We start from the raw sequence: 56,261 nt of genomic DNA, 5'->3' as shown, positions 1-56,261 counted from the left end.
GTCCTAATTACCGATCCCACCTTCGACGGCTCCCTCCACAAGGGTTGGGCCACCGGCTTCAGGTGTTACCGACTTTCATGACTTGACGGGCGGTGTGTACAAGACCCGGGAACGTATTCACCGCAGCGTTGCTGATCTGCGATTACTAGCGACTCCGACTTCATGAGGTCGAGTTGCAGACCTCAATCCGAACTGGGACCGGCTTTTTGGGATTCGCTCCACCTCACGGTATTGCAGCCCTTTGTACCGGCCATTGTAGCATGCGTGAAGCCCAAGACATAAGGGGCATGATGATTTGACGTCATCCCCACCTTCCTCCGAGTTGACCCCGGCAGTATCCCATGAGTTCCCACCATTACGTGCTGGCAACATAGAACGAGGGTTGCGCTCGTTGCGGGACTTAACCCAACATCTCACGACACGAGCTGACGACAACCATGCACCACCTGTTCACCAGTGTCCAAAGAGTCCCGTATTTCTACGGTGTTCTGGTGTATGTCAAGCCTTGGTAAGGTTCTTCGCGTTGCATCGAATTAATCCGCATGCTCCGCCGCTTGTGCGGGTCCCCGTCAATTCCTTTGAGTTTTAGCCTTGCGGCCGTACTCCCCAGGCGGGGAACTTAATGCGTTAGCTGCGTCACGGAAACCGTGGAATGGTCCCCACAACTAGTTCCCAACGTTTACGGGGTGGACTACCAGGGTATCTAAGCCTGTTTGCTCCCCACCCTTTCGCTCCTCAGCGTCAGTTACGGCCCAGAGATCTGCCTTCGCCATCGGTGTTCCTCCTGATATCTGCGCATTCCACCGCTACACCAGGAATTCCAATCTCCCCTACCGCACTCTAGTCTGCCCGTACCCACTGCAGGCCCGAGGTTGAGCCTCGGGATTTCACAGCAGACGCGACAAACCGCCTACGAGCTCTTTACGCCCAATAATTCCGGATAACGCTTGCGCCCTACGTATTACCGCGGCTGCTGGCACGTAGTTAGCCGGCGCTTTTTCTGCAGGTACCGTCACTCTCGCTTCTTCCCTGCTAAAAGAGGTTTACAACCCGAAGGCCGTCATCCCTCACGCGGCGTTGCTGCATCAGGCTTCCGCCCATTGTGCAATATTCCCCACTGCTGCCTCCCGTAGGAGTCTGGGCCGTGTCTCAGTCCCAGTGTGGCCGGTCACCCTCTCAGGCCGGCTACCCGTCGACGCCTTGGTGAGCCATTACCTCACCAACAAGCTGATAGGCCGCGAGCCCATCCCAGACCGAAAAATCTTTCCAACCCCCACCATGCGATGAGAGCTCATATCCAGTATTAGACGCCGTTTCCAGCGCTTATCCCAGAGTCCAGGGCAGGTTGCTCACGTGTTACTCACCCGTTCGCCACTGATCCACCAAGCAAGCTTGGCTTCACCGTTCGACTTGCATGTGTTAAGCACGCCGCCAGCGTTCATCCTGAGCCAGGATCAAACTCTCCGTAAAAGAAAAATGCCCACCCAACCGGAATAAGGTTGGGACAAGCGAGTTCAATCTGACCAAACAGGAAGTCAAAACTGACTATCCAGATGCCAACCCCAAAGGGTTGGACTTTGATCCAAAGGAATTTCTCGCAATCCGCAAAAAACGGACCGACGAGGAATAAATTGGCATTTGACAAGTGCACGCTGTTGAGTTCTCAAGGAACGGACGCACCCACAGAAACGATCTCTCGACCTACCCGCGAGGCAACTTCACTACCTTATACGCCACACACAAGTCATAGTTCACAAGTCGAATCAGAAGATTCAGTCCTGGAAGACAAGTGCCGAGTGGCAGAATCCGATCTTAGACCCTCAAGCCGAAGCTCACAAGTTCTGATCGGGGTGGTTCACCGCTTGAGAGGACGCGGGGCCTTTCGGCCGCTCCGCTCTCCCCTGTGGGGCGAACAAGTAATAAGTTACGCGGATACGGCCGACTCGTCCAATCAGCGCCTCATCCCGGGCGTGTCGCGGCCCGAGATCCGCGGAAACACGCGGATCTAGCGCCGACGCCGGACCTGAACCGTGACGGCCAGCAGAAGGGACGCGATCGCCCATGCCGCGGCGATGCGCGTCAGAACTCCGTAAATCAGTGCGGTCGGGGACATCACCGCGCCCTGGGCGGCGCTCATGAACACCGCGATCGCTCCGCCGACGACGAGAGCAACCGGCAGAGATACCCACCACAGGACACGCACCGCAGTCGGCAGAACCCGTCGCACCGGAACGGTCCCCCGTCGTGCCATCCACACGAGTCCGTAGGCGCTGAGGACGATCAGCCCGAACGCGCCCGATCCGTACTGCAGCCACTTCACTCCCGGGAGGGGGCCCCACTGGTCGTCCAGCGACGGCATCAACGCGACGCCCAGACGCCCCTCGTGAGTGAAGAGATCCCACAGGATGTGGGTCGCGACTCCGAACGCAAGCGAGACGAGCAGCCACATCAGCGCCACCGGTCCCCCGCCGAGCGTTTCGCGGAGACCGTCGCGGAGGCCGGCATCCCATCGGTCCGGAAGACGCTCGGCGACCACTCGCGGGGAGAGTTCGCGAACGGCGGGGCGGAGAACGCACCGCCAGACGAGAAGCAGCACCACTGCCAGCACCGTGGTGACCGGCACCCACGCGAAATCGTGGGTCAGGGAGTAGTCGGGCCACATGCCGCGGAAGAACAACGGCAGGTCGGGGGTCATCGCCCCGATGGCGATCGCCGCCGGCACCAGCCGCGTGCGCACGAAAGGGAGCGCGACGACGGCATGGCTCGGCGTGAAAGGCATCAGCCGACGAACACTCCGGCCAACGTCTTCTTGCCGCGTCGCAGGACCGAGACGCCGCCCGGCAGCGAGCCCGTCACCGGGGTGTCGTCCGCGGTCACCTTCTGCCCGTCCAGCGACACACCGCCTTGTGCGATCGCCCGCCTCGCCTCACTCAGACTGCTCACGAGACCCGTCGACGTGAGCCCATCGAGCACCGTCGCCCCCGCGGGTAGCGACGCGTGCGGGAGTTCCTCCAGGGCGCTCCGCAGGGTCGCGGCATCCAAAGCCATCAGGTCGCCCTGGCCGAACAATGCCTCGGTGGCCGCGACGACCGCGTCGGCGGCATCCGGGCCGTGGACGGTCGTGACGACCTCGCGCGCGAGGCGCTTCTGCCCGGCACGACGGAACGGCTCCTCGTCGACCAGTCGCGCGTACTCCTCGATCTCGGCTCGCGTGAGGAAGGTGAACACCTTCAGGCGGTCGACGACGTCGCGGTCGTCGGTGTTCAACCAGAACTGGTACATCGTCCACGGGCTGCACATGTCGGCATCCAGCCAGATCGCGTTGCCCTCGCTCTTGCCGAACTTGGTTCCGTCGCTGTTGGTGATCAGCGGAGTGCCGATCGCGTGGACCGACTCCCCCTCGACGCGGCGCACCAGATCGGTGCCGCTGGTGAGGTTGCCCCACTGGTCACTCCCGCCGGTCTGCAGGACGCAGCCGTACGCGCGGAAGAGCTCGAGGTAATCCATGCCCTGCAGGATCTGGTAGCTGAACTCCGTGTAGCTGATCCCGGCCTCGGAGTTGAGGCGGGCACTGACCGCATCCTTCTTCAGCATCGTCCCGACGCGGAAGTGCTTCCCGATCTCGCGGAGGAAATCGATCGCGCTGAGCGGTGCGGTCCAATCGAGGTTGTTGACCATCCGCGCCGCGCTGTCACCCTCGAAGCTCAAGAAGCGCTCCACCTGCGTCCGCAGCCGGTCGACCCACTCCGCGACCGTCTCCCGGGTGTTCAACGTCCGCTCCGCCGTCGGACGGGGGTCGCCGATCAGCCCCGTCGAGCCCCCCACGAGGCCCAGGGGGCGGTGCCCCGCGAGCTGGAGTCGCCGCATCGTGAGCAGCTGCACGAGGTTTCCGAGGTGCAGACTCGGCGCGGTCGGGTCGAAGCCGCAGTAGAAGACGATCGGCGGTCCGGACAGCAGTTCGCGCAGCTCGTCCTGATCGGTCGAGACGTGGATCAGACCTCGCCAGACCAGCTCGTCCCACACCGAATCGAACGCGGGGTCGTTGGCGGGCTCGAGGGCGCGAACGGAAAGCTCGTCGGAGGGAACGGACACCCTTTCAGGCTATCAGCGGCGACGACGCGGCCAGGATGGCGGGCGGGTCACGCGCCGTTGACGCCCCACCACACGACGAAGGCGGCCGCGAGCGCGGTCACCCAGCTGACGAGGCTGCCAATGAGGAAGTACTCCGCCCGATCTCCGCCCTCGCCGTCGCGGGAGATCTCGGGGAACCGCACGATCCCCTTCGCCGCGAGGACGGCGGCCAGCAGCGTGTACGCCCCCGCGAGGGTCAGGGCGAAGACGAGGATCCGTTCGAGCGGACCGATCAGGCGGCCGCCTTTGAGGGTGGTCGGCGCCTCCCCGGACGGGGGCAGCACGCGCTCCCCCATCTCGGCGCGCAGCGCGATGCGGACCACGGCATTCCCGGACTCGAGCAGGAACAGCAGGCACCCCGCCACGAGCAGCACCGCGTCCAACGAGACGTCCGCGCGCGGCCCGTACGCCTCCCAGCCTGCGCCGAGGAGTCCCGGGTGGGGACGAGCGGGTGCGACGACCACGCACGCGGCGACCGCGATCCCGAGGAGTCCCACCGGCCACAGGCCCGCGCGCGCCGAACCCGACTCGGGAACGACCCACGTCCAGATCGCCGCGACCGCCACGGCGAGGATGCCGGCGACGACCGCATCCGCTCCGGCCGACAGCGCCACCAGCAGGACGCCCGCGACGGCGAAGATCGCCCTCCGGCGATGCGCGATCAGCCGGCGCAGAAGGTCCACGCCACCGACGGCGAGGAGCAGCAAGGCCGCGGCGATCACGACGACACCCCCGCCCGGAGGGCGAGGAACCCCTCAACGATCGCCACCGACCCGGCGGAGGCGAGCGCCTGCGAGACAGCCGACTGGGTGATTCCCTCGTCGGCGGCGAGCTCGCGCTGCGATCGCCCCAGACACCGGCCGTACGTCAGACGTCGCGTCCGCTCGCTCATCGACGACACCAGTTGATCTCGCGACAACCCGTACGCGTTCGCGAGTGCGACGCTCTCGAGCACCGTCGCGTCGGTGTTCTTCTGCGCCTCGAACCAGGTGCGGGCGTGGGGAACCGCCCGCTGCTGCATGGCCTCGACCCGCTCGATCGCCGTCCGCGCCGCCCACCACGCGGGCCCCTCCGGAATCGTCCGGCCGTCGACCTCGACGGGACGCACCTCGCCGATCCCGACGCCGAACCGGCAGTCGACCCCGTCGGGAAGGTTGAGGCGGACCAGGAGGAGGGCGGCCGCCGCGGCGGCGATCGTGGGGTACTCCCCCTGCAGCTCGTCTCCGACGACGGCGGTGAGCGGCGCGAGTGCGAGCGGGAAGTCGGCCTCCGCTCGCGCGACGGCAGCGTGGATCGCGCTCTGCGCACGGCTGCGGTCGTCCAACTCGCGCGAACGGACGATGTCGGCGATGACGGCGGCGATCATGTGAACAGCTTATGGCTTATGGGGACGGATTTATAAGCTTTTTGCTTATTCAGAACCCGAGATCATGCGCGGCCGCCTGCGCGCGGGAGACCAGTTCGGTGCGCTGCTCGGACACACGGTCCGGTGCGGTGCCACCGGCGCCCGTGCGGCTGGCCACCGAGCCCTGGATCGTCAGCACGTCGCGAACCTCGGGCGTGAGCGTCGGCGAAACCGAGGCCAGCAACGCGTCGTCGGCATCCTCGAGACCCATTCCCCGCTCTTCGCACGCGCGCACCAGTGCTCCGGAGATCTCGTGGGCGTCGCGGAAGGCCACGCCCTGCCGGACGAGCCACTCGGCGACGTCGGTCGCGAGCGAGAAGCCCTGCGGGGCGAGCTCCGCCATCCGATCGGTGTGGAATCGCAGGGTCGAGATCATGCCCGAGAACGCGGGCAGCACGAGCTCGAGCGTGCGCACCGAATCGAAGACCGGCTCCTTGTCCTCCTGCAGGTCGCGGTTGTAGGCCAGGGGGAGCCCCTTGAGAGTCGCCAGGAGGCCGGAGAGGTTGCCGATGAGCCGCCCCGCCTTGCCGCGCGCGAGCTCGGCGATGTCGGGGTTCTTCTTCTGCGGCATGATGCTCGAACCGGTCGAGTACGCGTCGTCGAGGGTGACGAACCCGAACTCGCGCGTGTTCCACAGGATCACGTCTTCGGCCAGGCGGGACAGGTCGACGCCGATCATCGCGGTGATGAAGGCGAACTCCGCGACCACGTCGCGCGACGCCGTACCGTCGAGGGAGTTCTCGGCCGGGCGTGCGAGGCCCAGACGGTCGGCGACGAGCTGAGGGTCGAGTCCGAGAGTCGCTCCGGCGAGCGCGCCGCCGCCGTAGGGCGAGACGGACGCGCGCACCGACCAGTCGCGCAGGCGCTCGATCCCGCGGACGAACGCCCAGCCGTACGCCTGGAGATGATGCGCGAGGAGGACCGGCTGCGCGTGCTGCAGGTGGGTACGGCCCGGCATGATGGCCGACTCGTGCGCGGACGCCTGCGACACCAGGGCGTCGATCAGTCGCAGCAGTTCGCGCGTGATGGTGCGGGCGTGGTCGAGCAGGTACAGACGCACCAGCGTGGCGATCTGGTCGTTGCGGCTGCGACCCGCGCGGAGCTTCCCCCCGAGGGCCGGACCCACCGTCTCGATCAGCACCCGCTCGAGGGCACCGTGCACGTCTTCGTCGCCCGGGGCCGCCACGAGCGCACCCGAACGCACGCGCTCGGCGAGGTCGTCGAGTCCGGCGTGCATGTCGCGTGCCTCGTCCGCGGACAGATACCCGGCGGCCTCGAGGGCGGCAGCGTGCGCGTGCGAGCCGGCGATGTCGTACAGCGCGAGGTCCCAGTCGAAGTGGGTGGAGCGGCTGAGCGCCGCCAGCTCGGGAGAGGGCCCGCCGGAGAAACGGGCGCCCCACAGCGCGCCCTCGTTCGTACCCTGGCCGGTCTCGGTGCTCATGCCTCCCAGCCTAGCGAGAGCATCGGACACCACCCGGCCCGCTCAGTCCGCGGACGCCGGAGGCGCGGCATCCGATCGGGAAGCAGGACCGACGACGCGACGGACGACGCCGTCGATCACCGCTTCCAGCGGCCCCCGCCCCCACAACAGCGCCCAGGCGGTGCACCCGACGACGATTCCGAGAGTGAGCGGCAGGAACAGACCCGCATCGCGCACACCGGACAGATCGGACGTGTCGCCGAGCAGCACGGCCGCGAACACCGCCCACACGACGATCTGGAGGACGTACGCGGTGAGTGGCATGGAGCCGACCGCGCGAAGCGGAATCGCCACCCATCGGAGCGGAGTGCGACAGACCAGCAGGCACAGCCCGATCACCGCGACGGCGAATCCGCCCGAACCGACGACCTCCCACAGACCCGACGAGTGCGCCTCGGCGGTCCAGACCGCGGCGAGATACGGACCGGCTTCGGCGACCGTCGCCGCCGTCGCGATCGCGACGCCGTACCCGCACGCCGCCACCGCGCCGCCCACGACCGTGAGCGCCGCCTGCACACCGAGCCGCCGCAGGTCCAGGCGCCCGACGCCCATCCCCGCGAGCAGGAAGGCGATCCAGACCGGGAAGGGGTACGCCCACCCCACGAGGGCCTGCAGGTCCTCCCCCGCGCGCCCGCTCCAGATCGGAGCGGCGTCGAGGAACGGGTAGACCCACGGCATCACGGCGGCGACGAGCGCCGCCGCCAGGAAGAGGCTCCCCGCGCGAAGTCCGAGGAACGGCAGCGAGAGGGCGAACAGCAGCGCGTAGGCGGGAAGGATCACGTACACCGGGACGCCCGTCATCACCAGCAGGATGCCGATCCCCCAGAGCAGAGCCCCGCGCAGGGCCAGGCGCGCCGCCGCGCGCGAGCGAGCGGCCCCCTCGGGCGGTCGAGTCCCACCGGTGACGAGAGCGATCGAGACACCCGCGAGCGTCGCGAACAGGATCGAGGAGCGTCCGTTGACGACGTCGAGCCAGGTCGCCGGATCATCGAGGACGAGCGGGTCGATCGTCAGCAGGTGCGCGGCGAGCATGCCGAGCACCGCCAGCCCGCGAGCCAGATCGATGCCGACGAGTCGGGCGGGTCCGTCGAAACGACGCCACGCCCGACCCGTCCGCGGGATCAGTCCTGGCTCAGCAGCCACACCAGCAGCGCCTTCTGGGCGTGCAGTCGGTTCTCGGCCTCGTCCCACACGACGCTCTGCGGACCATCGATCACCTCGGCGTCCACTTCGTACCCGCGGTCGGCCGGGAGGCAGTGGATGAAGATCGCCGCGTCGTCGGCCCGCGCCATCAGCTCGGAGGTGACCTTGAAGGCGCCGAGATCGCGGATGCGCGCGATCTTCTCCTCCTCCTTGCCCATGGACACCCACGTGTCGGTGACCACGACATCCGCTCCGGATGCCGCGGCTTCGGGATCGGTGGTCAGCGAGATCGATCCGCCGGTCGCAGCGGCGATGCGCTCGGCATCCGCGATCACGTCGGCACGAGGGGCGTAATCCGCCGGCGACGCGACCCGGACGTGCATGCCGGCGGTCACACCCGCCAGGACATACGAGTGGGCCATGTTGCTCCGACCGTCGCCGAAGAACGACAGCGTCAGCCCGCGCAGCTCGCCCTTGTGCTCGCGGATCGTGAGCAGATCGGCCAGCAGCTGGCACGGGTGGAAATCGTCGCTGAGGGCGTTGATCACCGGGACACGCGTGCCGCGAGCCATCTCCTCGAGCCCCGCCTGGGCGTACGTGCGCCACACGATCGCCGCGACCTGGCGTTCCAGGACGCGTGCGGTGTCCGAGGGCGTCTCCTTTCCGCCGAGCTGGCTGTTCGCGGTGGAGATGATCAGAGGAGAGCCGCCCAGGTCGGCGATGCCGACCGCGAACGACACCCGGGTGCGCGTCGAGGACTTGTCGAAGATGACCGCGACGGTCTGCGGGCCGGCGAGGGGCTTCTGCGCCCAGCGATCCTTCTTCAGCTCGAGGGCGAGGTCGAGGATCTCGCCCTGCTCGGCAGGGGTGAGGTCGTCGTCGCGCAGCAGGTGGCGGGTCACGCGGGTACTCCTTCGGCCGCCCGATCGGCGGACTCGTCGATGATGAGGGCGTCGGCCACCGTGGCCAACGACGCGCGGAACAGCGCGAGGAACTCCGCGATCTCGGCATCCCCGATGATCAGCGGCGGGGCGAGACGGATGGTCTCGTCATTGGCGGCGTTGATGATCAGCCCGTGCTCCTGCGCAGCCGCCACGACGGCCTTCGCGACCGGGTGGGCCAGCGCGACGCCGAGCAGCAGCCCGCGTCCGCGCACGCCGGCGACCAGCGGCGACGCCAGGCCCGCGATCCCCTCACGGAGCTGTGCTTCGCGCCGCGCGGCGTTGTCGACGAGACCGGCCGACTCGATCTCCTGCAGGACGGCACCGGCGACGGCGGTTCCCAGCGCATTGCCGCCGAACGTCGAGCCGTGGGTGCCCGGGAAGAACAGGTCGCTGGCCGCCCCGAATGTAATGAGCGCGCCGATCGGGAACCCGCCGCCGATGCCCTTGGCGACCGTGATGGCATCCGGGACGATTCCCGCGTGCTGGAAGGCGAACCAGGCACCGGTACGACCCGCGCCCGTCTGGATCTCGTCGACGATCAGCAACGCGCCGTGGCGGGCCGTGATCTCGCGCGCCGCCTCGAGGTACCCCTCGGGGAGTTCGACCACACCGGCCTCGCCCTGGATGGGCTCGACGATGAACGCGGCGACGCGCTCGTCGACCGCCGCCTCGAGGGCTTCGACCGTCGCCTCGATGTGCTCGACGCCGGGCACCATCGGCAGGAAGTCGGCCTGGAGGGCGGGCTTGCCGGTGAGCGCGAGAGCACCCATGGTGCGTCCGTGGAAACCGCCCTGGAGCGTCAGGATGCGGGTGCGGTCGGTGCCGCGCCCGTGCAGCCGGGCCAGCTTGAACGCCGCCTCGTTCGCTTCGGCGCCCGAGTTGGCGAAGTACACGCGGCCGGACTCCCCGGTGCCCGCGAGTCGCTTCAGCCGCGCGGCGAGCGCCAACTGCGGGGGCGTGGCGAAGTAGTTGGAGACGTGTGCGAGGGTCGCCGCCTGCGTCGACACCGCCTCGACGAACGCCGGATGGGCGTGGCCGAGCGCGTCGACCGCGATGCCGGCGAGGAAGTCGAGGTACTTCTTGCCGCCGTCGTCCCAGACGTAGGCACCCTCACCGCGCACGAACAGCGCCATGCGGTCGCCGAAGCTGCGCACGAGGTCGCGCCCGGCATCCTCCTGCCAGGACGGGCCGCGCGAGCCGTGGGATTCCTGTGTCGTGTCCGCGTTCACGCGACCACCTCCGTTCCGATTCCTTTGCTGGTGAACAGTTCGACGAGCACCGAGTGCGGCACGCGGCCGTCGATGATCGCGGCCGTGGGCACTCCCCCGTCGACGGCGTCGAGGCACGCCTGCATCTTCGGGATCATCCCCGACTCGAGTGTCGGCACCATCGCGCGCAACTCCGTCGAGGTCAGGTGCGAGACGAGCGAGTCGCGGTTCGGCCAGTCGGCGTACAGGCCGGGGACGTCCGTCAGCACGACCAGCTTCTTCGCGTTCAGCGCCACCGCGAGGGCCGCGGCTGCGGCATCCGCGTTGACGTTGAGCGATGCGCCCGGATTGTCGAGGTCGGGTGCGATCGAGGAGACGATCGGCACTCGCCCGGCCGCGAGATGGTCGAGCACGGGCTGCGGGTCGACGGTCACGACGTCGCCCACCCGCCCGAGGTCGTGCTCGACGCCGTCCACCACGACGCCGCGGCGACGACCGCCGAAGAGTCCGGCATCCTCTCCGCTGAGGCCCGTCGCGAGCGGCCCGTGCGCGTTGACCTTGGCGACCAGCTGCGGGTTGATCTGACCCGTCAGGACCATGCGCACGACCCCGATCGCCTCGGTGGAGGTCACCCGGTAACCGCCGCGGAACTCGCTCGGGATGTCGAGCCGGTCGAGCATCGACGAGATCTGCGGACCGCCGCCGTGCACGACGACCGGCTTCACCCCGACGTAACGGAGGTAGGCGATGTCGGCCGCGAAGGCGTCCTGCAGTTCATCGCTGACCATGGCGTTGCCGCCGTACTTCACCACCACCACCTGGTCGCGGTACTTGCGCACCCACGGCAGCGATTCGACGAGAGTCACCGCCCGTTCGCTCGCCGCGGCCGGATCTGTGTCCTGGATATCGATATCGCTCATGAGGCGTAGGCGCTGTTCTCGTGGACGTAGTCGTGGGTGAGGTCGTTGGTGCGGATCGTGGCCGCGGCGTCGCCGACGCGGAGGTCGACGACGAGATCGGTCGCGCGGGGGGTGAGGTCGACCTCCTCGCGCGGGCGGTCCGGGCCGCCCGCCGAGCACACGCGCATCCCGTTCATCCACACGTCGACGTCGTACGGGTCGAACGCGGCCCGCGTGGTGCCGATGGCGGCGAGCACGCGGCCCCAGTTCGGGTCGTTGCCGAAGATGGCGGCCTTGAAGAGGTTGTTCCGGGCTATCGAGCGTCCCACCTCGACGGCGTCGTCCTCGGTCACGGCGCCGACGACCCGGATGGTGATGTCGTGGCTGGCACCCTCGGCGTCGCTCTGCAGCTGAGCGGCGAGATCGTCGCACACCGCGGTCAGGGCGGCGGCGAACTCGTCGGCATCCACCCGGATGCCGCTGGCCCCGCTCGACAGGAGGGTGACCTGGTCGTTGGTCGACATGCAGCCGTCGGAGTCGAGACGGTCGAAACTCACCCGCGTCGCCGCACGCAGCGCGGCATCGGCCTCGGACGCGTCCAGCACCACGTCGGTGGTCAGCACGACGAGCATCGTCGCGAGCCCGGGCGCGAGCATGCCGGCGCCCTTCGCCATCCCGCCGATGCTCCAACCTTCTCCGACGTGCGCCGCACGCTTGGGACGGGAGTCGGTCGTCATGATCGCGAGAGACGCGTCCTCGCCGCCGTCGACCGACAGCGCCGCGACGCCCTTCTCGACCCCGTCGAGCACCTTGGCGCGGAAGACCTCGTCGCCGGTGCCGATGAGACCCGTCGAGCAGACCACGACGTCGCCCGCACCGACGCCCAGCAGCTCGGCCGCCCGCTCGGCGGTCTGGTGGGTGGTCTGGAAACCGAAAGACCCGGTGAAGCAGTTCGCTCCGCCGGAGTTGAGCACGACGGCCTCCACGACACCGTCCTTCACGACCTGCTCCGACCACAGGATCGGGTTGGCCTTGGCCCGGTTGGAGGTGAAGACGGCCGCCCCGACCTTCTGCGGACCGCGGTTGACGACGACGGCGACATCACGCGCGCCGGTGGACTTCAGCCCCACGGCGACGCCGGCCGCTTCGAATCCTGCGGGGACGGTCACGCTCACGGGGCGACTCCGTTCAGGGGAAGGGCCGTGGTCTCGGGAAGACCCAGCGCGATGTTGAGGGACTGCACCGCGGCGCCCGCGGTTCCCTTGACCAGATTGTCGACGGCGGCGACGACCACGACCCGGTTCGCCGCGCGGTCGATCGCGAGTCCGAGCGACGCGACGTTCGCGCCGAGCACGTCGGCCGTCCGCGGGAACGTCCCCTCGGGCAGGACCTCGACGAACGGCTCACCCGCGTAGGCGTCCTCCCACGCGGCTCGGATCTCGGCATCCGAGACCCCGGAGCGGATCGGAGCGGACGAGGTCGCCAGGATGCCGCGCGCCATCGGCACGAGCACGGGCGTGAACGAGACCCGGATGCCGTCGGCCGGAGCGCCCGCGGCGGCCAGAGCCTGCCGGATCTCGGGAATGTGCCGGTGGGTGCCGCCGACCGCGTAGGGGTTCGCCGTGCCGAGGATCTCGCTCGCGAGGAGGTTCACCTTGGCCGATTTGCCGGCGCCGCTCGGCCCGACCGCCAGCACGGACACGATGTCGCCCGGATCGATGACCCCGGCGGCGACACCGGGCGCCAGAGAGAGGGCGACGGTGGAGGCGTTGCACCCCGGAGCGGCGATCCGCGCGGCGCCGCGCAGAAGGTCTCGCTGCTTGCCGCCGGCGATCGGGAGTTCGGGAACGCCGTACGCCCACGGCTCGGGGTGTTCGCCGCCGTAGAAGGCCGCCCAGTCGGCGGCGGAGGTGAGCCGATGATCGGCTCCCGCGTCGATCACGAGCGGGGTGTCGCGGAGGGCTTCGGTGTACTGGGCCGACTGACCGTGCGGCAGCGCGAGGAAGACCACGTCGTGCCCGGCGAGCACCTCCGGAGTCGTGGCCTGGAGCTCGAGGTGCGCGAGCGAACGCAGGTGCGGCTGGTGGGAGATGAGCGCCTGGCCCGCGTTCGCGTGCGCCGTGACGGTGCGGATCTCGATGTCGGGATGATCGGCGAGCAGGCGAAGGATCTCGCCGCCCGCATAGCCGGAGGCGCCGGAGACGGCGACCGAGAGGGTCATGGATCCACCTTAGAAGTCGGGGCTGTGGCTGTGATCAGCGTGAACCGGGGCGGCGACGCCCGTATGCCCGACCGACGGCGGGTTACGAGGTCGCCGAAACTCGGCGTGCGGCCCGACGTCGACGCACGGCAACGGTGCTCACGGAGAGCTCCTCGTTGCGGACGACGATCGACGACATTCCGCGAGGGTATCCGCCGCGGCCGGGCCGGAGCAAATCCGCCGCGCGGGACGCCCGTCCGGGCCGGCGAAAAGAAGACGCATCGACTTCTTTCAGCTTGTCCCCCATATGGGGGACAAATTGGGGGTATGCTCATGACACCTGCCCTCATCGCCGACCACTTCCGACTGCCCCCTCGTCGGCGATGAGGGCAGGCACTTTTCCGGGCTCCCCCGAACAGCGCCCGCCCGAAGCGGATCAGACGCTCGCCTCGCCGTCCCGGATGGCGGCGCCGAAACGCTCCGCCGCCACCGCGACGCCACTCATCTTGGCCTCCGTCGCTTCGGCCGCCGTCAGCGTCCGATCCGCCGCACGGAAACGCAGGGCGAACGTCAGGCTCTTCGTTCCGTCCGCGACGCCGGGCCCGCGGTAGTCATCGACCAGCCGCACGCCCTCGATCAGCGGCGCACCGCCCTCGAGCAGCGCAGTCCGCACCTCGCCCGCGGCGGCCTCGACCGGCACGACGACCGACACGTCCTGCGTGGCCGCCGGGAAGCCGGACAGGGATGCCGCGACCACCCGCGACTGCGCGCGCTCGAGAAGCGCATCGAGGTCGAGTTCCGCCACCAGCACGCGCCCCGGGAGATCGGCCGCGGCGGCCACGGCAGGCAGCAGCTCACCGACGTAGCCCACGTCGACACCCGCGACCAGAACCCGCGCCGTCCGGCCCGGATGCAGCGCCGCACGCTGTGCCTGGACCAGTTCCACGTCGACGCCGGCTGCTCCGGCGAGCACGCGGACCGCGTCGACCGCGTCGGCGAGGTCGGCCGCGACGGCCGCCTGCCCCGGCTGCTTGGCGACGAGGTTCCCCGTCAGCAGCACGGCGACGTGCCGACGCTGCGGCGGGATCGACGCGTCGAGTGCCGTCAACGTCGCGGCATCCGGCCGCACCGCGAGCGGAGGGACCGAGGACGTGCCGTACTGCACCCCCGGCTTCGGCAGGAAGACGGTGCCCGTCTCGAACAGGGCGAGATCGACGATGCCCCGCGAGAGGTTGCGGTGGGCGACCTGCAGTAGACCGGGCACGAGCGAGCGGCGCAGGAACGGCGCCAGCCCGTCGAGCGGGTTGGCGAGTTTCACGCTCGGCAGCGTTTCTCCCGACGGCGATCCGTGCAGATCGTTCTGCTCGGAAGTGGTGAAGGGGAACGACGGCGTCTCGACGAACCCCGCCGCAGCCAAAGCGTTCGCGACGCGCCGGCGCCCCTGCTGAGCGAGGGTGAGCCCGCGGCCCGAGGGAGGGGTCGGGAGCACCGACGGGATGCGGTCGTAGCCCTCGATACGGGCCACCTCTTCGGCGAGCGTCCACTTGTCGGTGAGGTCGGGGCGCCACGACGGGGGTACGACGCTCCATCCGCTCTCGCTCCGGTCGACCGTCGCACCGATGAGGCGCAGGGCGCGCTCCGTCTCGTCGTCGGTGTACTCGACGCCGATGAGACCCGGGACGAACTCCCGGGGCAGCGCGATCGCCTCTCGGGTGTAGCTCTCCGCGAGCGAGCCCCCGAGGGAGGTGTCGAGCGTGCCACCGGCCAGCTCCACCATGAGGGTCGCCACGCGCTCGGCGGCGACGAAGGCGACGAGCGGGTCGACGCCGCGCTCGAAGCGTCGCGACGCCTCGGAAGGCAGCTTGTGACGACGCGCGGTCCGCGCGATCGAGACCTGGTCGAACGTGGCCGCCTCGATGAGCACGTTGCGGGTCGCATCGCTCATCTCGGTCGGACCGCCGCCCATGACGCCGGCGAGACCGATCGGGCCGGACTCGTCCGTGATGACGAGGTCTTCGACGTGAAGGGTGCGAACCTGACCGTCCAGGGTCTCGAGCTTCTCGCCCGCGGTCGCACGGCGGACCGTGATGCCACCCTGCAGGCGGTCGAGGTCGTAGCCGTGGATCGGCTGGCCGAGTTCGAGCATCACGTAGTTGGTGATGTCGATCAGGACACCGAGCGATCGGATGCCGGCCAGGGACAGGCGCGTGATCATCCACGGCGGCGTGGGGCGCGACGGGTCCACATCGCGCACGATGCGCGCGACGAACTGGCTCGCCCCGACGCGTCCGCGGATCGGCGCGGCGTCGTCGACGGAGATCGGGAACCCGTCGGGCGTGCGCTCACGCGCGGCGTCGTGGCCGGCGCCCGGGTCGCGGAAGGCGGCACCGGTCGCGTGCGAGTACTCGCGGGCGACACCGCGCAGAGAGAGGGCATACCCCCGGTCGGGCGTGACGTTGATCTCGACGGCGACGTCGTCGAGCCCGAGCAGCGCGATGGCGTCGGTTCCCACCGGGGCGTCGATGCCGAGCTCGACCAGACGCAGGATGCCGGAATGCTCGCTGCCGAGCCCCAGTTCCTTGGCGGACGCGATCATGCCGTCGGACACGTGACCGTACGTCTTGCGCGCGGCGATCGGGAAGGGTCCGGGAAGGACCGAACCCGGAAGCGTCACGACGACCTTGTCGCCCTCGAAGAAGTTGCCGGCTCCGCAGACGATGCCGCGGATGCCGCCGTGCTCCTCGCCGACGTCGACCTGGCACCACCGGATCGTCTTGCCGTTGGACTGCGGTTCGGGGGTGAACTCCTTCACCTCGCCGACGACGACGGGACCGGACAGTTCGAAGCGGTGCACGTCCTCTTCTTCGAAACCGACCGACACCAGGGCCGCCAGGACGTCGTCCGGTGCGGCATCCGCCGGCACGTCGACGTACTCGCGCAACCAGGAGAGCGGGACGCGCATCAGACCACCATTCCGAACTGCTCGCTGAAACGGACATCGCCCTCGGCCATGTCGCGCATGTCTTGGACGTCGCTGCGGAACATGAGCGTGCGCTCGATGCCCATGCCGAAGGCGAAGCCCGAGTACTCCTCGGGATCGATCCCCGCGGCGCGCAGGACGTTGGGGTTCACCATTCCGCAGCCGCCCCACTCGATCCATCGCGCCCCGCCCTTGAAGGTCGGGTGCCACAGGTCGAGCTCGGCGCTCGGCTCGGTGAACGGGAAGAAGTTGGCTCGGAACCGGGTCTTCGCCTCGGGCCCGAAGAGCACGCGGGCGGCGTGGTCGAGGGTGCCCTTGAGGTGGGCCATCGTGATGCCCTTGTCGATAACGAGACCTTCGAACTGCGTGAAGACGGGGAGGTGCGTCGCGTCGAACTCATCGGTGCGGTAGACCCGCCCCGGGCACAGGACGTAGATCGGGAGGTCGCGTTCGAGCATCGATCGCACCTGCACCGGGCTCGTGTGCGTGCGCATCACCAGGTGTCGGGCGACGGGGTCGACGAAGAACGTGTCCTGCATCTGCCGCGCCGGGTGGTCGACGTCGAAGTTCAGCGCGTCGAAGTTGAACCACTCGTGCTCGAGCTCGGGACCCTCCGCGATCTCCCATCCCATTCCGACGAAGATGTCGGACACCTGCTCCTGCAGGAGCGAGATGGGATGACGCGCGCCCACCCGCGCACGCTGCGGCAATGCCGTGACGTCGACGCGCTCCGCCTCCAACCGCGCCGCGGTCTCCGCCTCGGCGAGCTCGCCCTCACGGACCGCGAACGCCTGATTCACCCGGCCGCGCGCCTGTCCGACGAGCTTGCCGAAGGCGGCCTTGTTCTCGGGGGCGACGTCACGCAGGCGGGCGTTCAGTCGCGATAGCGGCGACTGCTCCCCCGCGTGGGCGGAGCGGGCGGCCTTCAGGTCGGCCGTGGTCGCGGCGCCGGCGACCGCGGCGAGCGCGGCATCGACGGCGGAGGCGACGGCCTCGGGGGTGATCTCAGGTGCGTCGGACACGAGAACCGAGTCTACCGACGGGCGGGGATGCTCCCCCGCCCGTCTGTCGAGACGGCGGGCGCGTCAGGCCGCCGAACCGGGGTCGTTCTTGCCCGCCCCGCGCTGCGCGACGATGAGCTCGGTGTCGGTGCCGGTCTGGCCGGGAGGCTCGGCGCCCGCGACACGCGCTGCGCGCGGCGAACGGCGCAGGCCGATCTCGACGCGGTGCGCGGCGTACGACAGCGCCAGGCACATGGCGACGTAGATCACGCTCGCGATCATGGCCGCGGGGATGAGCGGCGAGCCGTACTCGCCGTTCGAGCCGAGCTGCCGCGCGAAGTACAGCAGTTCGGGGTAGGTGATGATGAAGCCGAGCGCCGTGTCCTTCAGCGTCACCACGAGCTGCGCGATGATCACCGGCAGCATCGCCCGGATGGCCTGGGGCAGGAGGATCAGACGCATCACGTTGGACTTGCGAAGGCCCAGGGCGTAACCGGCCTCGCTCTGACCGCGCGGCAGCGACTCGACGCCGGCCCGGATGACCTCGGACAGAACCGACCCGTTGTACGCGATGAGAGCGATCACGACGGCCCAGTAGGGCGAGAGGCGGATGCCGATGACGGGCAGACCGTAGTAGAGCAGGAGCATGAAGACCAGCACGGGCACGGCGCGGAGGATCTCGACGATCCAGCCGACCGGGATGCGAACCCAGGCGTGGTCGGACAGACGACCGATCGCGAGGACGAATCCGAGCACCAAGGCGCCGACCGCCGCGGCCGCGAAGGCCGACAGGGTGGCGAGGGTGGCTTCGCCGAAGCGCACCCAGATCGCGGTGTAGGTGAAGACGTTCCACTTCGTCGCGGAGAACTGTCCGGTATCGATGAACCGCCACACGACGAAACCGATGATCCCCGCGACCACCACGAGGGTGAGCGCACCGAGGAGTCGGTTGCGCACGCGGGCGCGCGGGCCGGGGAGGTCGTAGAGGACGGAGGAGCTCATCGGGCCACCTTCCACTTCTTCTCAGCGGCGTTCTGCAGAGCCGAGAGCACCAGCACGAGCAGGACGAAGATGACCATGACCAGGACGATCGTCACCAGCTGGTTCTCGCCGTTCTCACTCATGTTGGCGCGGATGTTGCCGAGGTTGACGACCGAGAAGCCCGAGGCGACGGTGGTGTTCTTCAGGAGGGCGATGAACACGCTCACCATCGGGGGGATCACGGAGCGGGTCGCCTGCGGGAGGACGACCAGCGTCATCACCTGACCGAAACTGAGACCCAGGGCCCGGGCGGCCTCGGCCTGCCCGACGGGCACCGTGTTGATCCCCGACCGGATCGTCTCGGCGACGTAGGTCGCGGTGTAGATGCCGATGCCGCAGACCGCCAGCGGCAGGAAGAAGCCGCGGGGCACGTCCACGAGGAGCGGCACGCAGAACGCGAAGAAGAACAGGACGAGCGTCAATGGGGTGTTGCGGATCCAGTTCACATAGACCGCGCCGACCGCACGAGCGATCGGTACCGGCGAGACGCGCATGGCCGCGACGACGAACCCGAGCACGATGGCGATCGCCCCTCCACCCAGGAAGAGGACGACGGTTCCCCACAGCGCCTGCGCCCACAGGTCGGGGTAGTCGAAGATCTGATTCACCGGTTGCTTCCTGTCTTCTCGTGATCGACGAGGTCGAGCGTGCGGGCGACGCGGTCACGCCGCCCGCACCGTGTGCTCAACCGGCGGCGTCGACCGCGGGCTGCTTGCCTTCGACGCCCGAGGCGCCGAGGTTCTTCTCGAAGATCGCCTGCCAGGTCGACCCGCCATCGGTGAAGAGCGTGTTCACGAACTCCTGGAACGCCGTGTCACCCTTGGCCAGGCCGACGCCGTAGCGCTCCTCGCTGAAGGGCTCGCCCGCGATCTTGAGGTTGTCGGGATCCTGCGCGGCGTAGCCGAGGAGGATGGCCTCGTCGGTGGTCACGGCATCCACTTCGCCGTTCTTGAGCTTCTCGACGCACTGCGAGTACGTGTCGAACTCGACGACCTTCGCGGGAGTCTCCTCGCGGATGCGCTGGATCGGCGTGGAGCCGGTCACCGAGCACACCGTGGTGTCCGCGGTGAGCGAGTCCTTACCGGTGATCGTGTCATTGTCGGCCGCCACCAGCAGGCCCTGGCCGGTGAGGAAGTACGGACCGGCGAAGGAGATCTGCTCCTTGCGCTTGTCGGTGATCGAGTAGGTGCCGACGTAGTAGTCGATGTCGCCGTTGATCAGCGCCTGCTCGCGGTTGGCCGATGCGATGGGCTTGTACTCGACCTTGGACTCGTCCGCCGGGTCGTAGCCGAGGGACGCGGCGATCCACCGCGCGATGTCGACGTCGAAGCCCTTGCGCTCCCCCGTGACGGGGTCGAGGTAGCCGAGGCCCGGCTGGTCTTCCTTCACACCGATGACGACCTTACCCGCCGAGCTGATCTTCTCGAACGTGGTGCTGCCGTCGATGGTGACGTTCGACGCGACCTCGCCCCACACCGGGGCGTCGGAGGAACCCTCGCCGGAACCGGCGTCGGGCGAACCGGGGGTACCGCTGTTGCAGGCGGTGAGAGCGAGCAGGCCGGCGGCGATGACGCCGACGCCCGCGAGAAGCCGAGATTTACGCATGTGATGTCTCCTTGGTTACGTGTGCTGTTCGGAGGGGATACGGGGGGATGGCACGTCGGGTCGGCCGGAGGCGGTGCGGGCAGCGGAACACCGTCGTTCCGCGCGCGATCAGTGGGTGATGAGCTTCGAGAGGAAGTCCTTCGCTCGATCGGACTGCGGGCGCGTGAAGAACTGCTCGGGCGCGGCCTGCTCGACGATCTGGCCGTCGGCCATGAACACCACCCGGTTCGCGGCCTTGCGGGCGAATCCCATCTCGTGGGTCACGACGATCATGGTCATCCCGTCGGCGGCGAGCCCCACCATGACGTCGAGCACCTCGTTGATCATCTCGGGGTCGAGGGCCGAGGTGGGCTCGTCGAACAGCATGACCTTCGGCTTCATGGCCAGGGCACGAGCGATGGCCACGCGCTGCTGCTGACCGCCGGACAGTTGCGCGGGCAGCTTGTCGGCCTGGTGGCCCACGCCGACGCGGTCCAGGAGCGCGCGCGCCTCTTTCTCGGCATCCGCCTTCTTCATCTTGCGGACCTTGATCGGGCCGAGCGTGACGTTCTCGAGGATCGTCAGATGGGCGAAGAGGTTGAACGACTGGAAGACCATGCCCACGTCGGCGCGCAGCTTCGCGAGGCCCTTGCCCTCTTCGGGCAGCGGGTCGCCGTCGATCGTGATCGAGCCGCTGGTGATCGTCTCGAGACGGTTGATCGTGCGGCAGAGGGTCGATTTGCCCGACCCGGACGGGCCGATGACGACCACGACCTCGCCGCGATCGACCGTGAGATCGATGTCTTTCAGCGCTTGGAATTGGCCGTAGTGCTTCTGCACGTCGGACAGGACGACAAGGGGCTCGGGGCCCGCCGGGGGAACGGATGCCATTCGCCCACCCTATGAGACCGATCAGAAAGCGACCACATCGTGGCGCGCGCCTTAACCGTTCTGTAACAGCGGAATCACCCGGCGCGCTGCGCGAACGCCGTCTCGTAGAGACAGACGCTGGCGGCAGTGGCGAGGTTCAGCGACTCCGCACGCCCGTAGATCGGCAGCCGCAGCGACTGGTCGGCGTGCGCCAGCGCGGTCTCGTCGAGGCCGCGGGCCTCGTTGCCGAACAGCCACGCCGTCGGACGGCTGAGCAAGTCTCGCGATGCCACGAAATCGTCACCTCCGACGTCGGCGGCGACCACGCGCAGCCCCGCCTCGTGCACGCGCGCGACGACATCGGCGAGTTCGAGGTCCACGGCGACCGGGAGGTGGAAGAGCGACCCCGTGGTCGAGCGCACCACCTTCGGGTTGTAGAGGTCCACGGTGCGCCCGGTGAGGATCACCGCGTCCGCACCGGCGGCGTCCGCCGCTCGGATGATCGTGCCCAGGTTGCCGGGATCGCGCACCTCCTCGCAGATCGCGAGCAGAGTCGGGCCCTCGGCCAAGATGTCCTTGAGCGCGGTCGGCGACTGGCGTGCCACCGCGACGATGCCCTGCGGGGTGACCGTGTCGGCCATGGCATCCAGAACCGCCTCGGTCGTGTACTGCAGGTCGACACCGGCGTCGACGGCGGCTTCGCGCACGTCCGCGTGCTTCTCGAGGGCGCTGGGGGTCGCGTACAACTCGAGCACCGTCTCGGGCGCCCAGGCGAGAGCCTCGCGCGCGGTTTGCGGGCCCTCGAGGAGGAACAGGCCGGTCTCCTGCCGGGCGGCGCGCTTGCTCAGCTTGGCCACGGCGCGCACCCGCGGCGAACGAGGGTTCTCCAGCACGTCCCCAGTGTATGGCGCGCGCGGCATGAGCCCCGAGAACCCGCGGCGAAACGCCGAACGGGCGCCCTCCGTAGAGGACGCCCGTTCGTGGAACCGGTGATTACGCGGTCTTGGCGGCGTTGACGTCGCTGGGCAGCGCGGCCTTGGCCGTCGCGACGAGCGACGCGAACACGGCCGGCTCGTTCACGGCGAGCTCGGCGAGCATGCGACGGTCGACCTGCACACCCGCGAGGCCGAGGCCCTGGATGAAGCGGTTGTACGTGAGACCGTTCTGGCGGCTCGCGGCGTTGATGCGCTGGATCCACAGACGACGGAAGTCGCCCTTGCGCTTGCGACGGTCGCGGTACGCGTAGACGAGCGAGTGGGTGACCTGCTCCTTCGCCTTGCGGTACAGGCGCGAACGCTGACCCCGGTAACCGGAGGCGCGCTCGAGGATGACGCGACGCTTCTTGTGGGCGTTGACAGCCCGCTTGACTCTAGCCATTTCTCATTCTTCCTAACGTGCGTCGGCGCTCAGAGGCCGAGGAGCTTCTTGGCGACCTTCGAGTCGCCCTTGGCCAGGACCTGCTCCTGGTTCAGGCGACGGGTGCGCTTGGAGGCCTTGCCCTCGAGGTTGTGCCGCATGCCGGCCTGCTGCTTCATGAGCTTGCCGCTACCGGTCAACTTGAAACGCTTCTTGGCGCCCGAGTGGGTCTTCTGCTTCGGCATCTGTCTTCCTTCGTTGGGTTTCCCGGCGGAGCGGGAGTCGGGGAGCTTATTCGGCGGATGCCGGTTCAGCGGTGTCCGAGGGAGCCGAGTCGCCACGGGCGGCGCTGCGTGCCGCTTCGCGGTTCGCCGCGCGCTGCGCGTTCTGCTCGGTCTTGACCTCGGACTTGTTCTTGTGAGGAGCGACCACCATGACCATGTTGCGACCGTCGATCGTCGGGTTCGACTCGACAGTGCCGAACTCGGCGACGTCTTCGGCGAACTTGCGCAACAGACGCACACCCTGCTCGGGACGGGACTGCTCGCGGCCGCGGAAGAGGATCATCGCCTTGACCTTGTCGCCGGCCTGGAGGAAGCCCTCGGCGCGCTTGAGCTTGGTGATGTAGTCGTGCGCCTCGATCTTCAGACGGAACCGAACCTCCTTGAGGACGGTGTTCGCCTGGTTGCGACGCGTTTCCTTGGCCTTCTGCGCGGCCTCGTACTTGAACTTCCCGTAGTCCATGATCTTGACGACGGGCGGCTTCGAGTTGGGGGCCACCTCGACCAGATCGAGATCGGCCTCCTGCGCCAGACGCAGCGCCGCCTCGATGCGGACGACGCCGACCTGCTCTCCGTTGGGGCCCACGAGGCGAACCTCAGGGACACGGATGCGGTCATTGGTGCGGGGATCGCTGATGCGGAACTCCTCTTGTCTACGGATGACGGCCGCCGCGATCCTGGCAGATCGCGGGCGAAGAGGAGTACACGCCACCCGGCACGGTGCCTGAGCACCGGCTTCTGCACCCGAGCAGCCCCGTGCAAGACGGAGCGGAGTGCGGGAACCCGGTAGCCTGGAGCGGCAAGCGCGGGTGGGATGTGATCCTCTTTCGTACGGAGCAGAACGCTCCGAAGCCCGCCACAGTCTAGCAGAGAGAACCACGTGGACACGATTCCCCCCGACGACGCCCTTTCTTCACAGGATGCCGAGCGGCTCGCGCGGTGGGAGGAGCAGGAACGCGTCTCCGCATCCGCCTCCCGCGACATCGCCGACGTGCCCGCCGTCGAGGTCATCACCACCACCGCCGTGCACCTCATGAGCGCCGCCGCGGTCAAGGTCGGACTCGCCGACGACCCGCAGCAGCAGACCGACCTCGACGAGGCGCGGAAGCTCATCAACGCCCTCGCCGGGCTCATCACCGCCGGGGCCCCCGAGATCAGCGACATGCACGCGCGGTCGCTGCGCGACGGCCTCCGCTCGCTCCAGCTCGCCTTTCGCGAGGCCTCGGTCATCCCCGACCCGATCGGCAAGGGGCCGGGCGAGAAGTGGACGGGTCCCGTCACGTAGGTCGCTGTTCGGGTACCGGGCTCCGGGATGCCATCCTCTCGAGGCAAGAACAGGGCCCCTACCCCGATTGCCTAGAGAGGCCGGCATCCCTCCGCCCTGTGCCGCAGGACGGCTCCTCCGTGACACCCGCGGAGCATGAAGCGGCGGGTCGGTGCAGGACGGCTCCCGGTGACACCCGCGGGAGTGCGGATGCGGCGTCACGGGACTCGTGTCTCGAGGAGATGCTGCGTGATCTCCGCGAGGGGGTCGTGGCGGGCGGCATCCACGGCGATCCGGCTCGCCGCCGCACGGTAGGAGGGGTCGGCGAGGACGGCATCCACGGCTCGGGCGACCTCGTCGGGCTTCGGGCTCCCCGTGCGCAGATCCACGCCCGCGCCGGTCCAGGCGATTCGCGCACCGACCTCGGGCTTGTCCTCGGTGTCGCCGGCGACGACGACCGGGACACCCGCCGCGAGAGCCGCCTGCACTCCCCCGAACCCCCCGTTCGTGACGAGGACGTCCGTGCGCGGGAGCAGTGCGTCGTACGGAAGGTAGCTCGCGGCTCGCGCGTTGGCCGGAAGGGGGCCGAGATCCTCGACGGCGCGACCGCCCGCGCTGACGACGACGAGCACGGGACGGTCGCTCAGCGCCGCCACGGTGGGGCCGATGAGACGCCCGAAGTCGTGGTTGTCGATCGTGCCCTGAGTGACATGGACGACCGCTTCCGCCGCGTCGAGATCGCCCCACCACGACGGCAGGGCCACGTCGGAGGTCGCCTGCGGCAGCACGCCGACGAAGCGCGTGTTCGCCGCGAGATCGGGGCGCGGGTACTCCAGGCTCGCCGGCCCGGTCTGGAGGAAGCGGTCGAATCGCTCCGACAGATCCATGACGAATCCCCGGGGGCGCGTCCCGCAGGCCGCGAGCGCACGGACCGCCGCCCGTTGGGTGGACCCGAAGACGATCCGACGGGCGACGACACCCAGCGCCGCGTACCGGGCACGGTCGACCGCACCGCGCGCCGGGGGGAGGGCCATGCCGTACGGGCCCAGCACGCGCGACGACTGCGACAACGGGGTCACCCCGAGGGCGAGGACCGGAGGTCGCTCGCCGGTCCGATCGAGGATCGGCAGGATGCCTCCGAACGCGCCGTCCACGAGGACGGTGTCGGGACGGATGTCCTCGATCGCCGCCGCCACGGCCGCGTACTGATCGGGGATCGTGTCGATGAAGATCGTCCGGATGTCGTACTGAGCCTGGCGTACGCCGGAGTACTTCGCCCTCTCGGGCAGGTACAGGTCGGGGCGGCGGTCGTCGTAGTCGGCCGCGCCGCGGAGCGGACGGAAGTCCGCGCCGACCGCTTCGACGCGCTCCCGGAATCGCGTGCCGGTGACCACCGTCACCGCGTGCCCCTCGCGCACGAGATGGCCGGCGACCTGGAGCATCGGTCCGACGTGGCCGTGGATCGGGTTCGACGCCAGGAGAACGGTCACCATGGTGGCATCCATTTCGTTAGATTTGGTCTCTAACGATAGTGGAAGGATGCCATGTCCCCGCGACCCTATTCGTCGCCCGCGCGGCAGGCGGACGCCCAGCGCACGCGGGACGCCATCCTCGACGCGACCGCCCGGCTGCTCCCGCGGCGCGGCTACACCCGCACGACCATGAAGGACATCGCCGACGAGGCGGGGGTGTCGGTGCAGTCCGTGCATCTCGCGGGCACCAAGGCAGCGCTGCTCATCGCGGCCTTCGAGCGCACCTTCGCCGGGGACGACGGTCCGCACAGCCTGACCGAACGTCCGGCGATGATCGAGATCATCTCGCGTCCGGATGCGGACGACGCCATGGGCGGTTGGCTGGACTACGTCGCGCACGCCAACCGCGCGACCGCGGGACTCATCCGCGCGATGACCGTCGCCGCCGAGACCGACGACCTCGCTGCGGCATCCATCCGCGATCTGGGGACACGACGGCGCGCAGACCTCGGCCGGGCGGCGGGATGGTTGATCGAACGGGGTCTCCTCGACCCGGGAGAGCGCGAACAGGCGACGGACGAGCTGAACCACCTCGTCGGGCCCGAGACCTACGCGTTCTTCGTCACCACCTCGGGGTGGACCGACGCCCGCTACCGCGCCTGGCTGGACGCGGCGCTGCGCGGGCTGCTGGCGCGATCGGGTCCGCGCCGCGCGTGAACGTCCGCCCGCGCGTCAGACGTCGGTACTGCGATGCAGTTTGACCGTCAGAGAATCCACGAGGACCGCGACACGGTCGTCGGCGGCCCAGCGACGCGCGAGACGGGCGAGTACGGCATCCAACTCGTCCTGCTCCAGGCCCGACATCAGCTGGAGGTGGACCACCAGCTCCGGGCCCCGCAAGCGCCCCGTCGGGTCGCCCGGCTGCACCGCGAGGTCGAGCACCGCGAGTTCGCCGGAGATGCTCTCCTGCAGCCCGGTGAAGACGGCGGGAGCGGTGTGCGCCGGCTCCCACGACTCGCCCTGCGCGATGGCCCACACCGCGGGCCGGCGCAGCACGAACTCCGTGTCCGAGGCCGGATCGATCACGATGAGCTCCGTGTCCTCGGAGGCTGCGGCCAGGGCCGTGCGGCGACCGTCCGCGGGCACCGGGCGGGCCGTGGCATCCCATCGCCGCATCGCCTCGACCGAGCTGAACACCGGCAGGACCTTGCGCCCATCGGGGGCCGCGACCGTCACGATCGACAGCTCCTGCGTCTTGTCGACCTCGAGCCCGTGCGCGCCGATGCCGTGGTCGCCCTTCTCCGCCACCAGGGGGATGAGCAGACGCGCCGTGCGGTAGGCCTCGACGACGGCACCGCCGTCGCCGCCGCCCGCGGCGAACGCCTCCAGCGCGAGCAGAAGCGCAGGATCGGCGGAGCCGTCGTCCCCGGAATGCGGATTCGCCTCGAACCGTCGCCCCTCCCACGGGACGCCGGCCGAGTCGGCCCGGTGGTCGTCAGTGCCCGGCGACATCCAGCGCCTCGGCCAGGGTGAACTGGCCCGCGTAGAGCGCCTTGCCCACGATCGCGCCCTCGACGCCCAGCGGCACCAGCTCCCGCAGGGCCGCGATGTCGTCCAGGCTCGACACGCCGCCGGACGCCACGACGGGCTTGGGCGTGCGCTGGGTCAGTTCGCGGAGCAGCTCGAGGTTCGGGCCGCGGAGCGTGCCGTCCTTCGTCACGTCGGTGACGACGTAGCGGCTGCAGCCGGCATCCTCGAGTCGCTCCAGGACCGTCCACAGGTCGCCGCCGTCACGCGTCCAGCCGCGGGCGGCGAGCGTCGTGCCGCGCACGTCCAGGCCCACGGCGATGGCCTCGCCGTAGCGGTTGATGACGTCGGCGGCCCACTCCGGGTTCTCCAGGGCGGCGGTGCCCAGGTTGATACGGCTCGCGCCGCTCTCCAGAGCGGCCTCCAGCGAGCGGTCGTCACGGATGCCACCGGACAACTCGACCTGCACGCCCTTGACCTGCTTGATGACCTTGCGCATCACGGCGGTGTTGTTGCCGCGACCGAAGGCGGCATCCAGGTCGACCAGGTGGATCCAGGCCGCGCCCTGACGGGCGAAGTCCAGGGCGGCATCCACGGGATCGCCGTAGCTGGTCTCGGTGCCGGCCTCTCCCTGGGTCAGTCGGACGGCCTTTCCGTCGGCCACGTCGACCGCGGGGAGAAGGACAAGCTCGGGCGTGGACGCGAAATCGTTCATGGCTCCTCGTGCCGGCAGGCGCCTGTCGCCAGCCCCGGGCACGAGGTCACACAGTAGTCGCGCGCAGCCCGTCGATCCAATTCGCGAGCAGCCGGATGCCGGCCTCCCCCGACTTCTCGGGGTGGAACTGCGTCGCCGCGAGGGGACCGTTCTCGACGGCGGCCAGGAAGGGCTCGCCGTAGGTGCACCACGTGAGCACCGGCTCGGGGAACGGAGGGGTGACCTCGAGCGACCATTCCTGAGCGGCGTACGAATGCACGAAATAGAAGCGCTCATCGGCGATCCCGTCGAACAGGCGCGAGCCCTGCCCGGCGGAGACGGTGTTCCATCCCATGTGCGGCAGCACCGGAGCCGTGAGCTCCGAAACGGTGCCGGGCCACTCCCCGAGACCCTCGGTGTCGGTGCCCCGCTCGATCCCGCGACCGAACATGACCTGCATGCCCACGCAGATCCCGAGCACGGGACGTCCGCCGGCGAGACGGCGGTCGATGATCTCGCCCCCGCGGCTGGCGGTGAGGGCGTCCATCACAGCGCTGAAGGCCCCGACGCCGGGAACCAGCAGTCCGTCGGCGTCGAGGAGCAGCGCACGGTCGGAGGTGAGGCGCGCGTCCGCGCCGGCCTCGATGAGGGCCTTGACCGCCGAGTGGACGTTGCCCGAACCGTAATCGAGGACCGCGACGACGGGCTTGCTCACAGCGCTCCCTTGGTGCTGGGGATGCCGTCGACGAGCGGGTCGAGCGCCTTCGCCTGGCGGAACGCCCGAGCCAGCGCCTTGTACTCGGCCTCGGCGATGTGGTGAGGATCCCGACCGCCCTGCACGCGGACGTGCACGGTGAGTCCGGCATGGATCGAGATCGCCTCGAACGAGTGACGCACGAGCGACCCGGTGAAGTGTCCCCCGATGAGGTGGTGCTCGAAGCCGGCGGGCTCGCCGGTGTGCACCAGGTACGGCCGGCCACTGATGTCGACGACCGCCTGGGCGAGCGCCTCGTCGAGGGGGACGAGCGCGTCGCCGTACCGGGCGATACCCGACTTGTCGCCCAGCGCCTGACGGATCGCCTGACCGAGCACGATCGAGGTGTCCTCGACCGTGTGGTGCGCGTCGATGTGCGTGTCGCCCGTGGCCGTCACCCGAAGATCGGTGAGCGAGTGCTTCGCGAAGGCCGTCAGCATGTGATCGAAGAACGGCACGCTCGTGGAGATCTCGCTCGCTCCGGTCCCGTCCAGGTCGAGGGACAGCTCCACCCGCGACTCGCTCGTCTCGCGGACGATCGTTGCGGTGCGAGGCGTGGCAGCGGCGGTCATGCTCGCGATCCTACCCACGCCAGTGCATCGAGGAACGCCGTCGTCTCGTCCGCCGTCCCCGCCGTGACGCGCAGGTGGTGGGCGATACCGACGTCGCGGATGAGGACGCCGCGATCGTAGAGGGCCTGCCAGGTCGCTGCCGGATCGTCGACCCCGCCGAACAGCACGAAGTTCGTCCACGACTCGTGCGCGGTGTACCCCAGCGCCGCCACCGTGGCGGAGATCCGGTCGCGCTGGGCGACGATCTCATCCACCATCGACAGCATCGTGTCGGCGTGCCCCAGCGCGGCGGTCGCCGCCGCCTGGGTCAGGGCGCTCAGGTGGTACGGCAGACGCACGAGACGGAGCGCGTCGACGAGGGCGGGGTCGGCTGCGAGATACCCCACGCGGGCGCCGGCGAAGGCGAACGCCTTGCTCATCGTCCGCGACACGACCAGACGTGGGCGGCCCGGCAGCAGCGTCACCGCGGACGGCTCGTCGTGGGGAGCGAACTCCTGGTAGGCCTCGTCGACGATCACGATGCCGTCGGTCACCGCGTACACGGCCTCGATGACGTCGAGGCCGAGCGGCGTTCCCGTCGGGTTGTTGGGCGCGCAGAGGAAGACGATGTCGGGGTTCTCGCGCACCACCTGCTCGGCGGCGAACGCGGCGCTCAGCGTGAAGTCGTGCTCGCGCTCCCCCGCGATCCATTCCGCGCCGGTGGCGCGCGTCAGGATCGGGTACATCGAGTAGGTGGGTGCGAAGCCCATCGCGCGGCGCCCCGGTCCACCGAAGGCCTGCAGGACGTGCTGGAGCACCTCGTTCGACCCGTTGGCCGCCCAGATCTGCTCTCGGACGAGACCGTGACCGAGATAGTCGGCGAAGGCCTCCCGAAGGCCGGTGAACTCGCGGTCCGGGTACCGGTTGACGTCGCGAAGGGCCCGGGCGATGGCATCCAGGATGTCGTCGGCCACCTCGGACGGAACGGGGTGGGTGTTCTCGTTCACGTTGAGGGCAACGGGCAGGGCCGCCTGCGGCGCTCCGTAGGGAGTCATGCCCCGGAGGTCGTCGCGAAGAGGAAGGTCGTCGAGGCGCACGGTCACCTCACCCATGGTAGGCGGCGACGCGCCGGGTGATCACCGCCCCGAGGCGTAGGCCGCGGGGATGGCGATGCGCTGACCGGCGGTGACCGAACCGTTCTCGAGCGCGTTGAGGCGGGCGATCTCGGCGACGACGTCGCGCGGATCGGACGCGGGGGCGACGTCTTCGGCGATCGACCACAGGGTCTCGCCGCTCATGACGGTGACCTCCGTGAAGGCACCCGTGGGAGCGCCCGTCTCGTTCGAGGCGAGGGCCGCTCCGCCGCCGACGACGGCGAGCGCGAGGGCGACGACCACGGGAAGCGCGGCCAGGAAGGCGAACACCCGGCGTCCGCGCGCGGTCAGACGCAGGCGGGTGGTGGGGGCGGTGACGGCGATGCTGCTCATGGTGTGCTCCTCGGTGGGGAGAGATTCGCACCCCGCCCTCGGCCGGGAGGGCGGTGGTGCGAATCTGTATTCCGAATCTATCTTCGATACTGTGGAGGTGTCAACACCGGCGTTATCGGAGACCGATCGAACGCGACACGCGGGAAGCTCCGCTGCGATCGAGTGGTCCACCGGATACGGTTTCGACGAGGAGACCTCATCACGGACCTCCGACATTCGAATTTCCGCCGCATCGCAGGACGCGGCGCGAGGGGAGCACACATGACCGACGCGACGACCGCGGCCGGCCGCGAACGGCCGCAGACCCGGCGCCGGAAGAGCCTCAGCGACAAGCAGCTCGCCATCCTCGAGGTGATCCAGCGCTCGATCGCACGGCACGGCTATCCGCCGAGCATGCGCGAGATCGGCGACGCGGTGGGGCTCAAGTCGCTCTCGAGCGTCACCCACCAGCTGAACCAGCTCGAGCTCAGCGGGTACCTGCGCCGCGACCCCGGCAAGACGCGGGCGATGGAGGTCCTGATCGACCTGCCCGGCACCGCCGCCGAGAATCCGGCCGACACCGCACCCGCCGTGGGCGACGCCGCCCTGGTCCCGCTCGTCGGCCGGATCGCCGCGGGAGTGCCGATCACCGCCGATCAGCAGGTCGAGGAGATCTTCCCCCTCCCCCGCCAGCTCGTCGGAAAGGGTGAACTGTTCATGCTCAAGGTCTCGGGTGACTCGATGATCGACGCGGCGATCTGCGACGGCGACTGGGTGGTCGTGCGCACGCAGTCCACCGCCGAGAACGGCGAGATCGTGGCCGCCATGCTGGACGGCGAGGCGACGGTGAAGACGTTCCGCCGCCGGGACGGTCACACGTGGCTGCTCCCCCGCAACTCCGCGTTCGAGCCGATCCTGGGCGACGAAGCCGTCGTCCTCGGCCGGGTCGTCGCCGTGCTGCGGACGGTCTGACGCCGGCTCGGCTCCTCCGGAGGCCGGATGACCACCTCGCGGTGGGCATCCGGCCTCCGTCGTTCCGAGCTCTCTCCACAGCCGCATGATCGCCCGCGCCGGACGCCCCTAACATGACAGGACACATCGAGAGAGCGAGTCCCGTGTCGTCCCCCACCCCCGCCGCCGAGCCCCCGCCCTCCGACCCGGCCGGTGCGCGCCCCGCTCCGCCCGCCGCGCCTGATGATCCGGCCGCGGATCGCGGGCCCGGGGATCCGGGCCCCGCTCCCTCCCTCCCCGCGGACGCACCCCTCACCGAGGCCCCCGTCACCGTGCCGGCCGAACGTCGTCGTCCGCGCGCGAGCGTCGTGGTCCTCGCCGTCCTCCTGGCCGTCGCCGTCGTCGCCGGCGGGCTCGGATTCTTCTGGGTGGTCACCCAGCTGCAGGAGGCTCGCAGGCTCATCGGCGACCAGCAGCAGCAGATCACCGACCAGCAGCGACGTCTCGACGAACAGCAGGAGATGATCGATCGCAAAGAGCAGTTCGGTACTGCCATGAACGACCTGTACGCGACGATCGAGCCGCTCGTCGGTCTTCCCTACGCGACGATCGTGCCGTGGTACCGCGTCGAGGATCTCGCCGATCGCGCGTGGATCCACCGGCGGAACCCCGCCGCGCTCGATCAGGACGTCGTGGACGTGCAGAGATTGACGTCGGAGATCTCGAGCCGCTCCGACGGCGTCAGCGCTCAGGCCGCGTCGAACGCGTCGGGAACCGCGTGGGAGGCGACGCTCGACGATCTCGGACGCGGGTGGGTCTCGACCGTCTTCGAGGGCGCCACGCCCTGCGGCGCCACGGCACTGGCGTGCGTGTCGGGCGCGCAACCCTTCACGGTGCACGTGCGGGCCGACTCCCAGACCGATCCCACGATGACCGACTGGATCCGCACCGGCGCCGCCTACCACGAGTACGCGCACGTCCTGCAGTTCACCAACCCTCAGCCGACCGACGACGCGCTCGCGTCCTTCGGCGGCGACGCCGAGACGATGGCCGACTGCTACGCGCTGACGTTCCTCGACGGGTGGTCGCTCGATCACGAGGTCGCGATCGACGCGTACTCCTACTACGAGGTCACCGTCGGGTACGGCTACACGTGCGACGCGGGCCAGCGTCAGGTCATCCGCGACTGGGTGGGTCAGCTCGGTGTGACGCGGCAGGTCGTCGGCGGCTGAGACCGTCGCGGGTGCGCGCCCGGCCGGGTCCCGCAGCGCGCCGATCCCCGAGGGCACGGCGACGAAGGCGCCGCGCGGCATGTCCGGCCCGGTCCGTAGGGTGGATGCCATGCCCCAGACGCTCCCCTACGGATCCTGGCCCTCTCCCCTCACGCCCGAGGCGGTGGCGCAGTCATCGCCGCGGCTGGACGGCGCGCGCATCGTCGGCGACGAGGTCTGGTGGGGCGAATCCGTCCCGAGCGAGGGCGGACGCGTCACCGTGAAACGGAGGCGCCCGGACGGATCGATCGAGACGGTCCTGCCCGCTCCGGGCAACGCCCGCTCGTCGGTGCACGAGTACGGCGGCGGCGCCTGGACGGCATCCGACGACGGCCACCTCTTCTATGTTGAGAAGTCCGACCAGCGTGTCTACTCGCTCACCCCCGGCGGCGCGCCGCGCGCGCTGACCCCCGAGGGCGGCGATGTGCGGCACGGCGGGCTGTCCTGGCAACACGGCAGCCTCGTGGCGGTCCGCGAGACCCACGGAGCCCAGCGGGTCCCGGAGCGCGCGATCGTGCGGATCCCGCTCGACGGCTCCGACACGGAGGTGCTCGCCACCGGGAGCGTGTTCCTCGCCCACCCGGCGCTGTCACCCGACGGACGCCACCTGGCGTGGATCGCGTGGGACCACCCCGACATGCCGTGGGACGCCACCGTCCTCCGCGTCGCCGATCTCGCCACCGGAGACGTGCGCGATGTCACCGGCGGCGACCGCCGCGCACCGCTGCAGCCCGTCTGGGTCGGCGACGACGAGCTGCTGTACGCCGACGATCCGGAGGGGCGCTGGAATCTGTTCCGCCGGTCGCTCGACGGCGACCCCCAGCCGGTCGCCCCGGCAGACGCCGACACCGGCGGCCCGGTCTGGGTCCTCGGAACGCGCTGGTTCTCGGCCACCGACGACGGTCGTATCATCGCCGTCCGCACCGACGGCGGCGACGAGATCGTCGAGATCGCCCCCAGCGGCATCCGTCTGCTCGACGTCCCCGTGGTCGCCGGCGCCTCGGTCGACGACGTGCGGGGCTCCCGCGCGCTCGTCTCCGGTTCCGATGCCGCGGGGCTGTCGGGCCTGTGGTCGATCGACCTCGACACCGGAGCGGTCGCGCAGGTCACGGTCGCAGACCACCCGGGCGTCGAATGGATGCCGGTCGCCCGCGCCCTCACCACCGAGGGCCCGCACGGCCCGGTGCACGCCTTCGCCTACCCGCCGACGAATCCCGATGTCGTGGCCCCGGACGGCGAGCGGCCGCCGTACGTCGTCCTCGTCCACGGCGGGCCGACGTCGCACGTCGGTCCCGCCCCTTCGGCGAAGACGGCGTTCTTCACCAGTCGCGGGATCGGCGTGCTCGACGTGAACTACGGCGGTTCCACGGGGTACGGTCGCGCCTACCGCGAGAGACTGCGCGGGCAGTGGGGGGTCGTCGACGTCGACGACGTCGCCGCGGCGGCATCCGCTCTCGCGTCCGCCGGTCTCGCCGACCCCGAGCGCCTGGCCATCGCCGGAGGGTCCGCGGGCGGCTGGACCGTGCTTGCGGCGGTGACGAACACCGACGTGTTCTCGGCGGGGATCTCCCGCTACGGCGTGGGCGACGCGCGCGCTCTCGCGGAGGACACCCACGACTTCGAGGCGCGCTACCTCGACGGGCTCATCGGGCCGCTCCCCGAAGCGGAGGCCGTCTACCTCGACCGGTCGCCGTTGTCGCACCCCGAGCGCTTCCGCGTGCCCCTGTTGATCCTGCAGGGCGCCGAGGACCGTGTCGTCCCGCCCTCGCAGGCCGAGGCGATCCGCGACGCCCTCGCGGCCCACGGCGTCGCGCACTCGTACGTCCTGTACGAGGGCGAGGGCCACGGTTTCCGTCGCGCGGAGACGGTGGTGGACTCCCTCCAGCGCGAGCTCGGCTTCCTCGGCGCGGTCTTCGGGTTCGAGACACCCGGCATCCCGGCGTTCGCGCTCGACTGAGTCCTCACACGACGACGCCCCGCCGAGAGGCAGGGCGTCGTCGTGTGAGGGATTCGATCAGGCGACGTAGGGAGCGAGCTCGGCCGCGAGACGCGCACCGACGTGCGCGTGAAGGAAGGTTCCCTGCTCGCGGTGCTCCTGCGCCAGGATCAGGCCGGTCTCGTGGACCGCCGACACGAGGTCGCCGCGGTCGTACGGCACGACCGCGCGCACCTCGACCGCGGGGAGCGGCAAAGCGTCCTCGATCGCGGCGCGGAGCTCGTCGATGCCCTCACCGGTTCGGGACGACACGAACAGCGCGGACGGGGCGAGACCGCGCAGGACGAGGCGATCGTCCGGGCTCACGAGGTCGGCCTTGTTGAACACGACGATCTCGTGCCCGAAGTCGGCGTCCACGTCGCCCATCACGTCCCGAACCGTCGAGAGCTGCGCCGCCGGATCCGGGTGCGACGCATCCACGACGTGCAGGATGACATCGGCGTCGCCGACCTCTTCCAGGGTCGAACGGAACGCCTCGACGAGCTGGTGCGGGAGGTTCCGGACGAAACCGACCGTGTCGGTCAGCGTGTAGACACGGCCGTCCGTGGTCTCGGAACGGCGGACGGTGGCATCCAGCGTCGCGAACAGGGCGTTCTCGACCAGCACGCCGGCGCTCGTGAGGCGGTTCAGCAGGCTCGACTTGCCGGCGTTGGTGTATCCGGCGATCGCGACGGAGGGGATCGTGTGACGCTTGCGCTCGGCGCGCTTCGCCGCGCGGGCGGGCGCGAAGTCCCGCAGCTGCTTGCGCAGCAGCGCCATCTTGGTGCGGATACGTCGCCGGTCGAGCTCGATCTTGGTCTCACCGGGACCGCGCGAGCCCATACCGGCGCCGCCGGCACCGACCTGTCCACCGGCCTGACGCGACATCGAGTCACCCCAACCGCGGAGGCGCGGAAGCAGGTACTCGAGCTGCGCGAGTTCGACCTGCGCCTTGCCCTCGCGGCTCTTGGCGTGCTGGCTGAAGATGTCGAGGATCACGGTCGTGCGGTCGATGACCTTGACCTTCACCACGTCCTCGAGGGCGCGCCGCTGGCTCGGGGCGAGTTCGGTGTCGGCGATGACCGTGTCCGCACCCACCGCCGCGACGATGTCGCGCAGCTCCTGGGCCTTGCCGCGCCCCACGTACGTCGCGGGGTCAGGATGCGGGCGGCGCTGCAGCACGCCGTCCAGCACGACCGCGCCCGCCGTCTCGGCCAGGGCGGCCAGCTCGCGCAGCGAGTTCTCGGCATCCGCCTGCTCGCCCTGCGGGTGCACGCCGACGAGAACGACGTTCTCGAGGCGCAGCTGCCGGTACTCGACCTCGGTGACGTCTTCCAGCTCGGTCGATAGGCCCGGGACGCGTCGGAGCGCCGCGCGCTCCTCACGATCCCACTGGTCGCCGTCGGCGGATCCGCCGTAGGCGGTGGCGGAGTCCTGCAGGGCCTGCGCTGCGCCGAAGACCCGGACCCCGCGATGCGCGTCGGCGCGCGAAAGCACACGGTCGACCGGGTCGACCGGCGACTCGTCGATGCTCGGGGGTGTGGTCTGTTCGGTCATGTGTTCCTTTCGTCCGCGAGCGGTGCCGCGGCATCCTCGCACTTTAGTCGCCCCCACGTCGAGGGCTCCGGTCCGCTACGCTTCCTTGGCATGGGGAGCGACCACTATTTCAGCGCGTCGCCGTCGAGTCCCGAGCAGTTCCGCCGCCTCCGTGTCACCCTCGCCGGGCGTGAGCTCGAAGTCGTGACCGCGGGCGGCGTCTTCAGTCCGGACCGTCTGGATGCCGGAACCTCGGTACTCCTGGCCAACACGCCGGCCCCGCCCGCCGGTGGGAACTTCCTCGACCTGGGAAGCGGCTGGGGTCCGATCACGCTGAGCCTCGCCCTGGACGCCCCTCACGCGACGGTCTGGGCCGTCGACGTCAACGAGCGGGCTCTCGACCTCGTGAGGCAGAACGCGGAGCGCCTCGGCCTCACCAATGTCAACGCCGTTCGTCCCGAGGATGTTCCCGACGGGATCGCGTTCCGCACGATCCGCTCGAACCCGCCCATCCGGGTGGGAAAGAACGAACTCCACGGCATGCTGGAGCACTGGATCCCGCGCCTCGCGGAGCGGTCCGACGGGTGGTTCGTGGTCCAGCGCAACCTCGGTTCCGATTCGCTCCAGCGGTGGCTGGCGGCGACGTTCGCGAGCGGATTCTCGGTCCACCGTGCCGCCACCGGACGCGGGTACCGGGTGCTGCGGGTCCGTCGTCACGGCTCGCCTCCGAGCGAACCCGTCGACGTCATCGCCGACGCGCTCTGACGCGTTCCGCCGGCGCGCACCGCCGGTTCAGGCCAGAGCGACCTCTCCGGTGAAGACGAGGGATGCCGGGCCCGAGAGGTACACGTGACCGTCGGCCACGCGCACGCCCAGAGTTCCGCCTCGCGTCTCGACGACCCACGCATCGGGCGCCGCGGATCCGGCCCAGTGCCGCACGGCGAGGGCGGCGGCTGCGACACCCGTGCCGCAGCTCAGCGTCTCGCCGACGCCGCGCTCGAACACGCGCATGCTGATAGCACCCACGCCGTCGCGCACGAGCGGGTCGGCCGGAACGACGAACTCGACGTTCGCCCCGTGCCGGGGCGCCGGGTCCAGCACCGGTTGATACGCCAGTTCCGCGCTGTCGAGCTCGGAGTCCGAGGAGAGCGCCACGACGACATGCGGGTTGCCGACGTCGACACCGACGCCGGGCCGCGCGACGGGCAGGCCCTTCGCGCGTACGAGCACCTCGCCGGGCTCGATCAGGAACTCCCCCAGGTCGACTTCGAAGCCGCGGTCGCTGCGGGTCAGGGTCTTCACGCCCGCGCGCGTGCCGATGCGCAGCCCACCGGCGATGTCGGCGAGTCCCGTATCGGTCAGGTAGCGGGCGAACACCCGCGTACCGTTGCCGCACATCTCCGCCTTCGAGCCGTCCGCATTGCGGTAGTCCATGAACCACTCCGCACCCGACGCGGCCGCGTCCGCCCCCTCGTCGATCGCCACGGACCGGACGACGCGAAGCAGTCCGTCGGCTCCGATGCCGAAGTGACGGTCGCACAGGATCGCGACCTGGTCGTCGGAGAGGTCGAGCTCGCCATCCGGGTCCGACACGATCACGAAGTCGTTGCCGGTGCCGTGGCCCTTGGTGAACGCGAGAGTCGCCATGGCATCCAGTCTAGGGATGGCCGCTATGCGGGCGCCGTGGGCGTCGTCAGGCGGGACCGCCAGGTCCGTCGACGATGAGGCGACGCCCCGTGGCCCACGTCTCGAACGGGACGTACCCCAGCGCGTCGTAGAACCCGCGCGCACCGGTGTTGTCCGGTCGCACCATCAGCTGGACCTTCGGGCATCCCATCGCTTCCAGGAGCCGCTCGGCCTCGGCCACGAGGGCGCGACCGATCCCCCGCCCCCGGTGCGATGACGCCGAGGCCAGGTAGTACAGCCATCCGCGGTGACCGTCGTATCCGGCCATGACGCTGCCGACCACCGTGTCGCCATCGGCGGCCACGAGGAACAGCTCGGGCTGGACGCTGAGCTTCCGCCGGATGTCGGCGCGCGGATCGTTCCACGGTCGGGTGAGCCCGGCCTCCTCCCACAACGCCACGACCGCCTCTTCGTCCGCCGCCCGGAACGCGCGGATCTCTGCACTCATCCCCACACCTCGTCTCCCCGCACCTCGTCTCCCCGCACCTCGTCGACGAGCGCGTCGGCGCGAGCGGTCCGGACATCGAGGCGGCGGGCGTCGGCATAGCGACGGAACCACGACACCTGGCGCCGCGCGTAGCGGCGCGTGAGCGCCTGCGTCTCGGCGATCGCCTCCGCGCGGGTCATCCCGCCGCGGAGATGGGTCAGCGCCTGCGCGTACCCGATCGCGCGCGCCGCGGTGGCACCTCGCTCGATCCCCTCGGCTCGCAGCGCGGACACCTCGTCGAGCAGCCCCTGCTCCCACATGGCCTCGACCCGCGCGTCGAGGAGGCCCACGAGCGTCTCGCGCTCGATCTCCGTCGCGAGGATCGTCGTCCGCGGATGCCAGAGGTCGGGCTCGGCGGGAAGGGCGCCGCCATGGGTGTCCTCGCCCAGCGCCAGCACCTCCAGCGCGCGGACGACCCGTCGTCCGTTGCGCGGATCGATGCGTTCGGCTGCGGCGGGGTCCATGGCCCGCAGGCGTGCGAAGAGGACGCCGGGGCCCTCGCTCTCGAGCTTGGCCTCCAGCTCCGCACGGACGGCGGAATCCCGCGGTGGGAAACGGAAGTCCCACAGCACGCTGGAGACGTACAGCCCCGAACCACCCACGAGGATCGCATCCGCGCCGCGCGAGAACACGCCCGTGATCGTCTCGCGAGCCGTCGGCTGATACCAGGCCACCGCCGCTTCGTCGGTGACGGCGAGAGCGTCGAAAAGGTGGTGCGGGATCCCGCGCCTCTCCGTCGCCGGCAGCTTCGCGGTGCCGATGTCCATGCCGCGGTACAGCTGCATGGCGTCGGCGTTCACGATCTCCACCGCGCGTCCACGCGCGTGGAGGGCGTGGGCCAGATCGAGCGAGAGCCCGGTCTTCCCCGTCCCGGTCGCGCCGACGATCGCCCACAACCGCGGCGCGTCGTCGGTGGTCACACGCCGATACGCAGACTCGGAAGGCCCAGTGACACGGCGCGCGGGGCGCCCGCGTCGGCACCAGGTGCCGGAACGCCGCACGACTCCGCCTGCGCGCGGTCCCAGGCGTCGCCCGCCCGCGTGCGGCGGACACGCAGCGGCCCGCCGGTCACCGCATCGGCGACGAGGTAGAACGGCGCGGCTCGCGTGACCTCCACGGAGACGACATCACCCGGACGCGGGAGCGTCGAACCCTCGGGCACCTCGAAGTGCACGAGACGATTGTCTTCCGCGCGGCCCGTGAGGCGCCGCGTCGCCGCGTCCTTCTTGCCTTCGCCGGTCGACACCAGCACTTCGAGCACGCGCCCGACCTGGTTCTGGTTCTCTTCTAGGGAGATCCGCTCCTGCAGCGCGATGAGACGCTCGTAGCGCTCCTGGACGACCGCCTTCGGAACCTGATCGTCCATCGTCGCGGCGGGAGTGCCCTCGCGGATCGAGTACTGGAAGGTGAAGGCGCTCGCGAAGCGGGAGGCCTCGACCACCCGCATGGTCTCTTCGAAGTCGGCATCCGTCTCGCCCGGGAAACCGACGATGATGTCGGTCGTGATCGCGGCGTGAGGGATCTGGTCGCGGACACGCTCGAGGATGCCGAGGAACCGTTCGCTGCGGTACGACCGGCGCATGGCCTTGAGGATCCGGTCCGACCCCGACTGCAGCGGCATGTGCAGTTGCGGCATGACCGACGGGGTCTCGGCCATCGCGGCGATCACGTCGTCCGTGAACGCCGCCGGGTGCGGGCTGGTAAAGCGGATGCGCTCGAGACCGTCGATCTCGCCGGCCGCGCGCAGAAGCTTGCCGAAGGCGAGCCGGTCACCGAACTCGACGCCGTAGGAGTTGACGTTCTGCCCGAGCAGCGTGACCTCGATCGCCCCGTCGTCGACGAGGAGGCGGATCTCGTTCAGGATGTCGCCGGGACGACGGTCCTTCTCTTTTCCGCGGAGGCTCGGGACGATGCAGAACGTGCAGGTGTTGTTGCACCCCACGGAGATCGACACCCAGCCGCTGTGCACCGAGTCGCGTTTGGTGGGGAGCGTCGAAGGGAAGATCTCGAGCGACTCGAGGATCTCGAGTTCGGCCTCGCCGTTGTGGCGCGCCCGCTCGAGCATGCCGGGAAGGGACCCCATGTTGTGCGTGCCGAAGACGACGTCGACCCACGGCGCCTTCTGCTGCACGGCGTCCTTGTCCATCTGCGCGAGGCAGCCTCCGACGGCGATCTGCATGCCGTCGTGGGAGTCCTTCCGCGACTTGAGGTGGCCGAGGGTGCCGTACAGCTTGCCGGCGGCGTTGTCGCGGACGGCGCACGTGTTGATCACGACGACGTCGGCGTCGGCACCGGCTTCGGCTCGGACGTAGCCGGCGCTCTCGAGCGAGCCGGACAGACGCTCGGAATCGTGGACGTTCATCTGACAACCGAAGGTCCGCACCTCGTAGGTGCGCGCGCGACCGTCGGCCGTGTGAGCGGCCGCGGAGGGCGCGATGAGCGTCGGTGTCGATACGGGGGTCGTCATGATGCGTGCCATTCTAAGCGCCGGTCGCCGGCCGGACACGGTCAGAACGGAGGGCGCGGCGGGTGCCGGATGTCAGTCGTCCGGGGTGAACCGGACGGCGGCCGACGCGGCCGGTCGTGAGAACGGGGCACGCCGGATGCCCGCTTCTGCCAGAGCCTGACGCGCAGCCTCGAGGGAGATCGACGACGAGTACCCTCGCCTGGCGAGTTGTCCGGCGAGCCGACGGAGGCTGGCGTCGTAGTCCTTGCCGCCGACGTTGCGGGCCTTCGAACGGGCGAACTCCAGCGCGCGTTCCGCGTCGTCGTCGGGCAGCTCGGCGATCGCGGCATCCGCGACTTCGCGCGAGATCCCGCGTTTGCGGAGCGTCTGCGCGACCGCACGACGGCCCTGCCCTCGGCGCTCGATCGCCGACATCGCGAGCTGCTCGGCGAACGCCTCGTCGTCGAGGTAACCGAGGTCGACGAACTTCGTCACGACGTCCTCGATCACGGAGTCATCGACACCGTCGATCCCGCCCAGAGCCGTGCGGGCTTCCGCCAGTGACAGGGAATGCCCGCGGAGCTTGCGCAGGAGAACCGCCTCGGCGCGATCGCGGATCTCATCGGGCGATTCCGCGTCGACGGGATCGTCGAACGCGGCGCCCGGGCGAGACCAGCCCGTCGCCTCGTCCCGGGGGGACGTCGACGTGGCCGCACGGTCGCGCGACGTCTCGGGAGCGGGAGCACGCGAACCGAAGAGAGGGATGACCGGCGCGAGGTCGTCACCGACCGCGCGGCCGCCCGCGTCGCGCTCCGCTCCGGCGGAGACGCGACCCGGGCGACGGGCGTCGTCTGTCATCAGGCGGGACGGCGGGCGGCCAGCTCGTCTGCGGCCGGAGCGGCGGTCGCGGCCGGAGCGCCGATACCGAGCTTGCCCTTGATCTTCGACTCGATCTCGGCCGCGACGTCGGCGTTCTTGATCAGGAAGTTGCGGGCGTTCTCTTTGCCCTGCCCCAGCTGCTCGCCGTCGTAGGTGTACCAGGCACCCGACTTCTTCACGATGCCGTGCTCGACACCGAAGTCGATCAGGCTTCCCTCGCGCGAGATGCCCACGCCGTAGAGGATGTCGAACTCGGCCTGCTTGAAGGGCGGCGCCATCTTGTTCTTGACGACCTTGACGCGAGTGCGGTTACCGACCGCCTCGGTACCGTCCTTGAGGGTCTCGATTCGACGGATGTCGAGACGGACCGACGCGTAGAACTTCAGCGCCTTACCTCCGGCGGTGGTCTCGGGCGAGCCGAAGAACACGCCGATCTTCTCGCGCAGCTGGTTGATGAAGATCGCGGTCGTCTTGGTGGTGTTCAACCCACCGGTGAGCTTTCGCAGGGCCTGCGACATCAGGCGAGCCTGCAGACCCACGTGCGAGTCGCCCATCTCACCCTTGATCTCGGCTTCGGGGACGAGCGCCGCCACGGAGTCGATGACCACGAGGTCGATGGCGCCGGAACGGATCAGCATGTCGGCGATCTCGAGCGCCTGCTCACCCGTGTCGGGCTGCGAGACGAGGAGGGCGTCGATGTCGACCCCGAGCTTCTTCGCGTACTCGGGATCGAGCGCGTGCTCGGCGTCGATGAACGCCGCGATACCGCCCGCGCGCTGCGCGTTGGCGATGGCGTGGAGGGTCAGCGTGGTCTTACCCGAGGACTCCGGGCCGTAGATCTCGATGATGCGACCGCGGGGAAGACCGCCGATGCCGAGGGCCACGTCGAGGGCGACGGAGCCGGTGGGGATGGTCTCGATCGGGGCACGGTCGTCGCTGCCCAGTCGCATGACCGAGCCCTTTCCGAACTGCCGGTCGATCTGGGCGAGGGCCGATTCGAGGGCCTTCTCGCGCTCTGCGGGTGAGGGCATGACGTCTTCTTTCTTCTCGCGATCCGTCGCCTATAGGCTGTCGCGCTCCCCTCCGACGGAGGGGATGCCCGACAAGGCGTTCAGAGTGTCGTTCGACATCGATCACGTTAGGGAGGGCCTCCGACATCGGCGGAGGAAAACCCGGCTTCTGTGGACGAGAACGTCCGAAACTCCGATGTGCAGGAGCCTACGCCGAAATCGAACGAAGATTCGATGACACGCCGTGCGGCGCGTCGCGACACCCGAAGACGCACCGGTCATCGGCGAGGGCGGGCGCCGTCCCGGACGGGGCTCGTCAGTCCCGGGGCGCGATCACCGGCGCCGTGGGTCGAGACGACCGACGCCGTACCGCCGCTCGGCAGGGACGTCCGTCTCCTCGCACAGCGCGAGCCACACGTCGCGCGGGTCGACGCCGGCGGCGAGGGCGTCCGCACTCGTGCGTCCGCCCACGGACGTCAGCACGAGGTCGGTCATCAGGGAACCCCCGCGCGCGCCGAATTCGTCGGCGACCGCGCGATCGAATTCGCTACGTCGCATTCCGCGGGATCAGTGCAGGGAGAGCTCGGGCTCGACCGCTGCCACCAGGTCGTCGGGAACGACGTCGGGGAAGCTCTGCAGACCTTCGAGGACCGACAGGCGGTCACCGACCTCGCGCATGATGGTGGAGATCGGCACGTCGAGGGCCTCGGCGACCGAGGCGAGGATCTCGCTGGACGCTTCCTTCTGGCCGCGCTCGACCTCGCTCAGGTAACCGAGAGCCACACTCGCGCGGCTGGCGACCTGACGAAGGGTACGACCCTTCTGCTGGCGGAGCTCACGCAGGACCTCGCCGATCTCTTGACGGACCAGGATCATGTGAACCCCTCCTCACTACCGATTCCTCCGCTGCCCGGGTGGACAACGGTACAACACCATTTCAGGTCACCCTAATGCCGCGCGCTGGGCACTGGATGGGAATCGCTGGGAACAACTCGGATGTGTCATCATTTGTTCCCCTCGGCACGAGCGGCATAGCTCACAGCGCGGCGAGGGCGCGACGGATGGCGATGTGCGTCGCCTCCCGGCGGATGCGGTCCCGGTCGCCCGCCAGCACGAGGGAGTCCACGCGCGTCCCGAGGGGCGTCGAGACGGCGATGTGCACCGTCCCGACCGGTTGTCCGTCCTGCGGGTCCGGACCGGCGACCCCGGTGGTGGCGATACCGACGTCGGCCGGGATGCCGTCGTGTCCGAGCACGTCGCGGACGCCCCGCGCCATCTGACGGGCGACGCGCGGATGTACGGCGCCGTGCGCCTCCAGGAGCGCCGGATCGACGCCGAGCACGTTCTGCTTCAGATCGGTCGCGTAGGCCACGACGCCGCCCCGGACGGCGCGGGACGCACCCGGGATGTCGACGAGCGACGAGACGACCATGCCACCGGTGAGCGACTCGGCGACGGCGACCGTCCAGCCGAGTTCGACGAGACGCTCGAGGAGCACGGCCGCGCTCTCGCGCGGGTCGCGCACGACGGTCTCGTCGAGGTCGTCGGGCACGCCGTCGATCATCGGCCGCCTCGCCGTGCGCGCGCCCCGCGAACCTCCGAGACGACGTAGTCGATGCCCGACGCGATGGTGAGGACAACCGCGATGGTCATCGTCACCACTCCGGCCCACCACACGGTCGACTGCCAGACGGCGGCATCCGACAGGGATGCCAGCGGCAGGAGCGCGATCGAGAGCGCGACGGCTTGTGCCACGGTCTTGAGCTTTCCCATCCAGGCGGCGGCGAGCACGTGGTCGCTGACGACCATGAAGCGGTAGACGGTGATCCCGATCTCGCGGACCAGCACGACGATCGTCACCCACCAGTCCAGCTCGCCGAGGATCGACAACCCGACGAACGCGACGCCGGTGAGCGCCTTGTCAGCGATCGGATCGAGGAGCTTCCCGAGGTCGCTGACGATGTCGAACCGGCGCGCGATGTACCCATCGATGCCGTCCGTGGCGATCGCCACGATGAAGACGATGCCCGCAGCCCAACGCAGCCCTCCCCCGGCGCCCGCGTCCGCGAGCAGCAGCCACAGGAAGACCGGCGCACACAGGATCCGCGCGATCGTGATCGCGTTGGGAAGCTGCGGGTGCACGGCCATCAGTCGCGCCCCGTCAGTTGCCAGGCGTCTTCGGAGTCCTCGTCGTCACCGACGACGGGAAGACCGCCGAACTGTGCCTCGACGGCATCCGGACCGTAGCGGTCGTCGTCGCCACCGGCGGGCGGATCCTCGCCGCGCAGGCGGGCGAGGACGGCCGGAAGCTGCTCGTTCGTGACGAGGACGTCGCGGGCCTTGGAACCCTCCGACGGCCCGACGATCTCGCGCGACTCGAGGAGGTCCATGAGGCGCCCGGCCTTCGCGAAGCCGACGCGGAGCTTGCGCTGCAGCATCGAGGTCGACCCGAACTGGGTCGAGACCACCAGCTCTGCGGCGGCGAGGAGCAGCTCCAGATCGTCGCCGATGTCGGCGTCGATCTCCTTCTTCTCGGCCGCCGCCTGCACATCGGAACGGTACTCGGGACGCGCCTGCTGCGTCACGTGGGCCACGACCCGCTCGATCTCCTGTTCGCTCACCCACGCACCCTGCACGCGCAGAGCCTTGGACGCGCCCATGGGCAGGAACAGACCGTCGCCCTGACCGATGAGACGGTCGGCGCCCGGCTGGTCGAGGATGACGCGCGAGTCGGTGACGCTCGTCACCGCGAACGCCAGACGCGAGGGCACGTTGGCCTTGATGAGGCCCGTGACGACGTCGACGGAGGGGCGCTGGGTGGCGAGGACGAGGTGGATGCCGCTGGCGCGGGCCAGCTGCGTGATGCGGACGATCGAGTCCTCGACGTCGCGCGGGGCGACCATCATGAGGTCGGCGAGCTCATCGACGACGACCAGCAGGTACGGGTAGGGCTTCAGCACCCGCTCGCTACCCGCCGGGAGCTGGATCTCGCCGGCGACGACCGCTCGGTTGAAGTCGTCGATGTGACGGAAGCCGAACGACGCGAGATCGTCGTACCGCATGTCCATCTCTTTCACGACCCACTGCAGCGCCTCGGCGGCCTTCTTGGGGTTGGTGATGATGGGCGTGATGAGGTGCGGCACGCCGGCGTAGGACGTGAGCTCGACGCGCTTCGGGTCGATGAGGACCATCCGCACCTCGGACGGCTTCGCCCGCATGAGGAGGCTCGTGATCATCGAGTTGACGAAGCTCGACTTGCCGGAGCCCGTGGACCCCGCGACGAGGAGGTGAGGCATCTTCGCGAGGTTCGCGACCACGAAGCCGCCGCCCACGTCCTTGCCGACACCGATCGTCATCGGGTGGGTCGAAGTGGTCGCGGCATCCGAGCGGAGGATGTCTCCGAGCGTCACGATCTCGCGGTCGGCGTTGGGGATCTCGACGCCGATCGCGCTCTTGCCGGGGATCGGCGCGAGGATGCGCACCTCGTTGGAGGCGACGGCGTAGGCGATGTTGTTGGTCAGCGCGGTGATCCGCTCGACCTTGACGCCCGGCCCGACCTCGATCTCGTACTGGGTCACGGTCGGACCGCGGGAGAACCCTGTGACGCGCGCGTCGACCTTGAACTGCTCCATGACGCTCTCGATGGCGGCGACGACCGCGTCGTTCGCGGCGGAGCGCGCCTTGGGCGGAGTCCCCGCGGCGAGGGCGGCGACCGACGGCAGCCGGTAGTTCGCGGACGGCGGGAGCCCCGCGTTGTCACCGCCGAGGCCGGAGATGCCGGGGAGGTCGTCATCGGGTTCGTCGACGGTCGGTGAGTCGTCGTGGAGCCCGCGCCCGGTGGTGACGCCGGCCAGGGCGCCCGGGTCGATGATCTCGGTGAGCGCGTCGGGTGCGGGGGGCATGGGCGGGCGCGCGGGCGGGGCCGCGGGAGCCGAGGGTGCGACGAAAGCGGACTCGAATCCCCCCTGGGGGGTACCGGGTGAGAGCAGCGTCGTCAGGTCGTCGGAGCCGAGGTCGCCGTCGACGTCCTCTTCCCGGCCGGACTTGTTCCTCCGCCACCAGGGCAGCGACTTCTCGCCGGGCGCGTCGTCTTCGGCATCCACCGGCAGGACGGCCGTCGTCGCATCCTTCTCGACGCGCTCGGTGCCGAACATCCAGGCGTACAGGTCGCCGAGGCGCTGGACGATGCGGTTCGGCGGGGTCTTCGTGAGGATCAGAACACTGAGGACGGTCAGGAGCGACAGCGCGATGTACGCACCGACGTCCTTGAGCACGAACGCGAGCGGCTCGCCGCTCAGCCAGCCGGCGAGACCGCCCGCGAGACTGAGAGTGGGCAGCCCCGCGCTCGGCGCCGGGCGCCCGCCGGCGACGTGGCAGAACCCGGCCATCGAGATGACGAAGAGCGCGAAGCCGATGCCGATCCGCCCGTTGTCGTGCACGGACGACGGATGCCGGAACAACCACCCCGCCAGGAGCAGCAACAGCACCGGGAACACGAAGGCCACACGGCCGATGAGTCCGCCGAAGCTGTAGGCACTGATCGCCGCGGCGACCTCGGTGCCGATGAAGAACCACTCGACCACCGCACCGAGGACGGCGAGGAGGACGAGGAGGAACGGGAAACCGTCGCGACGCTGGTCGCGTTCGAGGGTCTCGGGGCCGAAGACGCGGAACATGCCGCCGACCCCGTGCGCCAGCGCGGTCCAGGCGCGGACGGCGACGGGCGGCCTGTCGGGCTCGTCGACGTAGCGCTTGGGCGCGGGCGCCGACGCTTTCGGTCGCGCCTGTCCCTTGGCGGGGGCGCGACCGCCGGACGTGGACGTACTGCGGGGCATTCCTCCACGGTAGGCCGAGCTCCCGACATTCGCAGGGACCGACGCGGGGTTCGAGACCGGACCGATACCGCGGTTCAGCGCAGCGTCTTCACCATCACGTCGCGTCCCTGCCCCGCTCGGGTGACCGCGAAGCCCTCGGTGCGGTAGAACGTGCGGGCGAAATTGTCGCGCTCCACGCTGAGACTGATGCGCGAATAGCCCTGATCCCGGGCGTGGGCGACGAGACGCTGCAGGAGAGCCCGACCGACTCCGTGGGCCCGCCACACCGGACGCACGCCGATGATGAGCTCGGGGACGCCGGTGCCGACCCAGCCGAATCCGGGCTCGCTGCGCGGCAGCATGCGGTACCAGGCCGCGCCGATCGCCTCGCCCGCGGGCGATTCGGCCACGAAACCCGCGTCGCCCGGTCGCTGCCATCCCGCGACGTACCGCTGATGGTCGGGGCTGCTGAGCACCTCATGACGCGGCCGGACGCTGCCGGCGCGCCAGTTCGCGGCCTCCACCGTCATGTCGGCGAGGAAGGCGCCGTCGGACGGGAGCGCCGCGCGGATCGGGATGGCGGGCATGCCCGCATGATACCGATCCGCGCGACGCGTCCGTGCGGCCCGCTCCCCCGGCGGAGGGAGAGCGGGACCGTGGGTCATGCCTCGATGACGAGGGGCACGATCATGGGGCGTCGACGGAGCGACTGGTTCACCCAGCGACCGATCGTGCGACGCACCACCTGCGACAGCGCGTGCGTGTCGCGCACACCCGACTGGGCCGCCTCGGCCAGAGCGGCGGCGATCTTCGGCTTGACGCTCTCGAACACCGCGGCATCCTCCGCGAACCCGCGGGCATGCACCTCGGGACCGGAGATGATCTTGCCGGTCTGGCGGTCGACGACCACGATCACCGAGATGAATCCCTCCTCACCCAGGATGCGGCGGTCCTTCAGATCGGCATCCGTGATCTCGCCCACCGACGAACCGTCGACGTAGACGAAACCGATGTCCAGCTGACCCACCACCTCGGCGCGGCCGTCGCGGAGATCGACCACCGTGCCGTTCTCGCCCAGGATGGTCCGGTCGGCGGGGATCCCCGTCTCCTGCGCCAGCTTCGCGTTGGCCATCAGGTGACGGAACTCGCCGTGGACGGGCAGCACGTTCTTGGGCTTCAGGATGTTGTAGCAGTAGAGCAGCTCGCCCGCCGCCGCGTGACCCGAGACGTGCACCTTCGCGTTGCCCTTGTGCACGACGGTCGCGCCGAGCTTCGTGAGCCCGTCGATGACGCGGTAGACGGCGTTCTCGTTCCCGGGGATGAGGCTGGATGCCAGGATCACGGTGTCACCCTCGCCGGGCTCGATCGCGTGGTCGAGGTTCGCCATGCGGCTGAGCACGGCCATCGGCTCGCCCTGCGAACCCGTCGACATGTAGACGATCTTGTCGTCGGGCAGGTCGCGCGCCTTCTTGTAGTCGATCAGCACGCCGTCCGGGACGTTCAGATAGCCGAGGTCGGCGGCGATGCCCATGTTGCGCACCATGCTGCGCCCGAGGAGCGCGACCCGGCGTCCGTTGGCGTGCGCGGCGTCCAGAACCTGCTGCACCCGGTGCACGTGGCTCGAGAAGCTCGCGACGACGACGCGACGGGGGGCACGGGCGATCACCTGGTCCAGGACCGGGCCGATCGCGCGCTCGGTCGGCGTGAAGCCGGGGACGTCGGCGTTCGTCGAGTCGACGAGGAAGAGGTCGACGCCCTCCTCGCCCAGGCGCGCGAATGCGCGGAGGTCGGTGATCCGACCGTCGAGGGGCAGCTGATCCATCTTGAAGTCGCCGGTGGCCAGCACGAGACCGGCGGGCGTGCGGATCGCCACGGCCAGGGCATCCGGGATCGAGTGGTTCACCGCGACGAACTCGAGGTCGAAGGGACCCACCTGCTCGCGCTGCCCCTCCTTCACCGTGAGCGTGTACGGCCGGATGCGGTGCTCCTTGAGCTTCGCCTCGATGAGGGCGAGCGTCAGGCCGGACCCGATGAGAGGGATATCGTTCTTGAGCTTGAGGAGGTACGGGACGGCCCCGATGTGGTCTTCGTGCCCGTGCGTCAGCACGACGCCGACGATGTCGTCGAGGCGGTGCCGGATCGGCTCGAAGTCCGGCAGGATCAGGTCGACGCCCGGCTGGTGCTCCTCGGGGAACAGCACGCCGCAGTCGACGATGAGGAGCTTCCCCTCGAACTCGAACACGGTCATGTTGCGACCGACCTCGCCGAGGCCGCCGAGCGGAACCACGCGCAGGGTTCCCGGAGCGAGAGTGGGGGGATCGTAAACGGTCGTGGGCATATGGTGCCTCCTCGGACGCCGCCCTGCGGCATCCCTTCGTGTGGCGTCCCTGGCCGCGGTTCGGCGGACGCCGATGCTTATCTCGTGGTGCCGTGCACCTTGGGCAGGGCACCGCCGGCCGCGGCGTTGCGGTCGGGACGGAAGTTGGAGAAGTCGGCGCCGGGCACGTCGCGGACCAGCGCGAGCTCGTCCTCGATCGTCGCGGCCTCCCACTCCTCCGGACCCACCAGGGGCAGGCGGACGCGGGGGCTGCCGATGCGGCCTAGGCCGTGCAGGATGTATTTCGCCGCGACCGTCCCCGGCACGTGCGTCATCACCGCGCGGACGAGCGGTTCGAGGCGCTTGTGCTCGGCGGTGGCCGTGGCGAGGTCGCCGCGGTTCACGGCATCCACGATCGTCCGATACGGGGCGGCGGCGATGTTGGCGGTCACACCGATGAGCCCCGAGGCTCCGATCGACAGGTGCGGCAGGACATTAGCGTCGTCGCCGGAGAAGTACAGGAGGTCGGTCTGGTTCAGCACGCGGCTGACCTCGCTGAAGTCGCCCTTGGCGTCCTTCACGGCGAGGATGTTCGGGTGCTTCGCGAGGCGCAGGATCGTCTCGTACTTGATCTCGACGCCCGTGCGACCGGGGATGTCGTAGAGGATCACCGGAAGGTCCGTCGCATCGGCGACGAGCCGGAAGTGCGTCAGGATGCCGGCCTGGGTGGGCTTGTTGTAGTAGGGCGTGACGATCATGATGCCGTCGGCGCCGGCCTTCTCGCTGGCCTTGTACAGCTCGATCGCGTGGGCGGTCTCGTTCGAGCCGCCGCCGGTGATGATCTTCGCGCGGCCGGCCGCCACGTCTTTGCCGACCTCGACGAGGCGGAGCTTCTCCGGGTCGGTGAGCGTCGACGTCTCGCCGGTGGTGCCCGTGACGACGACGCCGTCCGCGCCGGCGCTGACGACGTCGTCGATGTGCTTCTCGACCGCGGGCCAATCGACCTCGCCGTCGGCCGTCATCGGGGTGACGAGCGCGACGAGCACCTGACCGAAGGGGTTGCCGGAGTGCGTCATGCTCTCAGGTTATCGGTTCGATCCGCTCTCCCCCCGGTCCTGCGGCCCCGGTGGATGAACATCGTCCGACGCGGGTCGGGTCGGGGCGCGAGGTCGGCCTAGGCTGACCGCATGGCCTGGACGACCCGCTCCACCCGCACCGTGTACGAGAACCGCTGGATCCGGGTGCGGGAGGACGAAGTCACGGGCCCCGACGGCGAGGGGATCTACGGCGTCGTCCGGATGCAGCAGCCCGCGGTCTTCGTCGTCGCCCTGGACGACGACGACCGCGTCTGCCTCGTCGAGCTCGAGCGGTACACGACGGGCCGCTCCCTGGAGGTCCCCGCCGGTGGCAGCGACGGCGAGGACCCGCTCGTCGCCGCCCAGCGCGAGCTGCTCGAGGAGACCGGGGTGACCGCCGCGACCTGGGAGCGCCTGGGCCGCATGAACGCTCTCAACGGCATCGCCGAGGCGCCCGAACACGTCTACCTCGCGCGGGATCTCCGAATCGCGGATGCCACGTCCACGCAGCGCGAGGAGGGCATCGAGGCCGTGCGGTGGGTGCCCTTCGCGGAGGTGCTGGGGCTCATCGCCGACGGCGGGATCACGGACGGGGAGACGATCGCGGCGCTGGCTTTCGCCGGCATCCGTTCGGGTCGGTTCCGCTGAGTCAGCGGCCCCGCGACGCCGCGCGCACGACCACACCGTCGGGGAGCAGGCGGGATACGGCGACGATCGCCTTGTAGCGCAGCGACGGGATGGACACCGAGCGGCCACGGGCGGCGTCACGCAGCCCCTCGCGCACGACGGTGCCGGCGTCGAGCCACATCCGGTTCGGCACTCCCTCCTCCCCGGGCGGGAGTCCGAGTCGCTCGTGGAAGTTGGTGTGCACGAAGCCCGGGCACACCGCCGTGACGGTCACTCCCCGCGGACCGTAGACCACGTTCGCCCAGCGACTGAAGGAGATCAGCCACCCCTTCACGGCGCCGTAGGTGCCGCGTGGAACGAACCCTGCCACCGAGGCGACGTTGATGATCCTGCCGCCGCCACGGTCGAGCATCGCGGGCAGAGCCGCGTGCGTGAGACGCATCGCGACCTCGACGTGCAGCCGGAGGTGCCGCACCTCGTCGGCGATGTCGTTCTTTTCGAACGCCAGGTCGAGACCGAATCCGGCGTTGTTGACGAGGACGTCGACGCCGACGGCGAGACGCGCTTCGACCGCCGCGCGGTCATCGTCGTCGAGCAGATCGGCGGGAAGCATCTCGACCCGGCTGCGGGAGACCGCGCGGATGCCGTCGGCCACCGCGGCGAGCGCCTCGCGGTCGCGCGCGACGAGGACGACGTCCGCGCCGCGGACGGCGAGCTGACGCGCGAATTCGGCGCCGAGGCCGGAGCTGGCGCCGGTGATGAGCGCGGTGCGTGTCATGGGCGGTCCGCCGGGACATAGGTCTCGAAGCGATACCGGATGCCGGTGCGCGAGACGTGCCAGCCGTCGTCGGGGTCGGCGGACGTCCGGGCCCATCCGGAAAGAGGCGGCGCGAACGTGTCGCCGTCGACCTCCAGGTCGAGCTGCGTGACCTCGAGGACGTCCGCCTTCCCGATGGCCTCGGCGTACAGTTGTCCGCCGCCGATCACCCACACCTCGGGTGTCGTGGACAGCGCGCGCGCGGCATCCAGCGAATCCACGCGCTCGGCACCCTCGTCCGCCCAGTCGACCGAGCGCGAGACGACGATGTTCCGCCGACCGGGAAGGGGACGGAATCGCGGCGGGAGCGACTCCCACGTGCGGCGCCCCATGATGACGTCGGACTCCCCCGTCACGGCGCGGAAGTGGGCCAGGTCCTCCGGCACGTGCCAGGGCATCTCACCCGCGGCGCCGATGACACCGCCGTGCGCCTGCGCCCAGACGAGCCCGAGCCTGCTCATACCGCGACGGCCGCCCGGATCGCGGGGTGGTGCCGGTAGTCCTCGACCACGATGTCGTCGTATGCGTAGTCGAAGATCGAGTCGGGCTTCCGGGCGAACCGGAGCGTCGGGTAGGGGTACGGATCACGCGAGAGCTGTTCCTGCACCTGCTCACGGTGGTTGTCGTAGACGTGGCAGTCGCCGCCGGTCCAGACGAACTCGCCCGGCTCCAATCCCGTCTGCTGGGCGATCATGAGCGTGAGCAGCGCGTACGAGGCGATGTTGAACGGAACACCCAGGAACATGTCCGCGCTGCGCTGATAGAGCTGGCAGGAGAGCTTGCCGTCGGCGACGTAGAACTGGAACAGCGCGTGGCACGGGGCGAGCGCCATGTCGGGGATGTCGGCGGGGTTCCACGCCGACACGATCAGGCGACGCGAGTCGGGATCGCGACGGATCTGCTCGACCACCTGGGAGATCTGATCGATCTCGCCGCCGTCGGCGGTCGGCCACGACCGCCACTGGACGCCGTAGACGGGGCCGAGCTCACCGGCGGCATCCGCCCACTCGTCCCAGATGGTCACTCCGTTGTCCTGCAGCCACCCGACGTTCGACTCGCCGCGGAGGAACCACAGTAGTTCGTAGACGATCGACTTCATGTGGACGCGCTTGGTCGTCACGAGCGGGAACCCCTGAGCGAGGTCGAATCGGATCTGTCGACCGAACACGCTCGTGGTGCCGGTGCCGGTGCGATCGGACTTGTGCACGCCCGAGGCGAGGACGTCGCGCAGGAGATCTTCGTAGGGCGTGGGGATGTCGGCGGTCACGGCCCTCACGATACCGGGGTCCTCCGACACCCGCGCGGAGCGCGCGGGCGCTCCGTCTGCGGGGGACCGCGTTGTCTGAGGGACCGCTGGGGAAACGCCGGGCGGGAGCGTCATTCGGGGACTCATCGGCCCGCGTCGTCCTCGCGCGCGTTAGCGTTATCGGTCGTGGACCTGACTCTCGCTCTCCTCGTGATCGCCGCGCTCGTCGTGGTCGCCGTGGGCGCCGGCGTCGTCTTCCGCCGCACGCAGGGCCGTGCTCGCACCGTGGACTCCGCCGAGATCGTCGACCCGCGCCGCCTCGGCGCCGACGGACTCGGCGAGGAGGCGACGCTGCTGCAGTTCAGCACCGAGATGTGCGCGCGCTGCCCGGGCGTCCACCGCATGCTGTCCGACATCGCCGACGACCGCGAGGGCGTACGCCACCTCGACGTCGACCTGACGCATCGTCCCGACATCGCTCAGCACTTCCGCGTGCTTCAGACCCCCACCACCCTGGTCCTCGACCGCCACGGTGCGATCCGCACCCGTTTCGGCGGTACCCCGGGCCGCGCCGTCGTCGAGCTCGAACTGAGCCGCCTGCAAGAGGAGTCCACCCGTGCCTGAGGTCCAGCGCATCGATGTCCGAGGACCGCGGTTCGCGGCATCCATCACCACCGTCCTGCTCCTGATCGCGACCTTCCTGTCGTTGATCGGCGTCGCCACCGGCGACCTCGCCGCCGCACCTCTGTCGGCGCGACTCCTCGACCCGGGATTCCTCCTGGTCCTGGTGATCGCCCTGCTCTTCGTGTGGGGGGTGGCTTCGCCGCGGACCGCCCCGTGGGGCGTCCTGTTCCGGCGGGTGGTGCAGCCGCGCCTGGCCCCGCCGACCGAGTTCGAGGACCCGCGCCCGCCGCGCTTCGCGCAGGGTGTCGGCCTGCTCGTCACGGCCGTGGGTCTTCTCCTGCACGTCGCGGGCGTGCCGTGGGCGCTCCCGATCGCCGCGGCGATGGCTTTCGTCGCCGCGTTCTTGAACGCCGTCTTCGGGCTGTGCCTCGGATGCCAGCTGTACCTCCTCCTCCAGCGCGCAGGCCTCATCGGTCGGCGTCGCCCCTCCGCCGCCTGAGCGCCGTCTAGGTACGGGCTGTCAAGACCTCCGACGCGTCGGGGGCCGTGGCTAGGCTGACTTTCGCCGCAGCCGCTTCGGGCTGCGCGGAACACGGAGGTTCGAATGTCCGTCACGAGCGAAGCCACCACCGCCTGGAAGGGCAGCCTGTTCGAGGGATCGGGCGAGGTCACCTTCACGTCGTCGGGGATCGGCACGTTCGACGTGAACTGGAAGGCCCGTAGCGAGGGCTCCAGCTCGGTCACCACCCCCGAAGAGCTGCTGGCCGGTGCGCACTCGTCGTGCTTCAGCATGGCGCTCTCCAACGCCCTCGCCGAGAACGGCACCCCGCCCGAATCGATCGACGCGACCGCGTCGGTCACCTTCAAGCCGGGCACCGGCATCACCGGCAGCCACCTGAACGTCAACGCCGTCGTCCCGGGCCTGGATGCCGCGACCTTCGAGAAGATCGCGAACGACGCCAAGGCGAACTGCCCGGTCTCGCAGGCGCTCGCGGGCATCGACATCACCCTCGAGGCCACGCTTGCCTGAGTCCCCGGCTCGACGCGTCGTCCTCGCCGGCGCGTCGGGCCTCATCGGCTCGGCACTGGCCGAGGCGCTGCGCGCCGACGGCGTCGAGGTGACGTCGCTCGTCCGGCATCCGGCATCCGGCCCGCACGAGGTGCAGTGGCTGCAGGATGCCACCCCGCTCGACCCGTCCGTCCTCGCCGGGGCCGACGCGGTGGTGTGCCTCAACGGCGCCTCGATCGGGCGATTCCCGTGGACGCCGTCGTACAAGAGCCGGCTGCTGTGGTCGCGGATCACCCCGACCCGCACGCTCGCCACGGCCATCCGCGCACTCGGCGACGACGCTCCGGCGCTCGTGAACGCCTCGGCGACCGGGTACTACGGATCGCAGCCAGGAGCGGTGCTCACGGAGTCGTCGCGACGCGGTGACGGGTTCCTCGTCGACATCTGCGACGAGTGGGAGAACGCGGCCCGCGGTGCGGGACCGCGCGCCCGCGTCGCCCTGCTGCGCACGGCGCCGGTCGTCCACGAACGCGGCGTCCTCAAACCGCTGCTCCTGCTCACGAAGCTCGGCGCCGCCGGGCCCATCGGTCGCGGCACCCAGGTCTGGCCGTGGATCACGCTGGAAGACGAGGTGCGCGCCATCCGGCACGTCATCGACTCCGACCTCGAAGGACCGGTGAACCTCACCGGGCCGACGCGGGCGACGGCGAACGACCTCGGGTTCGCCCTCGCGCGACGCATGAACCGCCCGTACGTGCTCCGCGCCCCCGTGTGGGCGATGAAGCTCGCGCTCGGCCGTGACGCGACGGAGGCCTTGCTCACCTCGGATGCCGACGTGCGCCCCACCGTGCTCGAGGACGCGGGCTTCACGTTCCTGCACCGCACCGTCGAGGACGCCGTTGCGTCCGCCGTTCCCGCCGCTCGCTGACGCCGACGGCCGCGCCTCCGGGCGTCGGCCGTCGCGTCAGGCGACGCGTCGGTCGGCCGCCTCGAGGGAGATCGCCCGGCGCACCGCCCCGCGCGCCCGTCGCCGATCGCCGGACGCGTCGTACGCGAGACCGAGCCGGTACCACGCCCGCCAGTCCGCCGGATGCGCCTCGACGTCGGCACGATAGTCGGGGAAGAGTGCGTCGGCGTCGGCGCGCGTCGCCCGCCCGCTCGGGCGCACCTCGAGCTCCTCGTCCGGCAGGGCACCCTCGGCATCCAGGAGCTCGCCCAGCTTCTGCGCGCGCACACCGA

Annotated in this window: 58 protein-coding genes and 1 rRNA gene (2 of these 59 only partly in view); 11 read left to right on the top strand and 48 right to left on the bottom strand. The window is 69.8% G+C overall.

Annotated features, from left to right (window positions below):
* The 22 genes from P8R59_RS12305 to infC all read right to left on the bottom strand — a co-directional run.
* A 16S ribosomal RNA gene (locus tag P8R59_RS12305) occupies positions 1-1,470 on the bottom strand (it extends 52 nt beyond the left edge of the window).
* Between the two features lie 535 nt (positions 1,471-2,005).
* Positions 2,006-2,779 carry a DUF4184 family protein gene (locus P8R59_RS12300; RefSeq protein WP_278101300.1) on the bottom strand — a complete coding sequence of 258 codons (774 nt, stop codon included), beginning with the start codon at positions 2,777-2,779 and terminating at the stop codon, positions 2,006-2,008.
* Positions 2,779-4,092, bottom strand: coding sequence for a tyrosine--tRNA ligase (tyrS, locus tag P8R59_RS12295; RefSeq protein ID WP_278101299.1), 1,314 nt, complete (start codon positions 4,090-4,092; stop codon positions 2,779-2,781). The genes P8R59_RS12300 and tyrS overlap by 1 nt, the downstream gene beginning before the upstream one ends.
* Positions 4,093-4,139: 47 nt before the next feature.
* Positions 4,140-4,853, bottom strand: a complete 714-nt coding sequence (locus P8R59_RS12290) for a hypothetical protein (RefSeq protein ID WP_278101298.1) — start codon at positions 4,851-4,853, stop codon at positions 4,140-4,142.
* Positions 4,850-5,497, bottom strand: a complete 648-nt coding sequence (locus P8R59_RS12285; RefSeq protein ID WP_278101297.1) for a SatD family protein — start codon at positions 5,495-5,497, stop codon at positions 4,850-4,852. Before P8R59_RS12285 ends, P8R59_RS12290 begins: the two co-directional genes overlap by 4 nt.
* A gap of 49 nt (positions 5,498-5,546) precedes the next feature.
* A complete protein-coding gene (gene argH, locus P8R59_RS12280; RefSeq protein ID WP_278101296.1) occupies positions 5,547-6,977 on the bottom strand; it encodes an argininosuccinate lyase in 1,431 nt (476 codons plus the stop codon).
* Positions 6,978-7,019: 42 nt separating this feature from the next.
* Positions 7,020-8,159 carry a heparan-alpha-glucosaminide N-acetyltransferase domain-containing protein gene (locus P8R59_RS12275; RefSeq protein WP_278101295.1) on the bottom strand — a complete coding sequence of 380 codons (1,140 nt, stop codon included), beginning with the start codon at positions 8,157-8,159 and terminating at the stop codon, positions 7,020-7,022.
* Positions 8,138-9,061 carry an ornithine carbamoyltransferase gene (gene argF / locus P8R59_RS12270; protein WP_278101294.1) on the bottom strand — a complete coding sequence of 308 codons (924 nt, stop codon included), beginning with the start codon at positions 9,059-9,061 and terminating at the stop codon, positions 8,138-8,140. Before argF ends, P8R59_RS12275 begins: the two co-directional genes overlap by 22 nt.
* Positions 9,058-10,332, bottom strand: a complete 1,275-nt coding sequence (locus tag P8R59_RS12265; RefSeq protein WP_278101293.1) for an acetylornithine transaminase — start codon at positions 10,330-10,332, stop codon at positions 9,058-9,060. Before P8R59_RS12265 ends, argF begins: the two co-directional genes overlap by 4 nt.
* Positions 10,329-11,231, bottom strand: coding sequence for an acetylglutamate kinase (argB, locus tag P8R59_RS12260; RefSeq protein ID WP_077050143.1), 903 nt, complete (start codon positions 11,229-11,231; stop codon positions 10,329-10,331). The genes P8R59_RS12265 and argB overlap by 4 nt, the downstream gene beginning before the upstream one ends.
* Positions 11,228-12,385, bottom strand: a complete 1,158-nt coding sequence (argJ, locus tag P8R59_RS12255) for a bifunctional glutamate N-acetyltransferase/amino-acid acetyltransferase ArgJ (protein WP_278101292.1) — start codon at positions 12,383-12,385, stop codon at positions 11,228-11,230. The genes argB and argJ overlap by 4 nt, the downstream gene beginning before the upstream one ends.
* Positions 12,382-13,431 carry an N-acetyl-gamma-glutamyl-phosphate reductase gene (gene argC, locus P8R59_RS12250; protein ID WP_278101291.1) on the bottom strand — a complete coding sequence of 350 codons (1,050 nt, stop codon included), beginning with the start codon at positions 13,429-13,431 and terminating at the stop codon, positions 12,382-12,384. Before argC ends, argJ begins: the two co-directional genes overlap by 4 nt.
* Positions 13,432-13,846: 415 nt before the next feature.
* Positions 13,847-16,372, bottom strand: a complete 2,526-nt coding sequence (gene pheT, locus P8R59_RS12245; protein ID WP_278101290.1) for a phenylalanine--tRNA ligase subunit beta — start codon at positions 16,370-16,372, stop codon at positions 13,847-13,849.
* Positions 16,372-17,412, bottom strand: a complete 1,041-nt coding sequence (gene pheS, locus P8R59_RS12240; protein WP_278101289.1) for a phenylalanine--tRNA ligase subunit alpha — start codon at positions 17,410-17,412, stop codon at positions 16,372-16,374. Before pheS ends, pheT begins: the two co-directional genes overlap by 1 nt.
* Positions 17,413-17,475: 63 nt before the next feature.
* A complete protein-coding gene (locus P8R59_RS12235) occupies positions 17,476-18,393 on the bottom strand; it encodes an amino acid ABC transporter permease (RefSeq protein ID WP_077050148.1) in 918 nt (305 codons plus the stop codon).
* The gene (locus P8R59_RS12230) at positions 18,390-19,040 is read right to left on the bottom strand and encodes an amino acid ABC transporter permease (RefSeq protein ID WP_077050149.1); all 651 of its coding nucleotides are present in this window, start codon (positions 19,038-19,040) and stop codon (positions 18,390-18,392) included. The genes P8R59_RS12235 and P8R59_RS12230 overlap by 4 nt, the downstream gene beginning before the upstream one ends.
* 76 nt (positions 19,041-19,116) lie before the next feature.
* Entirely contained in the window at positions 19,117-20,037 is a 921-nt protein-coding gene (locus P8R59_RS12225; RefSeq protein ID WP_278101288.1) for a glutamate ABC transporter substrate-binding protein, read from the bottom strand.
* A 108-nt stretch (positions 20,038-20,145) separates the two neighbouring features.
* On the bottom strand, positions 20,146-20,907 hold the full coding sequence (locus tag P8R59_RS12220) for an amino acid ABC transporter ATP-binding protein (protein WP_077050151.1): 762 nt from the start codon (positions 20,905-20,907) through the stop codon (positions 20,146-20,148).
* Positions 20,908-20,981: 74 nt separating this feature from the next.
* Positions 20,982-21,779 (bottom strand): TrmH family RNA methyltransferase, encoded by a 798-nt coding sequence (locus P8R59_RS12215; RefSeq protein WP_278101287.1) that lies wholly within the window; start codon positions 21,777-21,779, stop codon positions 20,982-20,984.
* Between the two features lie 100 nt (positions 21,780-21,879).
* Complete coding sequence (gene rplT / locus P8R59_RS12210; RefSeq protein WP_063257942.1) at positions 21,880-22,263, bottom strand: 50S ribosomal protein L20; 384 nt, start codon at positions 22,261-22,263, stop codon at positions 21,880-21,882.
* Positions 22,264-22,292: 29 nt separating this feature from the next.
* Positions 22,293-22,487 carry a 50S ribosomal protein L35 gene (gene rpmI, locus P8R59_RS12205; protein ID WP_013583375.1) on the bottom strand — a complete coding sequence of 65 codons (195 nt, stop codon included), beginning with the start codon at positions 22,485-22,487 and terminating at the stop codon, positions 22,293-22,295.
* Positions 22,488-22,533: 46 nt separating this feature from the next.
* Positions 22,534-23,160: a translation initiation factor IF-3 gene (gene infC / locus P8R59_RS12200; protein WP_431606894.1), complete on the bottom strand. Its 627-nt coding sequence runs from the start codon at positions 23,158-23,160 to the stop codon at positions 22,534-22,536.
* 243 nt (positions 23,161-23,403) lie between these two features.
* Here infC and P8R59_RS12195 point away from each other — a divergent pair, with 243 nt between their 5' ends.
* Positions 23,404-23,808 (top strand): DUF1844 domain-containing protein, encoded by a 405-nt coding sequence (locus tag P8R59_RS12195; protein ID WP_374114693.1) that lies wholly within the window; start codon positions 23,404-23,406, stop codon positions 23,806-23,808.
* A 197-nt stretch (positions 23,809-24,005) separates the two neighbouring features.
* On the opposite strand, the gene P8R59_RS12190 is transcribed toward P8R59_RS12195, so the two are convergent.
* Positions 24,006-25,280 carry a glycosyltransferase gene (locus P8R59_RS12190; RefSeq protein WP_278101286.1) on the bottom strand — a complete coding sequence of 425 codons (1,275 nt, stop codon included), beginning with the start codon at positions 25,278-25,280 and terminating at the stop codon, positions 24,006-24,008.
* Between the two features lie 51 nt (positions 25,281-25,331).
* Here P8R59_RS12190 and P8R59_RS12185 point away from each other — a divergent pair, with 51 nt between their 5' ends.
* Positions 25,332-25,976 (top strand): TetR/AcrR family transcriptional regulator, encoded by a 645-nt coding sequence (locus P8R59_RS12185; protein ID WP_278101285.1) that lies wholly within the window; start codon positions 25,332-25,334, stop codon positions 25,974-25,976.
* A gap of 15 nt (positions 25,977-25,991) precedes the next feature.
* Here P8R59_RS12185 and P8R59_RS12180 read toward each other — a convergent pair whose 3' ends face one another.
* From P8R59_RS12180 to P8R59_RS12155, 6 genes are read right to left on the bottom strand one after another with little or no spacing between them, the layout of a single operon-like run.
* On the bottom strand, positions 25,992-26,771 hold the full coding sequence (locus P8R59_RS12180) for an SseB family protein (protein WP_278101284.1): 780 nt from the start codon (positions 26,769-26,771) through the stop codon (positions 25,992-25,994).
* Entirely contained in the window at positions 26,755-27,501 is a 747-nt protein-coding gene (gene priA / locus P8R59_RS12175; protein ID WP_077050157.1) for a bifunctional 1-(5-phosphoribosyl)-5-((5-phosphoribosylamino)methylideneamino)imidazole-4-carboxamide isomerase/phosphoribosylanthranilate isomerase PriA, read from the bottom strand. Before priA ends, P8R59_RS12180 begins: the two co-directional genes overlap by 17 nt.
* Positions 27,502-27,547: 46 nt before the next feature.
* Positions 27,548-28,195 carry an imidazole glycerol phosphate synthase subunit HisH gene (hisH, locus tag P8R59_RS12170; RefSeq protein ID WP_278101283.1) on the bottom strand — a complete coding sequence of 216 codons (648 nt, stop codon included), beginning with the start codon at positions 28,193-28,195 and terminating at the stop codon, positions 27,548-27,550.
* Positions 28,192-28,806, bottom strand: a complete 615-nt coding sequence (hisB, locus tag P8R59_RS12165; RefSeq protein ID WP_077050159.1) for an imidazoleglycerol-phosphate dehydratase HisB — start codon at positions 28,804-28,806, stop codon at positions 28,192-28,194. The genes hisH and hisB overlap by 4 nt, the downstream gene beginning before the upstream one ends.
* Positions 28,803-29,897, bottom strand: coding sequence for a histidinol-phosphate transaminase (locus P8R59_RS12160; protein ID WP_278101282.1), 1,095 nt, complete (start codon positions 29,895-29,897; stop codon positions 28,803-28,805). Before P8R59_RS12160 ends, hisB begins: the two co-directional genes overlap by 4 nt.
* A gap of 24 nt (positions 29,898-29,921) precedes the next feature.
* Positions 29,922-30,272 carry a LysM peptidoglycan-binding domain-containing protein gene (locus tag P8R59_RS12155; protein WP_278101281.1) on the bottom strand — a complete coding sequence of 117 codons (351 nt, stop codon included), beginning with the start codon at positions 30,270-30,272 and terminating at the stop codon, positions 29,922-29,924.
* 261 nt (positions 30,273-30,533) lie between these two features.
* Here P8R59_RS12155 and lexA point away from each other — a divergent pair, with 261 nt between their 5' ends.
* The 3 genes from lexA to P8R59_RS12140 all read left to right on the top strand — a co-directional run bounded on the left by lexA (position 30,534) and on the right by P8R59_RS12140 (position 34,430).
* On the top strand, positions 30,534-31,223 hold the full coding sequence (lexA, locus tag P8R59_RS12150; protein WP_076490821.1) for a transcriptional repressor LexA: 690 nt from the start codon (positions 30,534-30,536) through the stop codon (positions 31,221-31,223).
* A 143-nt stretch (positions 31,224-31,366) separates the two neighbouring features.
* Positions 31,367-32,434, top strand: a complete 1,068-nt coding sequence (locus tag P8R59_RS12145; protein ID WP_278101280.1) for a hypothetical protein — start codon at positions 31,367-31,369, stop codon at positions 32,432-32,434.
* Positions 32,435-32,543: 109 nt separating this feature from the next.
* On the top strand, positions 32,544-34,430 hold the full coding sequence (locus P8R59_RS12140; protein ID WP_278101279.1) for a S9 family peptidase: 1,887 nt from the start codon (positions 32,544-32,546) through the stop codon (positions 34,428-34,430).
* A 57-nt stretch (positions 34,431-34,487) separates the two neighbouring features.
* On the opposite strand, the gene hflX is transcribed toward P8R59_RS12140, so the two are convergent.
* Entirely contained in the window at positions 34,488-36,005 is a 1,518-nt protein-coding gene (gene hflX / locus P8R59_RS12135; RefSeq protein WP_278101278.1) for a GTPase HflX, read from the bottom strand.
* 90 nt (positions 36,006-36,095) lie between these two features.
* Here hflX and P8R59_RS12130 point away from each other — a divergent pair, with 90 nt between their 5' ends.
* Positions 36,096-36,749, top strand: coding sequence for a class I SAM-dependent methyltransferase (locus P8R59_RS12130; protein ID WP_278101277.1), 654 nt, complete (start codon positions 36,096-36,098; stop codon positions 36,747-36,749).
* A 27-nt stretch (positions 36,750-36,776) separates the two neighbouring features.
* On the opposite strand, the gene dapF is transcribed toward P8R59_RS12130, so the two are convergent.
* The 14 genes from dapF to dapA all read right to left on the bottom strand — a co-directional run bounded on the left by dapF (position 36,777) and on the right by dapA (position 50,699).
* Complete coding sequence (dapF, locus tag P8R59_RS12125) at positions 36,777-37,631, bottom strand: diaminopimelate epimerase (RefSeq protein ID WP_278101276.1); 855 nt, start codon at positions 37,629-37,631, stop codon at positions 36,777-36,779.
* A 46-nt stretch (positions 37,632-37,677) separates the two neighbouring features.
* Positions 37,678-38,118, bottom strand: a complete 441-nt coding sequence (locus tag P8R59_RS12120; protein WP_278101275.1) for a GNAT family acetyltransferase — start codon at positions 38,116-38,118, stop codon at positions 37,678-37,680.
* Positions 38,115-39,077 (bottom strand): tRNA (adenosine(37)-N6)-dimethylallyltransferase MiaA, encoded by a 963-nt coding sequence (gene miaA / locus P8R59_RS12115; RefSeq protein WP_278101274.1) that lies wholly within the window; start codon positions 39,075-39,077, stop codon positions 38,115-38,117. Before miaA ends, P8R59_RS12120 begins: the two co-directional genes overlap by 4 nt.
* Entirely contained in the window at positions 39,074-40,624 is a 1,551-nt protein-coding gene (gene miaB, locus P8R59_RS12110; protein WP_278101273.1) for a tRNA (N6-isopentenyl adenosine(37)-C2)-methylthiotransferase MiaB, read from the bottom strand. Before miaB ends, miaA begins: the two co-directional genes overlap by 4 nt.
* A gap of 72 nt (positions 40,625-40,696) precedes the next feature.
* Positions 40,697-41,461, bottom strand: coding sequence for a regulatory protein RecX (locus P8R59_RS12105; protein ID WP_278101272.1), 765 nt, complete (start codon positions 41,459-41,461; stop codon positions 40,697-40,699).
* On the bottom strand, positions 41,461-42,513 hold the full coding sequence (gene recA, locus P8R59_RS12100) for a recombinase RecA (protein ID WP_278101271.1): 1,053 nt from the start codon (positions 42,511-42,513) through the stop codon (positions 41,461-41,463). The genes P8R59_RS12105 and recA overlap by 1 nt, the downstream gene beginning before the upstream one ends.
* Positions 42,514-42,825: 312 nt before the next feature.
* The gene (locus P8R59_RS12095; RefSeq protein WP_077050169.1) at positions 42,826-43,050 is read right to left on the bottom strand and encodes a DUF3046 domain-containing protein; all 225 of its coding nucleotides are present in this window, start codon (positions 43,048-43,050) and stop codon (positions 42,826-42,828) included.
* Positions 43,051-43,059: 9 nt separating this feature from the next.
* Positions 43,060-43,368, bottom strand: coding sequence for a helix-turn-helix domain-containing protein (locus P8R59_RS12090; protein WP_076490831.1), 309 nt, complete (start codon positions 43,366-43,368; stop codon positions 43,060-43,062).
* 160 nt (positions 43,369-43,528) lie between these two features.
* Positions 43,529-44,056: a CinA family protein gene (locus P8R59_RS12085; RefSeq protein WP_278101270.1), complete on the bottom strand. Its 528-nt coding sequence runs from the start codon at positions 44,054-44,056 to the stop codon at positions 43,529-43,531.
* Positions 44,053-44,640: a CDP-diacylglycerol--glycerol-3-phosphate 3-phosphatidyltransferase gene (pgsA, locus tag P8R59_RS12080; protein WP_278101269.1), complete on the bottom strand. Its 588-nt coding sequence runs from the start codon at positions 44,638-44,640 to the stop codon at positions 44,053-44,055. Before pgsA ends, P8R59_RS12085 begins: the two co-directional genes overlap by 4 nt.
* A complete protein-coding gene (locus P8R59_RS12075; RefSeq protein ID WP_278101268.1) occupies positions 44,640-47,327 on the bottom strand; it encodes a DNA translocase FtsK in 2,688 nt (895 codons plus the stop codon). The genes pgsA and P8R59_RS12075 overlap by 1 nt, the downstream gene beginning before the upstream one ends.
* 74 nt (positions 47,328-47,401) lie before the next feature.
* The gene (locus P8R59_RS12070; RefSeq protein WP_077050173.1) at positions 47,402-47,893 is read right to left on the bottom strand and encodes a GNAT family N-acetyltransferase; all 492 of its coding nucleotides are present in this window, start codon (positions 47,891-47,893) and stop codon (positions 47,402-47,404) included.
* A 74-nt stretch (positions 47,894-47,967) separates the two neighbouring features.
* Complete coding sequence (locus P8R59_RS12065) at positions 47,968-49,644, bottom strand: ribonuclease J (RefSeq protein ID WP_077050174.1); 1,677 nt, start codon at positions 49,642-49,644, stop codon at positions 47,968-47,970.
* 77 nt (positions 49,645-49,721) lie between these two features.
* Positions 49,722-50,699, bottom strand: coding sequence for a 4-hydroxy-tetrahydrodipicolinate synthase (gene dapA, locus P8R59_RS12060; protein ID WP_077050175.1), 978 nt, complete (start codon positions 50,697-50,699; stop codon positions 49,722-49,724).
* A 111-nt stretch (positions 50,700-50,810) separates the two neighbouring features.
* On the opposite strand from dapA, the gene P8R59_RS12055 reads away from it, so the two are divergent.
* Positions 50,811-51,347 carry an NUDIX domain-containing protein gene (locus P8R59_RS12055; RefSeq protein WP_278101267.1) on the top strand — a complete coding sequence of 179 codons (537 nt, stop codon included), beginning with the start codon at positions 50,811-50,813 and terminating at the stop codon, positions 51,345-51,347.
* A 1-nt stretch (position 51,348) separates the two neighbouring features.
* Here P8R59_RS12055 and P8R59_RS12050 read toward each other — a convergent pair whose 3' ends face one another.
* Genes P8R59_RS12050 through P8R59_RS12040 form a run of 3 tightly spaced genes read right to left on the bottom strand, consistent with a single transcriptional unit; the run spans position 51,349 to position 53,410 of the window.
* Positions 51,349-52,104, bottom strand: a complete 756-nt coding sequence (locus P8R59_RS12050) for an SDR family NAD(P)-dependent oxidoreductase (RefSeq protein ID WP_278101266.1) — start codon at positions 52,102-52,104, stop codon at positions 51,349-51,351.
* Entirely contained in the window at positions 52,101-52,604 is a 504-nt protein-coding gene (locus P8R59_RS12045; protein ID WP_278101265.1) for a dihydrofolate reductase, read from the bottom strand. The genes P8R59_RS12050 and P8R59_RS12045 overlap by 4 nt, the downstream gene beginning before the upstream one ends.
* Positions 52,601-53,410, bottom strand: coding sequence for a thymidylate synthase (locus P8R59_RS12040; protein WP_278101264.1), 810 nt, complete (start codon positions 53,408-53,410; stop codon positions 52,601-52,603). The genes P8R59_RS12045 and P8R59_RS12040 overlap by 4 nt, the downstream gene beginning before the upstream one ends.
* 165 nt (positions 53,411-53,575) lie before the next feature.
* On the opposite strand from P8R59_RS12040, the gene P8R59_RS12035 reads away from it, so the two are divergent.
* The 4 genes from P8R59_RS12035 to P8R59_RS12020 all read left to right on the top strand — a co-directional run bounded on the left by P8R59_RS12035 (position 53,576) and on the right by P8R59_RS12020 (position 55,950).
* Positions 53,576-54,013: a TlpA family protein disulfide reductase gene (locus P8R59_RS12035; protein ID WP_278101263.1), complete on the top strand. Its 438-nt coding sequence runs from the start codon at positions 53,576-53,578 to the stop codon at positions 54,011-54,013.
* Positions 54,006-54,512: a DUF4395 domain-containing protein gene (locus P8R59_RS12030; protein WP_278101262.1), complete on the top strand. Its 507-nt coding sequence runs from the start codon at positions 54,006-54,008 to the stop codon at positions 54,510-54,512. The genes P8R59_RS12035 and P8R59_RS12030 overlap by 8 nt, the downstream gene beginning before the upstream one ends.
* 105 nt (positions 54,513-54,617) lie before the next feature.
* Complete coding sequence (locus tag P8R59_RS12025) at positions 54,618-55,043, top strand: OsmC family peroxiredoxin (protein ID WP_077050180.1); 426 nt, start codon at positions 54,618-54,620, stop codon at positions 55,041-55,043.
* Positions 55,036-55,950 carry a TIGR01777 family oxidoreductase gene (locus tag P8R59_RS12020; protein ID WP_278101261.1) on the top strand — a complete coding sequence of 305 codons (915 nt, stop codon included), beginning with the start codon at positions 55,036-55,038 and terminating at the stop codon, positions 55,948-55,950. The genes P8R59_RS12025 and P8R59_RS12020 overlap by 8 nt, the downstream gene beginning before the upstream one ends.
* Before the next feature lie 36 nt (positions 55,951-55,986).
* On the opposite strand, the gene P8R59_RS12015 is transcribed toward P8R59_RS12020, so the two are convergent.
* Positions 55,987-56,261, bottom strand: the 3' portion of a protein-coding gene (locus P8R59_RS12015; RefSeq protein ID WP_278101260.1) for a hypothetical protein. Its footprint extends 178 nt past the window's final position; the window shows 275 of its 453 coding nt (coding positions 179-453); its start codon lies beyond the right edge, outside the window; its stop codon occupies positions 55,987-55,989.

The sequence above is a fragment of the Microbacterium proteolyticum genome (assembly GCF_029639405.1).
GTDB lineage: Bacteria > Actinomycetota > Actinomycetes > Actinomycetales > Microbacteriaceae > Microbacterium.
Note: the sequence above shows the minus strand (reverse complement) of the source record. Positions and strands in the feature narration are given on the sequence as shown.

Bases quoted from the DNA above. Each gene is read 5' to 3' on its own strand.
- argB (WP_077050143.1), bottom strand. From the start codon at position 11,231: ATGAGCGATATCGATATCCAGGACACAGATCCGGCCGCGGCGAGCGAA.
- rplT (WP_063257942.1), bottom strand. From the start codon at position 22,263: ATGGCTAGAGTCAAGCGGGCTGTCAACGCCCACAAGAAGCGTCGCGTC.
- P8R59_RS12155 (WP_278101281.1), bottom strand. From the start codon at position 30,272: ATGAGCAGCATCGCCGTCACCGCCCCCACCACCCGCCTGCGTCTGACC.
- P8R59_RS12090 (WP_076490831.1), bottom strand. From the start codon at position 43,368: ATGATCCTGGTCCGTCAAGAGATCGGCGAGGTCCTGCGTGAGCTCCGC.
- lexA (WP_076490821.1), top strand. From the start codon at position 30,534: ATGACCGACGCGACGACCGCGGCCGGCCGCGAACGGCCGCAGACCCGG.
- recA (WP_278101271.1), bottom strand. From the start codon at position 42,513: ATGCCCTCACCCGCAGAGCGCGAGAAGGCCCTCGAATCGGCCCTCGCC.
- P8R59_RS12190 (WP_278101286.1), bottom strand. From the start codon at position 25,280: ATGGTGACCGTTCTCCTGGCGTCGAACCCGATCCACGGCCACGTCGGA.
- P8R59_RS12025 (WP_077050180.1), top strand. From the start codon at position 54,618: ATGTCCGTCACGAGCGAAGCCACCACCGCCTGGAAGGGCAGCCTGTTC.
- P8R59_RS12085 (WP_278101270.1), bottom strand. From the start codon at position 44,056: ATGATCGACGGCGTGCCCGACGACCTCGACGAGACCGTCGTGCGCGAC.
- P8R59_RS12225 (WP_278101288.1), bottom strand. From the start codon at position 20,037: ATGCGTAAATCTCGGCTTCTCGCGGGCGTCGGCGTCATCGCCGCCGGC.
- priA (WP_077050157.1), bottom strand. From the start codon at position 27,501: ATGAACGATTTCGCGTCCACGCCCGAGCTTGTCCTTCTCCCCGCGGTC.
- P8R59_RS12185 (WP_278101285.1), top strand. From the start codon at position 25,332: ATGTCCCCGCGACCCTATTCGTCGCCCGCGCGGCAGGCGGACGCCCAG.
- P8R59_RS12140 (WP_278101279.1), top strand. From the start codon at position 32,544: ATGCCCCAGACGCTCCCCTACGGATCCTGGCCCTCTCCCCTCACGCCC.
- P8R59_RS12055 (WP_278101267.1), top strand. From the start codon at position 50,811: ATGGCCTGGACGACCCGCTCCACCCGCACCGTGTACGAGAACCGCTGG.
- P8R59_RS12235 (WP_077050148.1), bottom strand. From the start codon at position 18,393: ATGAGCTCCTCCGTCCTCTACGACCTCCCCGGCCCGCGCGCCCGCGTG.
- P8R59_RS12105 (WP_278101272.1), bottom strand. From the start codon at position 41,461: ATGACAGACGACGCCCGTCGCCCGGGTCGCGTCTCCGCCGGAGCGGAG.
- P8R59_RS12160 (WP_278101282.1), bottom strand. From the start codon at position 29,897: ATGGGTGAGGTGACCGTGCGCCTCGACGACCTTCCTCTTCGCGACGAC.
- P8R59_RS12045 (WP_278101265.1), bottom strand. From the start codon at position 52,604: ATGAGCAGGCTCGGGCTCGTCTGGGCGCAGGCGCACGGCGGTGTCATC.
- argH (WP_278101296.1), bottom strand. From the start codon at position 6,977: ATGAGCACCGAGACCGGCCAGGGTACGAACGAGGGCGCGCTGTGGGGC.
- P8R59_RS12130 (WP_278101277.1), top strand. From the start codon at position 36,096: ATGGGGAGCGACCACTATTTCAGCGCGTCGCCGTCGAGTCCCGAGCAG.
- P8R59_RS12285 (WP_278101297.1), bottom strand. From the start codon at position 5,497: ATGATCGCCGCCGTCATCGCCGACATCGTCCGTTCGCGCGAGTTGGAC.
- P8R59_RS12180 (WP_278101284.1), bottom strand. From the start codon at position 26,771: ATGTCGCCGGGCACTGACGACCACCGGGCCGACTCGGCCGGCGTCCCG.
- P8R59_RS12095 (WP_077050169.1), bottom strand. From the start codon at position 43,050: ATGCGACGTAGCGAATTCGATCGCGCGGTCGCCGACGAATTCGGCGCG.
- P8R59_RS12065 (WP_077050174.1), bottom strand. From the start codon at position 49,644: ATGCCCACGACCGTTTACGATCCCCCCACTCTCGCTCCGGGAACCCTG.
- pgsA (WP_278101269.1), bottom strand. From the start codon at position 44,640: ATGGCCGTGCACCCGCAGCTTCCCAACGCGATCACGATCGCGCGGATC.
- P8R59_RS12050 (WP_278101266.1), bottom strand. From the start codon at position 52,104: ATGACACGCACCGCGCTCATCACCGGCGCCAGCTCCGGCCTCGGCGCC.
- P8R59_RS12300 (WP_278101300.1), bottom strand. From the start codon at position 2,779: ATGCCTTTCACGCCGAGCCATGCCGTCGTCGCGCTCCCTTTCGTGCGC.
- dapF (WP_278101276.1), bottom strand. From the start codon at position 37,631: ATGGCGACTCTCGCGTTCACCAAGGGCCACGGCACCGGCAACGACTTC.
- miaB (WP_278101273.1), bottom strand. From the start codon at position 40,624: ATGACGACCCCCGTATCGACACCGACGCTCATCGCGCCCTCCGCGGCC.
- pheT (WP_278101290.1), bottom strand. From the start codon at position 16,372: ATGCGCGTCCCGCTCTCCTGGTTGCGCGAGTACGTCGACGTGCCGGCG.
- hisB (WP_077050159.1), bottom strand. From the start codon at position 28,806: ATGACCGCCGCTGCCACGCCTCGCACCGCAACGATCGTCCGCGAGACG.
- hflX (WP_278101278.1), bottom strand. From the start codon at position 36,005: ATGACCGAACAGACCACACCCCCGAGCATCGACGAGTCGCCGGTCGAC.
- rpmI (WP_013583375.1), bottom strand. From the start codon at position 22,487: ATGCCGAAGCAGAAGACCCACTCGGGCGCCAAGAAGCGTTTCAAGTTG.
- argC (WP_278101291.1), bottom strand. From the start codon at position 13,431: ATGACCCTCTCGGTCGCCGTCTCCGGCGCCTCCGGCTATGCGGGCGGC.
- dapA (WP_077050175.1), bottom strand. From the start codon at position 50,699: ATGACGCACTCCGGCAACCCCTTCGGTCAGGTGCTCGTCGCGCTCGTC.
- P8R59_RS12120 (WP_278101275.1), bottom strand. From the start codon at position 38,118: ATGAGTGCAGAGATCCGCGCGTTCCGGGCGGCGGACGAAGAGGCGGTC.
- P8R59_RS12070 (WP_077050173.1), bottom strand. From the start codon at position 47,893: ATGCCCGCCATCCCGATCCGCGCGGCGCTCCCGTCCGACGGCGCCTTC.
- P8R59_RS12075 (WP_278101268.1), bottom strand. From the start codon at position 47,327: ATGCCCCGCAGTACGTCCACGTCCGGCGGTCGCGCCCCCGCCAAGGGA.
- P8R59_RS12220 (WP_077050151.1), bottom strand. From the start codon at position 20,907: ATGGCATCCGTTCCCCCGGCGGGCCCCGAGCCCCTTGTCGTCCTGTCC.